This is a genomic window from Streptomyces sp. NPDC097617, assembly GCF_044761485.1.
GTDB lineage: Bacteria > Actinomycetota > Actinomycetes > Streptomycetales > Streptomycetaceae > Streptomyces.
In genome coordinates this window covers 1-55,426 of sequence record NZ_JBIWCL010000010.1, presented here as the reverse complement: position 1 = coordinate 55,426, position 55,426 = coordinate 1, and the positions used below count along the sequence as shown (strand labels likewise).

48 protein-coding genes and 3 pseudogenes (1 of these 51 cut by a window edge) are annotated in these 55,426 nt (G+C 73.7%); 22 read left to right on the top strand and 29 right to left on the bottom strand.

Features of this window, described 5'->3' with window-relative positions; translation table 11 throughout:
• Positions 1–850 carry the 5' portion of a serine hydrolase domain-containing protein gene (locus ACIQZO_RS18190; RefSeq protein ID WP_403627135.1) on the bottom strand. The gene continues 278 nt to the left of window position 1, outside the view, so only the first 850 of its 1,128 coding nucleotides appear in the window; its start codon is at positions 848–850; its stop codon lies beyond the left edge, outside the window.
• A 139-nt stretch (positions 851–989) separates the two neighbouring features.
• Positions 990–1,268 (bottom strand): hypothetical protein, encoded by a 279-nt coding sequence (locus tag ACIQZO_RS18185; RefSeq protein ID WP_403627133.1) that lies wholly within the window; start codon positions 1,266–1,268, stop codon positions 990–992.
• 97 nt (positions 1,269–1,365) lie between these two features.
• Here ACIQZO_RS18185 and ACIQZO_RS18180 point away from each other — a divergent pair, with 97 nt between their 5' ends.
• The gene (locus tag ACIQZO_RS18180) at positions 1,366–1,755 is read left to right on the top strand and encodes a two-component system response regulator (RefSeq protein ID WP_403627132.1); all 390 of its coding nucleotides are present in this window, start codon (positions 1,366–1,368) and stop codon (positions 1,753–1,755) included.
• A gap of 304 nt (positions 1,756–2,059) precedes the next feature.
• Positions 2,060–2,710 carry a DUF4360 domain-containing protein gene (locus tag ACIQZO_RS18175; RefSeq protein ID WP_403627131.1) on the top strand — a complete coding sequence of 217 codons (651 nt, stop codon included), beginning with the start codon at positions 2,060–2,062 and terminating at the stop codon, positions 2,708–2,710.
• Here ACIQZO_RS18175 and cynR read toward each other — a convergent pair.
• The gene (cynR, locus tag ACIQZO_RS18170; protein WP_403627129.1) at positions 2,677–3,639 is read right to left on the bottom strand and encodes a transcriptional regulator CynR; all 963 of its coding nucleotides are present in this window, start codon (positions 3,637–3,639) and stop codon (positions 2,677–2,679) included. The genes ACIQZO_RS18175 and cynR overlap by 34 nt on opposite strands.
• 130 nt (positions 3,640–3,769) lie before the next feature.
• Between cynR and ACIQZO_RS18165 the strand changes: the two are divergent.
• Positions 3,770–4,219: pseudogene (locus ACIQZO_RS18165) on the top strand (carbonic anhydrase); the annotation flags it as partial.
• A 40-nt stretch (positions 4,220–4,259) separates the two neighbouring features.
• Here ACIQZO_RS18165 and ACIQZO_RS18160 read toward each other — a convergent pair.
• The 3 genes from ACIQZO_RS18160 to ACIQZO_RS18150 form a co-directional block, all read right to left on the bottom strand.
• The gene (locus ACIQZO_RS18160; protein ID WP_403627128.1) at positions 4,260–5,588 is read right to left on the bottom strand and encodes a tryptophan 2,3-dioxygenase family protein; all 1,329 of its coding nucleotides are present in this window, start codon (positions 5,586–5,588) and stop codon (positions 4,260–4,262) included.
• A 325-nt stretch (positions 5,589–5,913) separates the two neighbouring features.
• The gene (locus ACIQZO_RS18155; RefSeq protein ID WP_403627126.1) at positions 5,914–6,324 is read right to left on the bottom strand and encodes a rodlin; all 411 of its coding nucleotides are present in this window, start codon (positions 6,322–6,324) and stop codon (positions 5,914–5,916) included.
• Positions 6,325–6,418: 94 nt separating this feature from the next.
• Entirely contained in the window at positions 6,419–7,165 is a 747-nt protein-coding gene (locus tag ACIQZO_RS18150; RefSeq protein ID WP_403627124.1) for a class I SAM-dependent methyltransferase, read from the bottom strand.
• Here ACIQZO_RS18150 and ACIQZO_RS18145 point away from each other — a divergent pair.
• Positions 7,164–8,717 (top strand): AMP-binding protein, encoded by a 1,554-nt coding sequence (locus tag ACIQZO_RS18145; RefSeq protein ID WP_403627122.1) that lies wholly within the window; start codon positions 7,164–7,166, stop codon positions 8,715–8,717. The two genes, ACIQZO_RS18150 and ACIQZO_RS18145, sit on opposite strands and share 2 nt — an antisense overlap.
• A gap of 3 nt (positions 8,718–8,720) precedes the next feature.
• Here the strand turns inward: ACIQZO_RS18145 and ACIQZO_RS18140 are convergent, their stop codons facing one another.
• From ACIQZO_RS18140 to ACIQZO_RS18125, 4 genes are all read right to left on the bottom strand, one after another.
• Positions 8,721–9,875, bottom strand: a complete 1,155-nt coding sequence (locus ACIQZO_RS18140; protein ID WP_403627120.1) for a serine hydrolase domain-containing protein — start codon at positions 9,873–9,875, stop codon at positions 8,721–8,723.
• Between the two features lie 177 nt (positions 9,876–10,052).
• Positions 10,053–10,235 (bottom strand): hypothetical protein, encoded by a 183-nt coding sequence (locus ACIQZO_RS18135; RefSeq protein ID WP_403627118.1) that lies wholly within the window; start codon positions 10,233–10,235, stop codon positions 10,053–10,055.
• Positions 10,236–10,281: 46 nt separating this feature from the next.
• Positions 10,282–11,613, bottom strand: a complete 1,332-nt coding sequence (locus tag ACIQZO_RS18130; RefSeq protein WP_403627116.1) for an RNA polymerase sigma factor — start codon at positions 11,611–11,613, stop codon at positions 10,282–10,284.
• Entirely contained in the window at positions 11,613–12,029 is a 417-nt protein-coding gene (locus ACIQZO_RS18125; protein ID WP_403627114.1) for a YciI family protein, read from the bottom strand. Before ACIQZO_RS18125 ends, ACIQZO_RS18130 begins: the two co-directional genes overlap by 1 nt.
• 162 nt (positions 12,030–12,191) lie before the next feature.
• Here ACIQZO_RS18125 and ACIQZO_RS18120 point away from each other — a divergent pair, with 162 nt between their 5' ends.
• The 3 genes from ACIQZO_RS18120 to ACIQZO_RS18110 all read left to right on the top strand — a co-directional run bounded on the left by ACIQZO_RS18120 (position 12,192) and on the right by ACIQZO_RS18110 (position 14,405).
• Positions 12,192–12,632 (top strand): GNAT family N-acetyltransferase, encoded by a 441-nt coding sequence (locus tag ACIQZO_RS18120; RefSeq protein WP_403627112.1) that lies wholly within the window; start codon positions 12,192–12,194, stop codon positions 12,630–12,632.
• Between the two features lie 69 nt (positions 12,633–12,701).
• Positions 12,702–13,562, top strand: coding sequence for a PhzF family phenazine biosynthesis protein (locus tag ACIQZO_RS18115; protein WP_403627110.1), 861 nt, complete (start codon positions 12,702–12,704; stop codon positions 13,560–13,562).
• A gap of 117 nt (positions 13,563–13,679) precedes the next feature.
• Positions 13,680–14,405, top strand: a complete 726-nt coding sequence (locus ACIQZO_RS18110) for a hypothetical protein (RefSeq protein WP_403627108.1) — start codon at positions 13,680–13,682, stop codon at positions 14,403–14,405.
• 7 nt (positions 14,406–14,412) lie between these two features.
• Here the strand turns inward: ACIQZO_RS18110 and ACIQZO_RS18105 are convergent, their stop codons facing one another.
• Both ACIQZO_RS18105 and ACIQZO_RS18100 read right to left on the bottom strand, forming a co-directional pair.
• Positions 14,413–14,649 (bottom strand): hypothetical protein, encoded by a 237-nt coding sequence (locus tag ACIQZO_RS18105; protein ID WP_403627106.1) that lies wholly within the window; start codon positions 14,647–14,649, stop codon positions 14,413–14,415.
• Positions 14,650–14,727: 78 nt separating this feature from the next.
• Positions 14,728–15,390: a lysophospholipid acyltransferase family protein gene (locus ACIQZO_RS18100; RefSeq protein ID WP_403627105.1), complete on the bottom strand. Its 663-nt coding sequence runs from the start codon at positions 15,388–15,390 to the stop codon at positions 14,728–14,730.
• Between the two features lie 220 nt (positions 15,391–15,610).
• Between ACIQZO_RS18100 and ACIQZO_RS18095 the strand changes: the two genes are divergently transcribed.
• The gene (locus ACIQZO_RS18095; protein ID WP_403627103.1) at positions 15,611–17,944 is read left to right on the top strand and encodes a serine hydrolase; all 2,334 of its coding nucleotides are present in this window, start codon (positions 15,611–15,613) and stop codon (positions 17,942–17,944) included.
• A gap of 97 nt (positions 17,945–18,041) precedes the next feature.
• Here ACIQZO_RS18095 and ACIQZO_RS18090 read toward each other — a convergent pair.
• Together ACIQZO_RS18090 and ACIQZO_RS18085 are read right to left on the bottom strand one after the other, a co-directional pair.
• Positions 18,042–18,841, bottom strand: a pseudogene (locus tag ACIQZO_RS18090) (hypothetical protein).
• Entirely contained in the window at positions 18,841–20,118 is a 1,278-nt protein-coding gene (locus ACIQZO_RS18085; RefSeq protein ID WP_403627101.1) for a VWA domain-containing protein, read from the bottom strand. Before ACIQZO_RS18085 ends, ACIQZO_RS18090 begins: the two are co-directional and overlap by 1 nt.
• 226 nt (positions 20,119–20,344) lie before the next feature.
• On the opposite strand from ACIQZO_RS18085, the gene ACIQZO_RS18080 reads away from it, so the two are divergent.
• A complete protein-coding gene (locus tag ACIQZO_RS18080) occupies positions 20,345–20,701 on the top strand; it encodes a DUF6204 family protein (protein ID WP_403627099.1) in 357 nt (118 codons plus the stop codon).
• Between the two features lie 4 nt (positions 20,702–20,705).
• Here ACIQZO_RS18080 and ACIQZO_RS18075 read toward each other — a convergent pair whose 3' ends face one another.
• Positions 20,706–22,376, bottom strand: a complete 1,671-nt coding sequence (locus tag ACIQZO_RS18075) for an FAD-dependent monooxygenase (protein WP_403627097.1) — start codon at positions 22,374–22,376, stop codon at positions 20,706–20,708.
• Between the two features lie 108 nt (positions 22,377–22,484).
• The gene (locus ACIQZO_RS18070) at positions 22,485–22,895 is read right to left on the bottom strand and encodes an organic hydroperoxide resistance protein (RefSeq protein WP_327266406.1); all 411 of its coding nucleotides are present in this window, start codon (positions 22,893–22,895) and stop codon (positions 22,485–22,487) included.
• Between the two features lie 128 nt (positions 22,896–23,023).
• Between ACIQZO_RS18070 and ACIQZO_RS18065 the strand changes: the two genes are divergently transcribed.
• Together ACIQZO_RS18065 and ACIQZO_RS18060 are read left to right on the top strand one after the other, a co-directional pair.
• Complete coding sequence (locus tag ACIQZO_RS18065; protein ID WP_403627095.1) at positions 23,024–23,509, top strand: MarR family winged helix-turn-helix transcriptional regulator; 486 nt, start codon at positions 23,024–23,026, stop codon at positions 23,507–23,509.
• 53 nt (positions 23,510–23,562) lie between these two features.
• Positions 23,563–24,603 carry a PHP domain-containing protein gene (locus ACIQZO_RS18060; protein ID WP_403627093.1) on the top strand — a complete coding sequence of 347 codons (1,041 nt, stop codon included), beginning with the start codon at positions 23,563–23,565 and terminating at the stop codon, positions 24,601–24,603.
• Positions 24,604–24,702: 99 nt separating this feature from the next.
• Here the strand turns inward: ACIQZO_RS18060 and ACIQZO_RS18055 are convergent, their stop codons facing one another.
• Positions 24,703–25,578 (bottom strand): UbiA family prenyltransferase, encoded by an 876-nt coding sequence (locus ACIQZO_RS18055; RefSeq protein WP_403627091.1) that lies wholly within the window; start codon positions 25,576–25,578, stop codon positions 24,703–24,705.
• A 76-nt stretch (positions 25,579–25,654) separates the two neighbouring features.
• Here ACIQZO_RS18055 and ACIQZO_RS18050 point away from each other — a divergent pair, with 76 nt between their 5' ends.
• Genes ACIQZO_RS18050 through ACIQZO_RS18040 form a run of 3 tightly spaced genes read left to right on the top strand, consistent with a single transcriptional unit; the run spans position 25,655 to position 28,328 of the window.
• Positions 25,655–26,716 carry a type III polyketide synthase gene (locus ACIQZO_RS18050; RefSeq protein ID WP_403627089.1) on the top strand — a complete coding sequence of 354 codons (1,062 nt, stop codon included), beginning with the start codon at positions 25,655–25,657 and terminating at the stop codon, positions 26,714–26,716.
• Positions 26,717–26,739: 23 nt separating this feature from the next.
• Entirely contained in the window at positions 26,740–27,294 is a 555-nt protein-coding gene (locus ACIQZO_RS18045; RefSeq protein WP_403627426.1) for an isoprenylcysteine carboxyl methyltransferase family protein, read from the top strand.
• Positions 27,291–28,328 (top strand): NAD(P)/FAD-dependent oxidoreductase, encoded by a 1,038-nt coding sequence (locus tag ACIQZO_RS18040; RefSeq protein ID WP_403627087.1) that lies wholly within the window; start codon positions 27,291–27,293, stop codon positions 28,326–28,328. The genes ACIQZO_RS18045 and ACIQZO_RS18040 overlap by 4 nt, the downstream gene beginning before the upstream one ends.
• Positions 28,329–28,403: 75 nt before the next feature.
• Here the strand turns inward: ACIQZO_RS18040 and ACIQZO_RS18035 are convergent, their stop codons facing one another.
• Positions 28,404–29,360 carry a hypothetical protein gene (locus tag ACIQZO_RS18035; RefSeq protein WP_403627085.1) on the bottom strand — a complete coding sequence of 319 codons (957 nt, stop codon included), beginning with the start codon at positions 29,358–29,360 and terminating at the stop codon, positions 28,404–28,406.
• A 59-nt stretch (positions 29,361–29,419) separates the two neighbouring features.
• Here ACIQZO_RS18035 and ACIQZO_RS18030 point away from each other — a divergent pair, with 59 nt between their 5' ends.
• Positions 29,420–30,400: a carboxylesterase family protein gene (locus ACIQZO_RS18030; RefSeq protein WP_403627083.1), complete on the top strand. Its 981-nt coding sequence runs from the start codon at positions 29,420–29,422 to the stop codon at positions 30,398–30,400.
• Here ACIQZO_RS18030 and ACIQZO_RS18025 read toward each other — a convergent pair.
• Positions 30,331–31,044, bottom strand: coding sequence for a hypothetical protein (locus ACIQZO_RS18025; protein WP_403627081.1), 714 nt, complete (start codon positions 31,042–31,044; stop codon positions 30,331–30,333). The two genes, ACIQZO_RS18030 and ACIQZO_RS18025, sit on opposite strands and share 70 nt — an antisense overlap.
• 18 nt (positions 31,045–31,062) lie before the next feature.
• Positions 31,063–31,842, bottom strand: coding sequence for an MOSC domain-containing protein (locus ACIQZO_RS18020; protein ID WP_403627079.1), 780 nt, complete (start codon positions 31,840–31,842; stop codon positions 31,063–31,065).
• 24 nt (positions 31,843–31,866) lie between these two features.
• On the opposite strand from ACIQZO_RS18020, the gene ACIQZO_RS18015 reads away from it, so the two are divergent.
• Positions 31,867–32,346, top strand: coding sequence for an HAD domain-containing protein (locus ACIQZO_RS18015; RefSeq protein ID WP_403627077.1), 480 nt, complete (start codon positions 31,867–31,869; stop codon positions 32,344–32,346).
• 94 nt (positions 32,347–32,440) lie between these two features.
• Here ACIQZO_RS18015 and ACIQZO_RS18010 read toward each other — a convergent pair whose 3' ends face one another.
• The 8 genes from ACIQZO_RS18010 to ACIQZO_RS17975 form a co-directional block, all read right to left on the bottom strand.
• On the bottom strand, positions 32,441–32,767 hold the full coding sequence (locus tag ACIQZO_RS18010; protein WP_403627075.1) for a hypothetical protein: 327 nt from the start codon (positions 32,765–32,767) through the stop codon (positions 32,441–32,443).
• Positions 32,768–33,034: 267 nt separating this feature from the next.
• Entirely contained in the window at positions 33,035–33,274 is a 240-nt protein-coding gene (locus ACIQZO_RS18005) for a hypothetical protein (RefSeq protein WP_403627073.1), read from the bottom strand.
• 130 nt (positions 33,275–33,404) lie between these two features.
• Entirely contained in the window at positions 33,405–34,298 is an 894-nt protein-coding gene (locus tag ACIQZO_RS18000) for an RNA polymerase sigma factor (protein WP_403627072.1), read from the bottom strand.
• A 472-nt stretch (positions 34,299–34,770) separates the two neighbouring features.
• Complete coding sequence (locus ACIQZO_RS17995) at positions 34,771–36,666, bottom strand: hypothetical protein (protein WP_403627070.1); 1,896 nt, start codon at positions 36,664–36,666, stop codon at positions 34,771–34,773.
• Positions 36,663–40,772: a DUF5682 family protein gene (locus ACIQZO_RS17990; protein WP_403627068.1), complete on the bottom strand. Its 4,110-nt coding sequence runs from the start codon at positions 40,770–40,772 to the stop codon at positions 36,663–36,665. The genes ACIQZO_RS17995 and ACIQZO_RS17990 overlap by 4 nt, the downstream gene beginning before the upstream one ends.
• A complete protein-coding gene (locus ACIQZO_RS17985) occupies positions 40,769–41,926 on the bottom strand; it encodes an AAA family ATPase (protein ID WP_403627066.1) in 1,158 nt (385 codons plus the stop codon). The genes ACIQZO_RS17990 and ACIQZO_RS17985 overlap by 4 nt, the downstream gene beginning before the upstream one ends.
• Before the next feature lie 214 nt (positions 41,927–42,140).
• Positions 42,141–47,069, bottom strand: a complete 4,929-nt coding sequence (locus ACIQZO_RS17980; RefSeq protein WP_403627064.1) for a DNA-binding protein — start codon at positions 47,067–47,069, stop codon at positions 42,141–42,143.
• Entirely contained in the window at positions 47,066–47,932 is an 867-nt protein-coding gene (locus ACIQZO_RS17975; protein WP_403627062.1) for a DUF4132 domain-containing protein, read from the bottom strand. The genes ACIQZO_RS17980 and ACIQZO_RS17975 overlap by 4 nt, the downstream gene beginning before the upstream one ends.
• A 202-nt stretch (positions 47,933–48,134) precedes the next feature.
• Here ACIQZO_RS17975 and ACIQZO_RS17970 point away from each other — a divergent pair, with 202 nt between their 5' ends.
• Both ACIQZO_RS17970 and ACIQZO_RS17965 read left to right on the top strand, forming a co-directional pair.
• Positions 48,135–48,884: an HNH endonuclease family protein gene (locus ACIQZO_RS17970; protein WP_403627060.1), complete on the top strand. Its 750-nt coding sequence runs from the start codon at positions 48,135–48,137 to the stop codon at positions 48,882–48,884.
• Positions 48,881–49,165: a hypothetical protein gene (locus tag ACIQZO_RS17965; RefSeq protein WP_403627058.1), complete on the top strand. Its 285-nt coding sequence runs from the start codon at positions 48,881–48,883 to the stop codon at positions 49,163–49,165. Before ACIQZO_RS17970 ends, ACIQZO_RS17965 begins: the two co-directional genes overlap by 4 nt.
• A gap of 624 nt (positions 49,166–49,789) precedes the next feature.
• Here the strand turns inward: ACIQZO_RS17965 and ACIQZO_RS17960 are convergent.
• Positions 49,790–50,047: a hypothetical protein gene (locus ACIQZO_RS17960; protein ID WP_403627056.1), complete on the bottom strand. Its 258-nt coding sequence runs from the start codon at positions 50,045–50,047 to the stop codon at positions 49,790–49,792.
• 155 nt (positions 50,048–50,202) lie between these two features.
• On the opposite strand from ACIQZO_RS17960, the gene ACIQZO_RS17955 reads away from it, so the two are divergent.
• From ACIQZO_RS17955 to ACIQZO_RS17940, 4 genes and pseudogenes are all read left to right on the top strand, one after another.
• Positions 50,203–51,369, top strand: a complete 1,167-nt coding sequence (locus ACIQZO_RS17955) for a S1 family peptidase (protein ID WP_403627054.1) — start codon at positions 50,203–50,205, stop codon at positions 51,367–51,369.
• Between the two features lie 541 nt (positions 51,370–51,910).
• On the top strand, positions 51,911–53,170 hold the full coding sequence (locus ACIQZO_RS17950; protein ID WP_403627052.1) for a family 16 glycosylhydrolase: 1,260 nt from the start codon (positions 51,911–51,913) through the stop codon (positions 53,168–53,170).
• A gap of 133 nt (positions 53,171–53,303) precedes the next feature.
• Positions 53,304–54,944: a beta-1,3-glucanase family protein gene (locus ACIQZO_RS17945; RefSeq protein ID WP_403627050.1), complete on the top strand. Its 1,641-nt coding sequence runs from the start codon at positions 53,304–53,306 to the stop codon at positions 54,942–54,944.
• A 42-nt stretch (positions 54,945–54,986) separates the two neighbouring features.
• Positions 54,987–55,268: pseudogene (locus ACIQZO_RS17940) on the top strand (transposase); the annotation flags it as partial.
• Positions 55,269–55,426 lie beyond the last annotated feature (158 nt).

Below are 55,426 nucleotides of genomic sequence, written 5' to 3'. Positions count from 1 at the left end.
GTTCGGCGGGCGGCAGCAGCCGGCCGCCGAGCAGCTCGGCGAAGAACCGGTTGAGGTCCCGGGTCGTCGAGACCATGCCGCCGGCCGCCCACGCGAAGGTGGTGTTCAGCTCGGTCACGTCGTGGATCTCGGCATCCGGTTCGGGCAGGTTGTTCCTGCTGTAGAGGCGGGTGTGGGGGCCACGCAGCGCGTGCTCCTCGTCGCCCGGCACATAGGTTCCGCTCAGCCCGAGCGGGCGGGCGATGCGCTGCTCGACCTCGTCGGCGAAGCTGCGGCCGGTCGCCTTCTCGATGACGAGACCGGCCAGGATGTATCCGGTGTTGCTGTAGGTCCAGCCCTCGCCCGGCGCGAAGTCGGGGGCGTGCGACTGGGCGACCTCCACCAGCCGCTCGGGGCGGTAGCGGTCGTAGCGGTGCTCCAGGAAGGCGGACCCGAAGTGCTGGGACGCCAGTTGCTCGTCCACCGCGTAGTTGAAGACTCCGCCGGTCATGCCGAGCAGGTGCCGCAGGGTGATCCGGTCCGGGTCGTTGCCGTTGCCCCGGAGCAGTCCGGGCAGCCACTGCTCGACGGTGTCGTCCAGCGTGAGCCCGCCCTCGGCCGCCAGTTGGAGGAGGACGGCGGCCGTGAACGTCTTGGTGGTGCTGCCGATACGGAACTCCTCCTCCGGCACCCGCTCGCGGCGGGTCGTGGTGTCTGCCACCCCCGCGGCGCCGAACCACCGGCCCCGGCTGTCCAGGACCTCGGCGGCCGCGCCGGGGAGGCCGCCGCCCTCGCCCCCGCTCACCGCCCGGTCCAGGGCCTGCTGTACGGCCGTACGCGAACTCATACTCTGGGGAACGGACTTGGCCATCGCGGTCTCCTCGATGCGAGTCTTTCGCGGCTTCCCGACGAGGACGACGCTATGACGCGCGCCCGCGGCAGCGCTGGCCCGCTCCCGGCCAACATCGAGGACGGCCGGATCCTCCGGGTCTCCCCCGGACGCCCCCTGCTCAGCGGCCGCCGCCACCCCGCTCGGGAGCGATCATGGCGACCAGTGCGTAGTCCAGCTCCGCGCCGTCGACGAGGAGCGCCTCGACCGTGCGTGTGCTCGGGTCGATGTCGGCCTCCACGCCCTGCCCGCGGTAGCGGGGGTACCCCGTGGCACCCGTCTCCCCGGTCGCCTCGACCACGGCCGACCGCAAGGCCCGCTCCGCCGCGGACTGGCCGCGCAGGTTCTCGATGTGTCCGGGCACCAGCAGGATCTCGAAGCTCTGCGGCTCTGTGCTCATGGGCCGACGCTACCGGATGAGGTGCCCCGGAGCGGGCGTGCACACGCCCCGCCTCGTAGGCTCTGCGGGACCCCCCACACGGATGAAGAGGCACGACATGAACGGCGACACCCCGAGCAGGATCCTCCTCGTGGCGAAGGAGACCACCCTGCGGGGGCTGCTGGAGCGCCTCCTCGTGGCCCGGGGGTTCGCCGTGGTCGACGGCGGGAGCGGGCGGGACACCGTCTCCCTGCTGGGCAGCGCCGGTCCGATCGCCCTGGTGATCTGTGAGCGCACCGGACCGGGCCTGGACGAGGTGGCGCTGTTCGAGGAGATCCGCCGGAACCCCGATCACGGGCGGGTGCCCATCCTCGCCCTGCCGCCCGCGGAGCCGGAGTGCACGGTCCGCGCGCTGGAGGCCGGCGTGAACGAGTGTCTCGCGAAGCCGTTCCATCCCGCGGAGTTCATGGACCTCGTCGAGCGGCTGGCCCGGCCGACCACGGCCTGATTCCGCTCTTCGGTCCCCGGCCGGTCGTCGGGATCCGGCCGGTCCGGGCCGGCCGGAGCGATTGGCCGGACATCGCCCTGGTCCGGACCGCTCCGGGTTCCTACGATTCGGGCACCCGGTCTTCACCGACCGGGCATTGTCAGGGACATGCCCAGATTCCCCTTCCTGGGCCTGCCCCGTTCCACCCTGCACACCGGTCTGTGACGACCCGGCCCCGCTCTGGCCGGCCGCACCCCCCACCCTCCGGCACGCGGGCACCCCCGCCTGCGCGCCGCCCGGTACCGAAGCAGTGGATCGGAGAAACATGTCCGGTGGATTCCTCGTGAGCGGCGCGATCGGCGCCCTGCTCACCGCCACCCTCCCCACGCACACCACCCCCTCCACCATCGTGGACCCGCCGCCCGACCGGATCGTGATCGAGGTCGCCACGGTCAACGGGTCCGGGTGCCCCAAGGACACCGCGCAGGTCGCCGTGTCCCAGGACAACACCGCCTTCACCGTGACCTACAGCCAGTACCTCGCCCAGGTCGGCGGCGGCGCCCCGCCCACCGCGGGGCGCAAGAACTGCCAGCTCAGCCTGATCGTGCACGTGCCCCACGGATTCACCTACGCGATCGCCAGCGCCGACTACCGCGGCTACGCCTCGCTCGCGCCGGGCGCGAAGGCATCCGAGAAGGCCTCGTACTACTTCCAGGGGTCACCGGACACCGCCGCGCGCACCCACAGCTTCAGCGGGCCGCAGGAGGACAACTGGCAGGCCACCGACGTGACCGACTGGGCGCAGCTGGTCTGGGCGCCGTGCGGGGTGCAGCGGAACTTCAACATCAACACCGAGCTGCGCGTCGCCAGAGGGACCTCGTCCCCCTCGTCCACCAGCTACATGACGATGGACTCCACGGACGGCAGCATCAACACCATCTATCACATGGCCTGGAAGGAGTGCCCCGGCAAGTGATCGGCCCCGGCCGCCTCCCCCTGCGCGTACGCGCGCAGCGGGGGGCGGTAGCCGCGGTCCCGGACCAGGCGGGCGGTGAGCTCGGTGAAGGCACGGGCCGCGGCGCTCTCGTACGCACTCTCCCGGCGTAGCAGCGTGACCGTGCGGGACGGGAGGGCGGGGTCCAGCGGTACGGGGCGCAGGTAAGGATGGTCATGCGTGACGGCGTCGGGCAGGACGGTGACCAGCGAGGTGCGCCGGACGATCTCGGTGAGGGCGTGCACGGAATTCGCCTCGACCGCGATGTGCGGCCGGACGCCATGCGCGGCGAGGTAGGCGTCGACGTGCTCGCGGGTGGCGAAGTCCCCGCTGAGCAGGGCGAGTCGGCGCGTCGCGAGGTCCCGTACGGGCAGCGGGCCGAGGTCCGCGTCGGTCGCGGCGACCAGGCCGAGGGGCTCGGTGAACAGCGGGGTCGCCGCGATTCCCGGCAGGTGGGGCCCCTCGAAGGCGAGGCCGAGGTCGTGGTCGTCGGCGAGCAGGCCGCCTTCGATCCGGTCCTGCGGCATTTCCCGGACCTCCAGCGTGATGCCGGGATGCGCGGTGTGCAGCCCTGCGACGAGCGGGCCGACGAGGTACGCCGTGAACGTGGGGGTCAGTGCGAGGCGCAGGTGGCCGCGGGAGAGGTCGGCCAGGTCCATGACGGCGCGCTCGGCTGCGGCGAGGTCCCGTAGGGCGCCGCGCGCGTAATGGACGTACGTCGCACCGGCGTCGGTGAGCCGGACGGCGCGCCCCGTGCGGTCCAACAGCTGGACGCCGACGGTGCGTTCGAGCTGCTTCACCTGCTGGGACAGGGTGGGCTGGGAGATCCGCAGCTCTTCGGCGGCGCGGGTGAAGCTGCCGTGTTCGGCAACGGCGATCAGATAGCGCAGGTGACGCAGTTCCAGAGCCATGGGCACCACTATAGATAGCATCGATGACAGACATGGATATTGCGTCTTGGACACAATAGATGCAGGTCATGCATGGTGGAACACGTCAAGCCCCGTACGGGGCGCATCCCAGGAGGGAGTGGCCATGACCATGAAGACCCTGCCCACCCCGCGCGAACTCGCGGACGGCGTCGCACGTTTCCAGCGCGAGGTGTTTCCGGCCAAGGCGGAGCTCTTCGCACATCTGGCCGAGGTGCACCGGCCGACAACCCTGTTCATCGGGTGTTCGGACGCCCGCGTGGTGCCGGAACTGATCACCCAGAGCGAGCCGGGCGAGCTGTTCGTCGTCCGCACCGCGGGAAATCTCGTCCCCGCCCACGCGCCCGGCGTGGACGGGGTGGCGGCCAGTATCGAATACGCCGTCGCCGTCCTCGGCGTCACCGACGTCGTCGTGTGCGGGCACTCCGCCTGCGGTGCGATGACCGCCCTGGCCGAGGGGGCCGACCTATTCGGGGACGGCATCATCAGCGCGATCAACTTCACGCTGGACGTCCGGAAGGTCGCCGACCCCGAGGGCGGCGAGCGGGCCGTCATCACCCTCGACGGCAAGTACCTCCCGACGCGCCCCTTCTGACCATTCCTCAGGCGCACTCGTCCGGATCGGCCGCGCCCACCGGGCAGCCCGCGCCGCGCTGCTCGCCGAGCTGCCGGAAGAGCCGGTTGTCCAGGCACTCGGCCAGGTAGGGCACACCCGCCGTGTACCCCGACCCGTGGGCGTCGCCGAGCATGCGCGCGGCCAGGCTCCGGTGGGTGGACTTCCAGCGCTGGTGCCGCTCCTCGAGCCCGCCGAGCGCGGTGCGGAAGCGGTTCCATTCCGCCTCGTCGAACCGGGCCGAGCGGCGGAGGTCGAGATAGGCCCGGACCACCGTGTCATGGCCCTCACCTTCGGCCTCGGCCCGTACGGAGGGGACATGGGTGAAGGCTTCCGACCGCAGCCGCGGGGCGGTCGGAAGGCCGCACAGGATCTCGAAGCGCTTGTACTGTTCCGACTGGATGGCGCTGGCGCCCTGGGTGAACTGCCGGAAGGCGGAGAAGTGCCCGGGCCGCATGGTGGCGACCATCCGGAACAGCGCCGAGGCCCGGTCGAAGAGACCGGCCGCGCGATCCACCTGGTCGGCCGCCGCCCCCAGACGGCCCTCGCGCAGCGCCCCGATCGCCGCCCGTACGTCCGCCGCGATCGCCGTGAAGATCATTTCGTGGGCCTGGAGGGCCCTGATGAAGAAGTACTCGTCGTGCAGCACGTACACAGGCTGCACCGTCATGTCGAACCAGTGGGCGGACTCCGTGGCGGTGGGCCGGGGAAGCCTGCCGGCCATGTCCACCCAGCGGGACCACGACACGTGGGCCGCCCCCGACAGCAGGTCGTCGGTGTCCGGTCCTCCGAGGTCGTGGGCCACGAATCGCAGGGCGTGGCGCAGCCGCTTGCGCAGGGTCACCGGATCCGGCGGGTCCGTGTCCACGGATTCACCGGACGCACCGGATTCGCCGGAATTCCCGGATTCACCGGCTTCCGCGGATTCCCGCGACAGGGCCTCCGCCCGGACCTCGAAGCGAATGACGTCGGCTATGAGCAGCGTGGCCATCCGGTTCGGGTCCGGCGCCTCCTGCGCGTCGCCCGCCCCGTCCAGGAGCAGCTCCAGCAGCGGCAGGGAGAGGTAGGTCCGGTTCCAGTAGCGGTCCTCGTGCTTGTCGAGCATGCAGTCGAGGAAGGCCTCGAGGTAGGGCCGGCGGTCCACGGCGTGACGGTTGTGGATGTCACCGAGCCGCTGAAGGAGGGGCTGCGGAAGGAAGTGCTTCCCGGTGCGCCGCACCTCTTCCGTGACGGTGCGGGCCAGGTGGATCCCGTCCAGCGCCCCGTCCATGCACCCGGAGGCCGCCCAGCGGTCCACTTCTGCGAATTCCGCGTTCATCGCCACTCGCCTCCTGGGCCCGGGGGCCTGGTGGGCCTCACCCCGGCCGGGTGAAGCAGGAGGTTCAAGTGGGCATGATCGAACCACTGTGCGTCATGGCTCGAACATTCGTGTCTTGACAGGACCGGAAGGACCACGCACAGAGCCCCCGGCCCGGTCGGGCGGGAGGCTCTGCGGCGTACGGCGGTCGGTGCCCACTTCGGCGGCCGCTCGGGCCGCCGCGCGCCGGTGGATCCGTGGAACCGCGGATCCGGGTGGAACAAGCCGGGGCCCCGTGGGCACTCGCGCAGGCGTCGGAGGCCCCGGCTCGCAGGAGGGGACTGCGTCAGCTGCCGGCCGAGACGTTGCCCGACAGGACCGGGATGTTGTCCAGGATGTGCGAGAGCGGCTCGTCGCCCTTGGCCTGGGTGGAGTTCTCGGTGCACTGCTGGTTCTGCGGGTTGGACAGGACGTTGATGTCCTGGACACCGACGTTGATCAGGGCAAGGATCGACTGGGCGTTGACCTTCGCGGGCAGGCCGATGCAGGGCTTGTTCAGGGTGCCCTGGACCAGGCCGAGCTGCGGGCTCATGTCACCGTGGGTCTTCTGGTTGCCGTAAGCCTGGACCGCACCGTTGCCGTTGACGGTGTTGACCCCGTTGTCGTTGCCGATGGCCATGGCCGGGGCGGCCATGGCCGCGCCCGCGCCGACGATCGACGCGGTGGCGGCGGCGGTGGCCATGAACTTCTTGATCATCAGTGGTCCTTCTTGTCGCACGAGTGCACGGTGATAAGCACCTTGATCAACGGCCGGGGCGATCGCAGGTTGCGCTGTTTCACCCGAACAGCCCCTACCTCGTCTCGAGGCCTCGAACAGCCACGCTCAGCTCGACGACGTAGTGCTCCTCCACCCACCCGTCCGGGAACCGGCGCATGAGCAGGGCGCGTTCGTCCTCCAGGAACGCGTCCGTGCCGGGCTCGCCGATGAGGAAGAGAGAGTGCGTGGACAGCTTGGCCAGGTGCGTGTCGACCGGGACGCGACGCGACCACGGCAGGCGGCGGTCGGTGAAGCGCAGCCCTTCCTGCGAGAGGGCGCGCTCGTTGATGTACCAGCCCGGGCCGAACCTCTCCTCGATCCGTTTCTGCTGGTCCGCGATCCAGCCGACCCCGACGTCCGGGTCGTTCTGCCAGACCGCCAGCGCCCCGCCGGGGCGCAGCACGCGCAGGGCCTCGGGGACGGCGTGCGCCGGGTCGGTCCAGTGCCAGGACTGGGCGTACGTCAGCAGGTCCAGGCAGCCGGAGGCCAGCGGCAGCCTGTTGCCGTCCGCACGGACCAGCGGGGTGTGGGGGTTGCGGCGGCGGAACTCCTGCGCCATGCCCTCTCCGGGCTCCACCCCGACCACCCGGGCCCCGCGGGCCTCCAGGAGGGCGGTGGCGATCCCCGTTCCCGCACCGACGTCGGCGACCCGTGCCCCGGCCAGCGCGAAGCCCGCCATCTCCGCCAGCGTGTCGAAGAGCGCGGGCGGGTACGCGGGGCGGTGGGCGGCGTAGCGTGCGGCCGCGGAGCTGAAGGAACGAGCACGGGATTCGTTCGTCATGGGGTCCATGATGCCGGTGTCCCGCAGCGGCGCGGAGAGGCAGTCGCACATGGTGGCCGCGCAGTATGTCACTTGCCTGGTAGGGGCGTTGGAGCGGTACGCGGCCCGGCCCGCGCTCGGGGCCGGTCCGGTCGTCCTGGAGTTCCAGGAGGTCCTGGACAGGGCCCGCCGGCTGGCCGGGGTGCTGTCCGAGGCGGGGATCGGACGCGGCTCGGGACTGGCCTGTGTCGCGGGCTCGAACCGGCCGGAGGTGCTACTGGTACGGATCGCCGCGCACCTGCTGGGCGCCCGGCTGACCCAGGTACTCGCCGGACCGGCCCTGTACGGGCTGGAGTTCATCCTGCGGGACTGCCGTCCGGACCTGGTCGTGCACGATGTGCCGGTGCCCGACACCGGGACGACCCGGCTCGGCCTGGACCTGCTGCTCCGCCGGGCCGCCGACCTCGGGCCCGGGGATGTGGCCGTAACGGCCCGCGAGGACGACGTGGCGCGGGTGACGTACACGGGCGGGACCACGGGGCGGCCGAAGGGAGTGGCGTCCACCTTCGGTGCGATGGCCGCGCGGAACTCCGTACGGCCCGCGGCCCGGGCGGAGTCGGTGTACCTGTCGGTCACCTCACTGGCGCAGCGCTCCGGCGGGCGGTGCCTGGAGCAGTGGCGGGCCGGGGGCCGGGTGGAGATCCTCGGGCCCTTCGAACCCGGGGAGTTCGCGGCGGCCTGCCGGCGGCTGGCTCCGGTGGCCACGTACCTGACGACGTCGATGGTGTACCGGCTGCTGGACGATCCGGCGACCTCGCACGCGGTACCCGGGCTGGCGGCGGTCTCCTACGGCGATTCGCCCGTCCACCCCGAACGGCTGCGGGAGGCGGTGACCCGCTGGGGCGGCCGGTGGCGGCAGGGCTACGGCACGAACGAGGCGGCGGTGATCTGCCGCCTCACCCCGGAGGACCACGAAGCGGCGGTGGACGGGCGGCCGGAGCTGCTGGCGTCGGTGGGGCGGCCCGTCGCGGGGGTGGAGGTCGAAGTGCGCGACGAGCGGGGTACGGCGGTGGCATGCGGCCGCACGGGCGAGGTGTGGATGCGGTCGGCGGCGATGATGACCGGGTACTGGGGCCGGCCCCGGCTGACGGCCGGGGTGCTGCGCGACGGCTGGCTGCGGACGGGGGACGTCGGGCACTTCGGTGCGGACGGCTACCTGTACCTGGACGACCGGGTCCACGACATGGTCATGGTCGACGGGGACAACGTCTACTGCGTGCCCGTGGAGGCCGCGCTCGCCCGGCATCCCGCAGTCGCGCAGGCCGTGGTGGTGGGCCGGCACAGCGACCTCACCGGCGAGGAGGTGTGTGCCTTCCTGGTGCCGGTGGCGGGCTGCGCGCCGGGCGACGAGGCGGCCGCCGAGGCCTGCGACCTGGTGGAGAAGGACCTGGCCCCGGCGCACCGGCCGACCGCGGTGTTCTGGGAGCGCGCGATCCCGCTGACCGCTCGGGGCAAGCCGGACAAGCGCCGGCTGCGGGAGCGGGCGGGCCGCGCCCCGGGCGGGCAGACGTAGGGGTCAGTGGCGCGCGGCCGCGTAGCTCCAGAACTCCCGCATCACCTCGGGCGCGGCCGGGCCGCTCATCTCCCGCTGCGTGAGGAGCAGGGTGACCGTCCCGGTGGCGGGGACGATGTGGGCGGCGGTGCCGGTGCCGCCGATCCAGCCGTACCGGCCGGGAACGTTCCACGGGTCGAGTCGGGCCACGTCGACGGAGCCGCCGTAGCCCCAGCCCTGCCCCTCCAGGAACAGGGTTCCCGCCTCGCGCTGCGGCGCGGTGAGGTGATCGGTGGTCATCCGCCGTACCGAGTCCGCGGAGAGCAGCCGCCGGCCGCCGTACGAACCCCCCGCGAGCAGCATCCGGTTGAAGGCGTACAGGTCATCCACGGTGGAGACCAGCCCGCCCGCGCCGGAGGGGAAGGCGGGGAGGGTGCTCCACTGGCCGTCGGGCGCGTCGACGAGCTCCAGGTCCGCGCCGTCGGGCGCGGCCCGGTAGTAGCTCGCGAAGCGGTGGAGCCGGCCCGGCGGGACGGCGAACGCGGTGTCCCGCATGCCGAGCGGCTCGAAGACGCGCTCGGCGAGGACGTCCTGGAAGGGCTGTCCGGTCGCTCGGGCGACCAGCACCCCGAGGATGTCGGAGCAGGTGTTGTAGAGCCATGCCTCTCCGGGCCGGTGCAGGAGCGGGATCCGCCCGAGGGCGGCCATCCACGCGTCCGGCGCGGCCACGTCCTGGGGCCGGGGCGGCCCCTGCTTGAGCTCCGCGAACAGCGGGGCCACGGCGGGCAGCGAGAAGTCGGCGGGGAAACCGTACCCGGCACGGAAAGTGAGGAGGTCGGCGACGGTGATCGGGCGGTCGGCGGGTACGACATCGTCGAGCGGTGCGGACGCCGTACGGACGACTTTCGGCTCGGCGATTTCCGGCAGCCAGCGGGCCACGGGGACGTCGAGCGCGAGCAGACCGTCCTCGACGAGCATCATGGTGGCCGCGGCGGTCACGGGCTTGGTGACGGAGGCCACCCGGAAGAGCGAGTCGCGGGCCATGGGTGCGGTGCCGGCCGTGTCGAGGGAGCCGGCGGCCGCGACCTCCACCTGTTCGCCGTGGGCCACCAGGGCCACCGCTCCGGCCAGTGACCCGGCACCGACATGGGTTTCCAGGAGGCTGTGCAGGTCGCTCATGGTCCACCTTCTCGTACGTGCGGATGCTCGTAGGGAAGACTGCCGTCGGCCGCGAAATTCATCGGTCCGACACGACCGGGCCCGGACGGGCAGGAACGGGACGGGCGGGCGGAGCGGGACGGGACGGGACGGGCGAAACGGGACTGGCAGGACGGCCGCGGCCGGCGGCCGGCCGGGCTAGGCGGCCGGTACCACCGACGCGCGTATCGCCGAGGCCCACTCGCCCAGCAGGGCGGCGTGGCGGATCCGCTCCGCGTCGGAGAGGCGCCCTTCGGCGCGGGCGAAGAGACAGCGGATGTCCGCGTTGATCTCGGCGAGGGAACGTTCGGGGGCCGGGTGATCGTCAGGGGTCGGGCTCACGTGATCAAGAGTAGGCGGCAGGTCCGACAACGGATGACCATGTCCGTCATGCGGACGGCCGGACCGGGTCCGTGGCCGGGCCGTCGCCGGGGCCGGGGCCGGGGGCAGGGGCCGCTCGTGGCGCGATACGGGCGGCCCGGAACAGGAGGTAGCGGCGCTCCGGAAGGCTGAGGCTGAGACCGGCGGCCTGCGCGTACGCGGCGCGCGCGGCGGGCCGGTCACCGGCCATCTCCAACAGGTGGGCCCGTACGGCCTCCAGGCGGTGGTGCCCGGCCAGGCGCTCGTCCTCGTCCAGGACCGCGAGCAGGGCCAGGGCCCGCCGCGGCCCGTGCACCATGGCCACCGCGACGGCGTGCCCGAGGCGCTCCACGGGGCCGGGGACCAGGCGGATCAGCAGCTCGTAGAGGGCGAGGATCTCCGTCCAGTCGGTGTCCTCGTCGCTCGCCGCCTCGTCGTGCACGGCCGCGATCGCGGCGCGCAACTGGTAGGGGCCGAGCGGGGTGTGTGTGAGGGCGTCGCTGACCAGGGCGACGCCCTCGGTGATCGCGGCGCGGTCCCAGCGTGTACGGTCCTGCTCGGCGAGCGGGACCAGGCTCCCGTCGGGTGCGGAGCGGGCGGCTCGGCGGGCGTCGGTCAGCAGCATCAGGGAGAGCAGACCGGACACCTCGCCGTCGGCCGGGAGCAGGGCGTGGACGGCGCGGGTGAGCCTGATCGCCTCGGTGGCGAGGTCCGCGCGCTGGAGGTCCTGGCCCGAGGTGGCGGTGTAGCCCTCGTTGAAGATCAGGTACAGCACGTGGAGCACGTCGGCGAGCCGCTCGGCGCGATCCCGGGCCCGCTCCGGGCCGGGCGCGGTGCCGAACGGCGCATCCGAGGCCTTGATGCGCCGCTTCGCCCGGCTGATCCGCTGCGCCATCGTGGCCTCGGGCACCAGCAGGGCACGGGCGATCTCGGCGGTGGTGAGACCGCCGACGGCACGCAGGGTGAGGGCGATCCGCCCCGCGGGGGCCAGTTCGGCCCGGCAGCAGAGGAACAGCAGGGCGAGCGTGTCGTCCTCGGCCGGGGCGCGGTCCTCCCCCGGTGGCGGTGCCGTGAACTCGTCGCGCGGTGTCAGCGCCGCGGCCGTCTCCTCGCGGCGCCTGCGCGCTTCCTCGCTGCGCAACTGGTCCATGAGCCGTCGGGAGGCGACACGGATCAACCAGCCGCGCGGATTGGCCGGACGACCCTCCTCGGGCCACTGCCGGGCGGCGGCGAGCAGGGCCTCCTGCACGGCGTCCTCGGCGGCGTCGAAGTGTCCGTAGCGGCGCACGAGCGCGCCGAGGACCTGCGGCGCCAGCCGGCGCAGGTCCTCGCCCGCGGGGGCGGGTTCGGGCGCGGTCATCACATCTCGGTCCCCGAGCGGCTGTCGACGGGGTGGACGACGACCGGGTAGTTCGGTGCGCCCTGCGGGACGGGGCAGAGATAGGCGCGGGCGGCGATCTCGGCGGCACGGTCGAAGTCCGCGACGTCGACGATCCAGTACCCGGCGAGCACCTCCTTGGCCTCCCCGTACGGTCCGTCGGAGATCACGGGGCTGCCGTCGGCGGCCGCGGTGACCAGGCGGGCGTGGCGGGGGTCGGCCAGGCCTTGCCCGTCGACCCACTCGCCCGACTCGGCGAGGTCGTCGTTGAGGGCGCCCATGTAGTCGAACATCGCCTTGAGGTCCGCTTCGGACCATCCGGGGCTGGCGCTGCTCGTCGCGCCGCCCATGGCGTCGTAGTCGGACCGCTTGCCGAGAACCATCAGCATGTACTTCATGAGGTGCCACTCCTTCTGTTCTGCGCTGCGGCTCCGGGGTCGGAATCGGGAGCCTTTCGCATGGGACGTCGGAGCCGTCCTTCCCCTTTCGACACATCGGCCGCAATGAAGTGCGACGGTTTCACCCGAGGGATCTCCCCCGCCCCTCAGTACGCTCGTCGCATGAAGATCATCGACCTGGAGCCCGGCGACGCACGGCTCACCGCCGACCTGCTCCCCGTACTGCTCGAACTCCGTCCCCACCTCACCGGGGAGCTCTTCCTCAGGATCCTCGCCGAGGCGCACGGCCAGGGGCTGCGCTTCACCGCCGCGTACGACGCGGACGGGGGGTGCGTGGGCGCGGCGGGCTGGCGGATCGTCGTCAACACGTCCAGTGTCCGCTCGCTCTACGTCGACGATCTGGTCACCGCGGCCGCCGCCCGGTCCACCGGGGTGGGCCATGCTCTCCTCGCCCACCTGGAGCAGCACGCCGCAGCGGCGGGCTGCACCGCCCTCACCCTGGAATCCGGCACCCAGCGGACCGACGCGCACCGCTTCTACTTCCGCGAGCGGATGGCCGTGACCACCTTCGGTTTCGAGAAGCCGCTCCAGCCGCTCCACTGAGATGAGCCCAGGCCACTGACCTGGAATTGGCCTTGTCGTGCGGGTGATTGGCATCGATACGTTCGGCGCATGCGCATCCAGATCGTAGACGCCTTCACCAGCCGCCCCTTCGCCGGAAACCCCGCCGGTGTCTGCTTGCTCCCGGCCGGCCCCTGGCCGGACGACCTGTGGCTCGGGCAGATCGCCGCCGAGCTGAACCATCCCGAGACGGCTTTCGCCCTGCCGCTGCCGGCCGGGGGCGAGGCCGACTGGGAGATCCGCTGGTTCACCCCGCTCGTCGAGGCCAATCTGTGCGGCCATGCCACCTTGGCCACGGTGCACACGCTGCACCGGGAGGGGCTGCTGACGGACGGACCGGTGCGGTTCCTGAGCCGGACCAGTGGTCCGCTCACGGCATGGGTCGAGGAGGGCGGGAGCGGCGGGGCGGACGGGAGCGGTGGGGAGATCACCCTGGACTTCCCGGCCGCCCCGGGGACGGAGGTTCCGGTACCGGCGGGCCTCGCCGATGCCCTGGGGGTCCTGCCCGAGGCCACCTTCCGTACGGGCGCCCTGGGCGATCTGCTCGCCGTACTGCCCGACGAGGCGACGGTACGGGATCTGCGGCCCGACCTCGCGGCGATCGCCGCCCTCAGCCGGCGCGAGGAACTGCGCGGGGTCATCGTCACCGCGGCGGCCGCCGGTGCCGGGACCACGTACGACTTCGTCTCCCGGTTCTTCGCCCCGGCACGGGGCATCCCCGAGGATCCGGTCACCGGGAGCGCCCACACCGCGCTGGCCCCCTACTGGGCGGCGCGACTGGGCCGCACCGACGCCCTCACCGGGCTCCAGGCATCGGCCCGACCCGGCCTGGTACGGGCTGCGGTCCTGGGAGACAGGGTCCGCCTCACCGGACGCGCGGTCACCGTCCTGGAGGCGACCCTGCTGGTCTGACGGAGTCCGCGGGCGCCGTGACCGAACCGTCGCCGCGCCGAAGCGTGATCGACCTCGCCGCGGGAGCGCAGCCTTGCTAGCTTCCTGCCGAAGCCGACCCCCCGGAGGACCGATCCCATGCCCGCATCCCGAGGCCCCCGCAGGGCCCTGAGCGCGGCCGCCGTGACCGCCGTCCTGCTGGCGGGTACCACCGGGTGCGGGGACGAGGCGGGCAAGCGATCGGCCGCGGCCTCCCTTTCCCCGTCCGCCTCCCCGACCGTTTCGGCTTCGGCTTCGGCTTCGGCCTCGGCCTCGGCCTCGGCCTCGTCATCCGCCTCGATGCCCGCCTCCGTACCGCCGTCGGCCCCTGCGTCCCCGTCCGCTACGACACCGGCCGCGACGCCACCGCCCGCCCCGACGCGGCTGTCCGTCGCGGTCGACACCCGGGGCGGCCGGCTGGCCCTGGTACGGGGCGGTGTCCCGCAGGAGTTCACCGTCACCCTGCGGAACGGCAATTCCGCCGCATACCGGCACGTCCTGGTCGCCTTCCAGATGGAGATGCCGGTCGGCGAAGCCGGCGACCAGCAGGGCAGCGGGCCGGGGTTCCTGCTGGAGCGCCTCGACCCGGCCGCGGGCACCTGGCGCCCGGCCGACTTCCGCGTCGCCAACGACGTCAAACCGCTGTCCCTGTTCACCGGCGGCAGCCCGCTCGCCCGCGAGGCCGTCCGCGTCGAGCGCTACCGGCTGCGCGCGACGGTCGGCGGGCCCAGGGGCAGCAGCCCGGTGGTGGTGTCCTTCATCGACACGGACACCGACCACGAGATCGCGGCCCACGTCATCCTCGGCCACAGCACCACCCAGTAGTGCTGTGTCAGCCGGTGGTCCAGGTGAACTTGCCGCCGCCGACCCAGTGGACCACGTCCAGGTCGTCGAGATCGTGGATCGTGATCCCCGCCTCCGCGGCGATCAGCAGCACGTCCGTCATCGACATCGCCCTGCCGACGAACTCGCCGTCGACCTCCACGATGCGGAAGGGCGGGGTTGCGGGTTGCACCCCCCGGACGGTGATCCGTGCCTGGGACATGTGAGGTGCCGAGCCTTCAGTCATGCGGAGACGGTCGCACGCCGTGACCGGTGTCGGGCTCGGCGACACGTTCCGAGGGGCCGATCGGCTGCGGTACATGCCTCAGGCCGTGCCCGCACCCGCCTCCCCGAGGGCGGACGCGGCGGTCCGCCAAGCGGCCGTGACCGCCTCGCGGGCCCGGTCCGTCGCCTCCGGCACCCGGTCGGGCAGATGCAGCGGCGAGCCGATGTGGACGTGGATGCTGGGCCTGCGCAACGGGGCGGTGACTACTCCGGCGAGCTGTTTGGCGCCGCTCCCGGAGCAGAGCCGCCGGGCACCCGCCTGCCCGACGGGCACCACGGGGGCTCCCGTTGCGGCGGCGAGCCGGGCCAGGCCGCTGCGGAACGGGCCCGGGGCCGACTCCCCCGCGTCGCGCCGTACGGGCAGCCGGCCTTCGCCGTAGAGCAGGACGCTGCGACCCGAGGCGAGGGCGACGGCCGCGGCGTCGAGGGAGTCGGCCGCGCGGGCGGTACCGCGGTGGACGGCGATATGCCCCTCGCGGCGCAGCGCCGGGCCGAGCAGCGGTACGCGCCACAGGCCGCTGGTGGCCAGGATGACCGGCTCGATCCCGTACCGGCGCAGGGCGGCGACCACGACGGCCGGGTCGGCGAGGGAGGTGTGGTTGGCGACCAGGATGGCGCCGGGGTGGGGCCGCACCCCGGGGTCGGCGGTGACGGTCAGCCGCCCGAAGGCGGGTACGAGGGCGGAGGCGATTCGGCTCAGCATGGACGGGCCCCGTTCGGGTGGTGTGGTGCGGTGTGGCCCATGGTCGGCCGGTGGGGTGGGCGAGGTCATGAGTAGGCGTACTCAGCGAATATGACCGAACGGTCACAAGATCCCGCGCGCGGAACGGGTAGGGGGTCCGGGGCATCTACCAGTGCGGCGGAGCCCCGTGGGGGCCCCGCCGCACGTATCGGCACGGTGTGAGCAGCAAGGCGGGGCTGGGATGAAGGCGGTAACGGTGGCGGGCGGTTCCTCGGACGACCCGGAGATCAAGACGGAGACCACCGTCCAGAAGACGGACCCCGAAAAGGCTCCGACCGAGCCGAGGGACGCGGTCGCGCCCCCTGAGGCCGACGCGGAGGCCGATTCCGGCGACGAAGCCGCGCCCGAGGCCGGAACCGAAGCCCGGTCCAAGGCCGAGACGGGGGCCGAGGACGCGGCCGAAGCCGGACCCGAGGCGGGGGACGGCGCTGAGGACGAGCCCGTGACGGAGGCCGAGGACACGCGCGAGCCGCAAGCGGAGGCCGGCGAGGCCAAGCCGGAGCTCGAGGACGAGCCGCGCGCCGACACCAAGGAGAAGCCCCTGGAGGGGCGCAACGACGCAGCCGTTCCCGAGGTCGAGCCCGCTCGCGAGACCGAGGCGGAGCCCAGCGGCGAAGACGAACCCGAGGGCGAGGAGCCCTCCCACGCCGAGCGCGAACCGGCGAAAGCCGCTCCGGGCGCCGAGCCGGAGGCCGAACTCCGGTCCGAAGCAGGCAGCGACGCCGATAAGCGCCCCGCGAGCGAGGCCGAGGCCGACGCCGGGCCGGAGGCCGAACTCCCGGTCGGAGCAGGCGCCGACGCTGAGAACGAGGCGAAGGCCAAGGGCGACACCAAGACCGACCCCCGGCTCGGCACCACCGACCCGCGTCGGCCCGAGGCCGAACTCCGAGGCGGAGAACCTACCGACGCCAAGGACGAAGCCAAGGCCGCGGTCCGGCCCGGCGGCAAGAACGAGGCGACGGCCAAGGACGACGCCAAGGGTGAGGACCGGACCGCGTCCCATGGTGGGGGCGGGGCTCGGAGCGATGAGACGCAGGTTCTCGGCCGGCCCGTGGTTGGCCCGCCCAAGGGGCCCTCCTGGGCACGGAAGCCGGAGCCGGATGCCGAGCGGACGAGTCAGTTCGTCGCGCTCAAGGACCTCAACACGCCCGCGCCGCCGGCGGCCGCCGCCGCCACGGTCGCCGCGCCGCCTGCGGCCCCCGCCGGACCGCTGGACCTGCTGGCCGACCTCACCAACACCCCCGCCCCGCCGGAGACCCCGCGCCGGACCGCGGTGCGCCGCGTCAAGATATGGACGCCGATCCTGCTCCTCCTCGTGGGCGCGGGCGCCGGCGCCCAGCTGTTGCGCCCCCTGCCCGCCCCGCAGCTCGTCGCCTCCGCGACCGACCGCACCCTGGACGGGCAGTTCTCCGTCCCCTGGCCCGCCAAGGGCCAGGGCGCCGTCCGCGTCTCCGGCTCCGGCGACGTCGGCACCTTCGGCGAGCAGAAGCCGGTCCCGACGGCCAGCGTGGCCAAGGTGATGACGGCCTACGTGCTCCTCAAGGACCACCCGCTGCGCAAGACGGAGCCCGGTCCCGACATCACGATCGACGCGAAGGCCGTCGCGGACGGAACCTCCGAGCACGAGTCCCGCATCTCCGGGCTGACCGCCGGTACGAAGTTCAGCCAGCAGGACATGCTCAAAATGCTCATGATCCCCTCGGGCAACAACGTCGCCCGCCTGCTGGCGCGCTGGGACTCCGGCACCGACTCCGAGGCCGCGTTCGTCGCGAAGATGAACGCCGCCGCCAAGGAGCTCGGGATGAACAACACCACGTACACGGACCCCAGCGGTCTGGACGCGGGCACCGTCAGCACAGCCGCCGATCAGCTGAAGCTCGCCGAGGCCGTCATGAAGGACGAGACGTTCCGGTCGATCGTCGCGCTCCCGAACGCCACCATCAAGGGGCTGCCCCAGCGCCTCGAGAACAACAACACCCTGCTCACCGCCCAGGGTCTCAGCATCCGCGGCATCAAGACCGGTTCCAGCACGCCCGCCGGCGGAACCCTGGTGTGGGCGGCGTACAAGTCGATCGGTGACGAGACGCCGTTGATCGTCGGCGCGTTGATGGACCAGCGGGTGGACGGGCCGGACGAGGACGCCGGGAACAGCCTGAAGCTGGTGCTGGCGAACAGCAAGACGATCATCGAGGCGGTACGGACGGCGCTCGCGTCGATCCCGGTGATCCGTAAGGGCGATGTTGTCGGGCACGTGAACGACGGGCTCGGCGGCCGTACGCCGCTGGTGGCGACCAAGGACCTGAACGTGATCGGCGTGCCGGGCCAGCAGCTGAAGCTGTCCCTCGCGGTCGGCGGCGGATCCGGTGCCGGGCCTCTGCCGCACACCGCGAAGGCCGGTGCCGAGGTGGCCGTGCTGACGGTCGGCAGCGGGGAGGGGGCCAAGAGCGTGCCCGTCGCGGTCAAGGGGGCCTTGGCCGAGCCCTCGTTCGGGACCCGGCTGACCCGCGGCCGCTGAACCGACGCCGTTGACCTGACGCCGCAGACCTGCGGCCGCTGAGTCACGCACGGGTGCGGGGAGGTCGCGGCCATGAGGTCGCGGCCTCCCCTTTCGTTCAGGCCCGGGGCGGGCGGCCGGAGCCTCGCGTCAGGGTGTACCCGAAAACGCCCGCGAGGGCCGCGAGCACGCCGCCGGCGGCGGTCCAGATCCAGCGGTCCGACCACCAGCCGCCGGACCAGCCGTCCTCCGGCTCGCGCAGGGTGGCCGTCACGGTGCCCGCGACGAGCGGGGTGGAGAGGGAGGCGTCCACGGCCTGGATGCCGCCGGTCTCCTTCACCTCGGCCTCGACGGCGGCACGCACCGGGAGGCCCAGGTCCTCTTCCGGCAGGTCGACGACCGTCACGCGTACGTAGTAGCTGCCGGCAGCGGGTCGTTGGCCCACTGGTCGGCGCCGGCCCGTACGGTGCGCAGGGTGCAGGACAGTTCGACCGTGGCGGCGTCCTTGGCCGCGGCCGCGGTCTGCGTGCCGTAGGTGCACGCCTGCCGGCGGCGCAGCCCGTCGTACACGTCGAGCTGCCAGGTCGAGGCACCGTGCCGGGCCTTCGATTCGGGCAGGGTGACGGCGGCCTTCACCGTGGCGCGCTGCTGCGCGTCGATCGGCAGCACCCAGTAGAGGTAGTCGCCGCTGGACGCGCCGGCGGTGGCCTTCTGGCCGGGGCGGAAGGCCGCGGCGGTACGGAAGCTGGTGCCCGCCTCGGTCGGAGCGGATTCGGCCTTGGCCCCACCCGGGCTCGCGGTGGCGGTGGCGCTCGGCGCGGGCGTGTCCGCGACGGCCGTGCCCACGGCCGTGCCCGCCACCGTGAGGGCGGCGGCCGCGGCCAGCAGGGACGCGGTCAGTGTGCCTACTCTACGCATCAGTTGGTCCTCCAGACGGAGATGCGCCAGCGGGAGATCCATCCCCACACCAGACCGGCCAGCAGCCCGGCGAGCGCCAGCACGGCCAGCAGCCACCAACCCCGCCCGAGGCCGAAGGCCGCGACGTCGGAGGCCTCGTCGGGGCCGTCCACCAGGTCGATGGTCAGCTCGACGGGCATGCCCGGGGCCGTCTTGACGGAGGCGGGAGCGGAGAAGGAGTTGCTGACCTGGAGGCAGACGGTCTCGGGCGCGGGCTTGTCGTCCGAGTCCGCGCCGTCGATCTCGGCCTTCGGGTAGCGCAGGCCGGTGGAGAGGACGTCGGTCCGCCCGTCACCGGCCTCCGAGCCGCGTACGATCTCGCGCCCGTGGACGGTGGTGGCGCGCAGCAGGACGCCGTAGTCGTTGTTGACGGCGCGGTCGGCGCCGATGCTGACCGAGGCGCGCAGTTCCTGGCCGGGGAGGACGTCGACCCGGTACCAGCGGTGCTCACCGAAGGTCTCGCGGTCGCTGTAGAGGCCGGCCTTCAGCTGCGGGGCGCCCGCGCACTGCTTCGCGCCCTCGGTGGCCACCGGGTTGACGACCGGGTCCGCGGCCCGGTCGACGAGTTGTTTCACTCTGCTGGAGAGGTCCGCCTTGTGCTGCACGGAGGTGTAGGTACCGCCGGTGGCCTCGGCGATGCAGGTCAGCTGGGCCCGGGTCTTGGCGTCCGGGACCAGGCCGAGGGTGTCGATGACCAGGTGGATGCCCTTGGCGGCGATGTCGCGTGCCACTTCGCAGGGGTCGAGCGGGGCGCAGGTGTCCTCGCCGTCCGTGATGAGCACGATCCGCTTGGTGGCGTTGCCGCCCTCGAGGTCCTGGGCCGCTCCGAGCAGGGCCGGTCCGATCGGCGTCCAGCCGGTGGGGGCCAGGGTCGCCACGGCGGTCTTCGCCTCGGTCCGGTCGAGCGGGCCGACCGGGTAGAGCTGCTTGGTGTCCTTGCAGCCGACCGCCCGGTCCTCCCCCGCGTAGTTGGCCCCCAGGGTCCGTATACCGAGGCGCACCTCGGCGGGGACCGCGTCGATGACCTCGTTGAACGCCTGCTTGGCCGCGGCCATGCGGGACTGTCCGTCGATGTCGTTGGCCCGCATGGAGCCGCTGACGTCGAGGACGAGGTCGACCTTGGGGGGTTCCTTCGCCGTCGGTTCGTCGGCGGCGGTGGCGCTCGCCGGGAAGAGCCCGACGGCCAGGGCGGCGAGCAGGCCGCACGCCCTGACCGCAAGCCGTTTTCTAGTGATCATCGCCGGATCGTATTGAGGATCGTCCGGCAATCCAAAACGGGCTGCCGGGGCGGTCTTTCGGGGGGTGCGGGCGCTGTGCGCACGCGGTCCACCCGGGCCCGCGCCGGGCGGCTGCCGGGGTGCCGGGGGCGACGGGCGGTGGGCGTTGAGCGGTGGGCGGACCGGCGGCGGGCGGACCGGCGTATATCCGGGTGCATGGGGCGGACCGCGCATCTAGGCTCCGGGGATGAGCGCTACCCGTACCTTCCGCATCACCGTCCGCGGCTCCTTCGACGGGCTGGCCGACGACCAGCGCGCCGAGCTCCTCGCCGCCGCACCCGAGCACGACATGCTGCGCGCGGAGTTCACCGCCGAAGGGCACCTCTCGTACGACCTGGCGGCCCGCCCCTTCTTCACCTTCCGCTTCCTGGACTCGGGTGAGGCCGAGGAGGACGTCCTCGACGCGACGGCCCGCGCGGAGCTGGCTGCGGAGAGCTGGCTGACCGAGCGCGGTTACGGGTTCAAGCAGCTGAAGTCGCAGGCCCAGGACATGTCGCTGGCTCCGCTGGGCAAGCGGCAGCGCCGGGAGGCGGCCCGCGGCTGATGGATCAGTCCCGGGTGCCCGCGGGGGCGCCGGTGGCGAAGACGGCCGCGAGGTGGGCGGCGAGCGACCGCGGGTCGGGCGGGGCGATCCGGGCGCCGAGGTATCCGTCCGGGCGGATCACGAAGGCGGTCGGCTCCTCGGCCGCGTAGAGGCGGGCGAACTCGCCCCGGCTGTCCACGTACGCCGCAAGCAGGGCCGCGTCGGCCTCGATGCCCGCGTCCGCGTCCGCCTCCGTGTGGGGCGCGAGCACCACGCAGACCTCCAGCCGGCCGCCGGAGGAGTCCCGTGCGGTGCGCACGAGTGCGTCGAGGCCGGACCCGGCTCCGTACAGCAGCAGGACGTGCTCCCGCTCGCGCAGGACGTCGTAGAGGCGCATCGGGTAGGCGGCGATGGCTCCGGTGAGGCCTTCGCAGTCGGGCGCCCGGTCCCCCGGCCGCGGGCCCCGGCCTCGGCCGACCGGGTCCACGACGGGGCTTCCCCGGTAGCCGACGAGGAGCTGGGCCTCGCGCAGCATCAGCGTCGCCGGGTCGTCCGGGTCCTTGTCCATGCCCTCGACGGCGTGCCGTACCGTGCGGCCGACGACCTCCTCGCCGACGGGCCGCCGTTCGGCGTCGTAGCTGGCGAGCAGGCCCGGGTGGGCGGCGCCGTCCTCGACGGCGAGGGCGATCTTCCAGGCCAGATTCCAGGCGTCCTGGATGCCGGTGTTCATGCCCTGGGCGCCGGTGGGCGGGTGGATGTGGGCCGCGTCCCCGGCGACGAAGACCCGGCCGTCGCCGTAGCGGTCCACGATCCGGTGGCTGATACGGAAGACCGACGTCCAGCGGACGTCGAAGGCGGTGGTGGGCTTCGGGGAGAGCCGGTCCAGGACGGTCTGGATGTCGGCCAGTTCGGGACCCCGGCCGCTCTGCAGGCCGTGCGTGACGCCGTCGGAGGCGGACTCGGGCCGTCCTGCGGCGGACAGTTCGGGCGGCACCATCATCGACATGCGGTACCGGCCCCGGCCGGGCAGGGGGATGCAGACCAGCACGTCGTCGACCGCTCCGTCGCCGCCGACGTGCATGGCGCGCACGGCGTACCCGTGCGGCAGGTCCCACTCGACGCGCACGTCGGCGAGCATGTACTCCTCGGCGAAAGCCCCGCCCTCGAAGCTGAGGCCCAGTCCCTTGCGGACGATGCTGTGGGCGCCGTCGCAGCCCATCAGGAAGCGGGTCCGTACCTCTTCCTCCGCCCCCGAAGCGGTGCGGAGCCGGCAGGTCACCCCGTCGGCGTCCTGGCTGAACGACACCAGCTCGGTGCCGCGTTCGACCGCGGTGCCGAAGCGGCCCAGATGGTCGTCGAGGATGCGCTCGGTCTCGTACTGCGGCAGCGCCGCGAAACCGTACGGGACTTCGGGTGGCACGGAGAGGTCGATACGGGGCTGCTCGGCTCCATTGACGTACAGGAACTGGCCCCGCATCGGAACGGCCGCCTCCAGGGCGGCGCGGGCCAGCCCCATGCGGTCCCAGACCTCGAAGGTGCGCGGCTGGATGCCCACGGCCTTCGCGAACGGCAGTCTGGCGGGCAGCCGGTCGACGATCCGGCAGGAGACACCCTGCCGGCGCAGCTCCGCCGCGGCGGTCAGCCCGACCGGGCCCGCGCCGGCGACCAGTACGTCCGTTGCGTAGGTGTGCGCCACTGGCGCCTCCTGGCGTGCGGTCCCCCGGCGGAGTGGATGCCCCTCCATGGTTCTCCTCCATGGTGGCCGCCCGCCGGGAGTCCGGCATCTTCACTCGATCACGAGGTTCTACTCGACCACGAGGTCCACGTCGATGTTGCCGCGGGTGGCGCGGGAGTACGGGCAGACCTCGTGAGCCTGCTTGACCAGCAGGGCGCCCGTCTCGCCGGCCAGGGACTCCGGGAGCTCGACGCGCAGGGTGACGGCCAGGCCGAAGCCGGCGCCGTCCTTGCCGATGGAGACCTCGGCGGTGACCGAGACCTCGCTGGTGTCGGCCTTGGCCTGGCGGCCGACCAGGCCGAGCGCGCTGGCGAAGCAGGCCGCGTAGCCGGCCGCGAAGAGCTGCTCGGGGTTGGTGCCCTGCCCATTGCCGCCGAGCGCCGGCGGCATCGCGAGGGCGAGGTCGATCTGGCCGTCGGAGCTGACGGTGCGGCCCTCGCGGCCGTTGGCGGTGGCGACAGCGGTGTAGAGCGCGTCCATGAGAGGTCCTCTCGCAGAAATGAACCGTGGTGGCGGCCGGTGGTCGGCCGCGCTCCACTATTAGAGCACGCAATTCAGTTGTGCACAATTCAATGCCTCACAAGTCCACCCCGGGTACACTGGGCGTCATGACCGAGCAGCCCACCGCGACCCATCCCGACCAGGACTTCCTGCGCCTCGACGGCCAGATCTGCTTCGCGCTGAACGCCGCGAGCCGCGCCTTCGGAGGCCTCTACCGGGTCGTCCTCAAGGACCTGGGGCTCACCTACCCCCAGTACCTGGTGATGCTGGTGCTCTGGGAACACGGCGAGATGCCGGTCAAGGAGATCGGCCGGCACCTGCGGCTGGACTCCGGCACGCTGTCCCCGCTGCTCAAGCGGCTGGAGGCGGCCGGACTGGTCCGCCGCGAGCGCAGCACCGAGGACGAGCGGTCCGTGCACGCCCACCTGACCGAGGAGGGCGCCGCGCTGCGCGCCCGCGCGGTGGAGGTGCCCCGGCGGATCGCGGCCGCCACCGGCTTCGAGCTCGGCGAGGTCCTCGACCTCCAGGCCCGCCTGAACCGCCTCACCGCCGCCCTCGACGCCGCGGTGCCCCGCGAGGCCGAAGAGGCGTAGCCGCCGCCCGCGCCGGACACTGGGTCCGGGATGCTGGAGGCAGGAGGTGCGCGATGGACCCGGTTGCGGCGCTGGACCGGATCGCCTTCCTGCTGGAGCGCGCACAGGCCCCCACCTACCGGGTCAAGGCGTTCCGGTCCGCGGCGGCCGCCGTCACGCGGATGGGCGAGGGCGAGGTGGCCGAGCGGATCGCGGCCGGCTCCCTGGAATCCGTGAAGGGCATCGGCCCGAAGACGGCCCAGGTCGTACGCGAAGCGCTCGGCGGCGCCGTGCCGGATTACCTGCAGGCGTTGGAGGACGAGATCGCCGCACTCCCCGAGGGCCCGCCGGCCACGCCCGCCGCCACCGCCCTGCGGGCGGCGCTGCGCGGGGACTGCCACGTGCACTCGGACTGGTCCGACGGCGGCAGCCCGATCGAGGCGATGGGCCGGGCCGCGGCCGCACTGGGCCACGAGTGGGCCGTACTGACCGACCACTCGCCGCGGCTGACCGTCGCCCGCGGACTCTCCCCGGAGCGGCTGCGCGAGCAGCTGGGGGTGGTGGCCGAGCTCAACGGCGCATGGGCGCCGTTTCGGCTGCTGACCGGAATCGAGTGCGACATCCTCGACGACGGGTCCCTGGACCAGGAACCGGAGCTGCTGGAGCGGCTCGACCTGGTCGTCGGCTCCGTGCACTCGAAGCTGCGGATGGGCGCGCCGGCGATGACCCGGCGGCTGCTGGCGGCCGTGAGCAACCCGCTGATGGACGTCCTGGGCCACTGCACGGGGCGGCTGGTCACCGGGCGGACCCGGCCGGAGTCGCAGTTCGACGCCGAGGCGGTCTTCGCCGCCTGCGCGCACAGCGGTACCGCCGTGGAGATCAACAGCCGTCCCGAGCGGCTGGACCCGCCCCGGCGGCTGCTGCGGCTGGCCGTCGCGGCCGGGACCTTCTTCGCGATCGACACGGACGCGCACGCCCCGGGCCAGCTGGACTGGCAGATCGTCGGGTGCGAACGGGCCGTGGAGTGCGAGGTCCCGACCGGGCGCGTGATCAACACCTGGCCGGCGGACCAGCTGCTGACCTGGACCCGCACCCGGCAGGCCCCGCAGGCGTAGCCGGTTCACGGGGAGCCTCCGGGGGACGCCGGTTCGCCGGAAGCCGGTCCCCGCGAACCAGGGCCACCGGGATCCCGTGGCCGGTGTCGCCGTGGCGGTTCAGGGGCGCAGTTCCACGACCAGCAGGATCACGTCGGCTCCGGCCACCGCCATCGCGGTCAGGAACGGGAGCTTTCCGGCGGGCCGGCGGGCCGCCAGGAGCAGCGCCGTCGCGGTCACGGCCAGCAGTGTCCAGCCGTACGCCGAGACCCGCCCCGGTGGTCCCACGACCAAGGTGGCGGTCGAGCCGAGGACGAGCAGCCCGGCGATCGCGGCCGAGGCCCGTGCGCCGAGCCGCTGTGGCAGCCCCACCACCCCCGTGGCCAGGTCGTCCTCGATGTCGGGCAGTACGTTGGCGAAGTGCGCGCCCGCGCCCAGAAGGGCCGCGGCCGCCGTCAGCCACGGGGGCGGCCAGGGGGCGCCGGGCAGGCCGAGGGTGACGAAGGCGGGCAGCAGGCCGAAGGCCAGGGCGTACGGGAGCCAGGAGGCGGCCGTGCGCTTGAGCCGGAGGTTGTACGCCCAGGCGGCCGCCACGCCGACGAGGTGCACGGCGCCGGCGAGCAGCCCGCAGGCCAGCGAGAGCGGGACGCAGAGCAGCAGTGCCAGGGCCGCCGCCCAGGTCACAGCTGCGGCCGAGACCGTGCCGGCGACCAGCGGTTTGTCCCGTCGGCCCGTGGCCAGGTCGCGCCGCAGGTCGGCCCGGTCGTTGCACCAGCCCACCGACAGCTGTCCGGCGGCCACCGCGCCCACGGTGAGGGCGGCCCCCGCCGGGCCGTGCCCCGCGGCGGCCGTCAGGGCGGCGGCGAAGACGGTCACGGCCGCCGCGGGCAGCGGGTGACAGGCGGCCGGCAAGCCGCCCGTGCGGGTGGGACCGGGCGCCGCACTCCCGGTGGTCCCGGTGGCGGTCGGATGGGTCTGCGTGGTTCGCGCGGGCACGGCGACACGCTATGCGGCGCCGCGCCCGGTTCGCCTGATTCATAACGATGTGTCAGTTGTTTTCTATGGTGAACGAATGACACGTGTTCTGGCAGTGCGCAGCGTGTTCCCGCCCCATCGCCACCTCCAGTCCGAGATCACGGAGGCGCTCGCCCGCTTCCTGCCACCGGGCTCCGACACCGCCCTGCTGCGCCGCGTCCACCGCTCGGTGCGCGTGGACAGCCGGTATCTCGCGCTCCCGCTGGAGCGGTACGGCCCGGGGAACGACTTCGGTGCGACGAACGCCCTCTTCATCGAGACGGCTCTTGAGCTCGGCGCCCGGGCCCTCGAACTCGCCCTCTCCGACGCCGGCCTGACGGCCGGGCAGCTCGACCTGGTCATGTCCACCACGGTGACCGGGCTCGCGACGCCCTCACTGGAGGCCCGCCTCGCCGGTCGCGTGGGCCTGCGCCCCGATGTGCGGCGGGTGCCGCTCTTCGGCCTGGGCTGCGCGGCCGGCGCCGCCGGCGTGGGCCACGTACACGACCATCTGACGGGGCACCCCGGCCATGCGGCCCTCCTGCTGTCCACCGAACTCTGCTCGCTCACCCTCCAGTCCACGGACGCCTCGATGGCGAACCTGGTGGCCGGGGCCCTGTTCGGCGACGGAGCGGGCGCCCTGGTGGCGGTCGGCCGCGACCATCCCCTGTACACCTCCGGCACCGGACCCGAGGTGGTGGCCGCCCGCAGCCGCCTGTACCCGGGCACCGAGCACCTGCTGGGCTGGGACATCGGGCACTGGGGGATGCGCATGGTGCTCGGCCGCGAACTCCCCGACCTGGTCAGGCTGCACGTGGCCGAGGAGGTCGAGTCCTTCCTGGCCGCGCACGACCTCAAGCCCTCGGACGTCGGCGCGTGGATCTGCCATCCGGGTGGCCCGAAGATCCTCGACGCGCTCTCGGACGCGCTCGGGCTGCCGGAGTCGGCGTTCGCCGCGAGCCGGCGTTCGCTCGCGGCCGTCGGGAACCTCTCCTCCGCCTCGGTCCTGCACATCCTGGACGGTGTCCGCAGCGCGGGACCGCCCCCACCCGGATCGGTCGGGCTGATGCTCGCCTTCGGTCCGGGCTTCGCCTCCGAACTCGCCCTCCTGCGCTGGTGACCCCGGTGCTCTCCATGACCTCGATGACCCTGTACCTGCTGCTCATCGGACTCGTCGTCGCCGAGCGGCTAGGCGAACTGATCACGGCCCGCCGCCACACCGCGTGGAGCCTGGCCCGCGGCGGCCGGGAGTACGGGCGCGGCCACTACCCGGCCATGGTCGCCCTGCACACCGCGCTGCTGGTGGGCTGCGCGGTGGAACCCTGGGCGGCCGGGCGGCCGTTCGTCCCGCTGCTCGGCTGGTCGGCCCTCACCGTCGCCCTGGCCGCCCAGGGCCTGCGCTGGTGGTGCATCGCCACCCTGGGCCGGCGCTGGAACACCCGGGTGCTCGTCGTTCCCGGGCTGCCGCTGGTGGAGGCGGGACCGTACCGGCTGCTGCGCCACCCGAACTATGTCGCGGTCGTCGCGGAAGGCATCGCGCTGCCGCTGGTGCACAGCGCGTGGCTGACCGCGCTCGGCTTCACCGTGCTCAATCTGATGCTGCTGCGGGTACGGATCGGCTGCGAGGACGCCGCCCTGACCGACGGCGGCCGGTTGCGGGCACCCGATTCCGTCCACTCGGCCGGTGCCGCCTCATGATCGACCTGCTGATCGCGGGAGGCGGTCCGGCCGGGCTGGCCACCGCCATCCACGGCGCTCTCGCCGGTCTGGAGGTGGTCGTCGTCGAACCGAGGCCCACTCCCATCGACAAGGCCTGCGGGGAGGGGCTGATGCCGGGGGGCGTACGCCACCTCCGTGACCTGGGGGTCTCCGTGGCCGGGCAGCCCTTCCACGGCATCCGCTACGTCGACGGCCTGACCGGCCGTCGCGCGGAGGGGCTCTTCCGGTCCGGCCCGGGTATCGGCGCCCGACGTACGGAGCTCCAGGCCGCGCTGGCCGAACGCGCCGAGCGGCTCGGCGTACGGGTGCTCCCCGGGCGCGTCGACCAGGTGCGCCAGGACGTCCACCGGGTCAGCGCGGCCGGGCTGACGGCCCGCTACCTCGTCGCGGCGGACGGCCTGCACTCCCCCGTCCGGCGCGGGCTCGGGCTGTCGGCGCCGCTCGCGCCCCGCCGCCGGGCCCGCTACGGGCTGCGCCGCCACTACACGGTCGAGCCGTGGAGCGACCTCGTCGAGGTGCACTGGTCGGCGCGGTGCGAGGCCTACGTCACCCCGCTGGCGCCCGACCGGATCGGCGTCGCCGTACTGACCTGCGACCAGGCACCCTTCGACGAACAACTGGCCCGCTTCCCGCGGCTGTCGGCGCGCCTGGCCGCGGCGGCGGGTTCGGGGCCACCGCCTCCGGTGCGCGGGGCCGGGCCACTGCGCCAGGGGGCCCGCGTACGGGTCGCGGGGCGGGTGCTGTTCGTGGGGGACGCGGCCGGGTACGTGGACGCCCTGACCGGTGAGGGCCTCACCCTGGCCGTGACGGCGGCGGGCGAGCTGGTGCGGTGCGTACGGGCGGGGCGTCCGCAGGCCTACGAGCAGGCCTGGCGGGACCTGACGCGCAGCTATCGCACCCTCACCGCGTCGCTGCTGTGGGCCCGTCAGCAGCCGCGGCTGGCCCCGCGGATCGTCCCGGTGGCCGCCCGGCTGCCCCGGGTGTTCACGCGGGCGGTGAACCTGCTCGCGTGAGCGCACCCGAGCGCGCACGGACCGGCACCCCGCGCACGGGGCGCGGGGTGCCGGTCCGGTGCTGCGGGCGGCCGGTCAGGCCGAGCTCTCCCGGTGGTTCCTCAGGGCCAGGCCGGCCAGGACTGCACCGCCGGCCGCGCACAGCATGACGGTGGCACCGGCCCAGGCCAGGGTGCCGCCCACCGCACCCTCCAGCGGGTCGTACCGCAGCGACCCGCCGAGCACGTGCAGGGCGACGACGGCGAGCGCCGTGGCCGCGCCCGCCCGCCACACCGCGGCGGTGTCCCGGAGCGCGACCAGTGCGCCGCTCACCAGGCAGAGCACGGTGACGAGGAGGGGCAGGCAGTCGACGGGGGCCGCGGACTGCAGGGCCGTCAGGTCGTTCGGCAGGTGCAGGGCGCCGCTCACCAGCAGGGCGACCGCCACCGGCCAGCGCAGGACGTGCCGCAGCGCCCGGCCGCGGGAGGCCGCGGCGGCGGGCGGGTCGACGGCGGCGGTGCGCCGGGGCGGCTTCTGGTGCGGGGCGTCGTACAGCACCGCGTACGGGGGCACGTACGGCTCCTCGCGGGACTGTTCGGGCGCCTCGGGGTCCGCGGCGGCCTTCGGGGACACCGGTCCGGCCGACTCGGCGCCCGGCTGCCGCTCGGCCAGGGCCGCGTCCTCCTTGCCGAGGATGCTCACGAGCAGGGCGACGTCCTCGACGGACCGTCCGACGGCGGCGGCGCGCAGCGTGAGGTCCGCCTCCGCCACCTCCTGCGGCGACTCGCCCAGCAGGGCGACCATGCGTCGCACGTCCTGCACGGGCCGCGTCACCGCGGCCGTGCGCAGCGCGTCGTGCCCTGCGTCGGGCAGCGGGCCGCCCTCCTTGAGGAGGCTCACGAGTGCGGTGACCTCCTCGACCGGACGGCAGGTGGCCGCCGTCTCCAGCAGGGTCCGCAGGGGCGGCGTGGCCGGCTCGTCCGGGGCGATGGGATCGGGGGTCCCCCGGCGGTCTTCGTGCTGGTTCGCCGCGAGGGTGATGGGGTCATTCATGGAAAGCTCCGTTCGCCGACGCGCGGGTCTACGCAATCGCACGCCGGTCATCGTGCGTCATGGGAAGCGCACGCTTTGTTACATTGAGTGCCACTTTCGCTCACTGCGCCATTCGGGGCGGGCAAACGGGGGTCTCTCCTTCCACCCGACCCCGGGGGAAAGGGCGTCGACCGTGTCCCACCTTCGCTTTCGGCAGCTCCGCCGCCGCTGCGCGCTCCTGCTGCCCGCGGCGTTGCTGCTGCTGGGGGCCGCGCCCGGGCGGCCCGACCGGCTCCGAGGACTGCCTGTACCTCAATGTCACCGCTCCGGCGGGACGCGCCGCCGGGGGCCGGCCGCGGCCCGTCATGGTCTGGTTCCACGGCGGCGGCTTCTTCAGCGGCGCGGGCGACGCCTACCGGCCCGACCGGCTCGCCCTACGGGGTGACGCCGTGGTCGTCACCATGAACTACCGCCTCGGCGTCTTCGGCCTGTTCGGCCATCCGGAGCTCGGCGGGGCCCCCGATTTCGCCCTCGCCGACCAGCGGGCGGCGCTGCGCTGGGTGCGGGCGAACGCGCCGGGCTTCGGCGCGGACCCGGGCAACGTCACCGTCTTCGGTGAATCGGCGGGCGCCCTCAGCGTGTGCGCGCACCTGACCTCGCCGGCCTCGGCGGGCCTGTTCCACCGGGCGATCGTGCAGAGCGGATCATGCTCCACCACGGCGCCACCGCGGTCCCTGCTCCCCGAACTCGGCACGTACGATCGCGCCGCTGACCGGGCCGCAGCGACAGCTCGCGGACCGGATGGCGGACTACTGGACCGCTTTCGCCCGCACCGGCGTTCCGGCGGCGGCGGGTGCCCCCGGGTGGCCGCGCGACCGGAGCGCGGGGTCGGTGCTGTCGCTGGCGCCGGGGGCGGAGGGGATCCGTACGGTGGACGCGCGGGCCGAGCACCACTGCGCGCTCTGGGACGCGCGGTGGCCCGGGCCCGGGCTCACCAGGACTCGGTGATGATCTCCCCGTCGTCCGGCATCAGAAGCGTGACGGTGCCCGTGTCCCCGTAGACCTCGTGCCGCCAGGCGGCGAACTGCGCGGCGATCCTGCGGGCGGCTTCGGCGCGGCCCTTGCCCACCTCCCTGGTGGTGAAGGTGATCCGCGCCTCGCCGACCTTGCGCATCTTGCGGACGCGAGCCTCCCGGATCACCTCGGGGGGCGTGTACCCGTTCTCGGACGTCTCGCGGTGCTTGATGAAGTAGGCCGTGAAGTCCCGGGTCATGTTGAACCAGTCCGCCGGACCGCAGGGGCCACCGCCGTTGCCCATCTCGCCGTCGGTCGGCGGGCCCACGTAGGCACCGGTCTCCTCATCGGTCGGGGGACCGGCGTACGCACCCGTCCCCTCGTCCGTCGGAGGACCGGCGTACGCGCCCGTCTGCTCATCGGTCGGCGGACCGGCATACGCACCGGTCTCCTCATCGGTCGGAGGGCCGGCGTACCCGCCGGTCTCCTGGTCCGTCGGCGGACCGGCGTTGCCGCCCGAGCCCTCGTCCGTCGTCACGTCGAGATCGCAGTCGGCCGGGGCGAGCGTGGGTACGCCTGCGGGCGGTGCGCTTTGCTGCCCCGCCCGTGTGGTCCCGCACGCCGCCAGGGCGGCGCACAGGAGCCCCGCCACCATCACCCGACCGGTCACGGACCGTGCTGTCTTGGTCATGTACATCCCCCTCGCCCCTCAAGAGGCGATCGAGCCGTCCGGGGTTCCACCTCGTGGCCGGTCGGACCCTCGGGCGAGTTCGAGGACGTCCCCGACCCGGGTCGTACCGGGGGTGACGATCCTGGCGAGCATGTCGAGGCGGTTGTCGTGCCCCGCGGCGATCGCCCTCAGGATCAGCGGCGAGTGCGGCAGGTCCTGCTGGGCCTGATTGGTCATCACGCACCGCTCGCTGGCGCGCAGGAACTCGATCCGCAGGGTGTCCCCCAGCCGGGCCTCGCGGCCGATCCACCGGTCCTCGACGAACGGCGGCGTGCCGGGCGGGGTACGCACGAGGAGGTTCGGCCGGAACCGCCGCTCGTCGACCGGCACGCCCGGTACCTCATGGCGCATCCAGTCGAGGGTGGCCGTGGTGAGGATGCTGAGCGGCAGTTGGTCGAAGTGCGAGACCTCCCCCTCGCGGGCCAGCTCGACGTCGTCGCGGCCGAGGAAGGCACGCAGGTACGCCGTGGGGTCGGCCACCACGTTCCCGTGCGGGTCGAGCAACTCGGGCAGACCCGGGCCGGGGGTGTGCCGGGGGTAGCGGGAGCTCAGGTGGAGCAGGCCGTCCATCCGGCGCAAGCGCCGGGTGTTCTTGCCGGAGCCGAACCTGCCCTCCGCGTCGCGCACGGCGTACAGCCGGTCGCCCACGAGGCCGCGCTCGTCGACCTCCGCACCGCAGAGCCGTTCGCCGCCGGTCGACTTGATCGGATACCGCCACAACCGTTCGATCACGCCCACCGCACCAAGATCATCGTCCATGCCCGGGAGGACTACGCTGGTCTCATGCCCGGTTCCGCGATCCGCCCCTTGCTCTACCTGGACGTCGACGGCCCCTTGATCCCCTTCGGCGCCGGCCCGTACCCGCCGGCCGACGACGCCAATCCCCTGCTCGCCCGGATCGATCCCACGCTCGGTCAGCTGCTGGCGGCGCTGCCCTGCGAGCCGGTGTGGGCCACGACCTGGATGGCGAAGGCCAACGAGCACATCGCACCCCGACTCGGCCTGCCCGAGCTGCCCGTGGTGGCCTGGCCGGAGCCCTCCGACAAGGACGGACGGGGCGGGATCCACTGGAAGACCCCCGCCCTCCTCGACCACGCCGCCGGGCGGCCCTTCATCTGGGTCGACGACGAGATCCGCGCCGCCGACCGCGCCTGGGTGGCCGCCCGGCACCCGGATCGCGCGCTCCTGCACCGGGTCGATCCGGGCCGCGGCCTGACCGCGGCGGACATCGCTGTGCTGCGGACCTGGCTGATCCGGCGGTAGCCGGTGGGGGCAAGGGGCGTACGCCCTGGGGCACGCAAAGCGCTGCGGCCCCCGGGCAGCGGACGGTCCGGGGGCCGCAGCGCGGTGATCGCGGCTAGCGGCGCAGGATCGCGAGCGCCCAGCAGCCGACTCCCGCGCTCAGCCAGTCGGCCGCGCCGTCGGCGTCGCCCGCGACCAGCTGGGTACCGGCGCCGATGATCGAAGCCGTCCCGGCGACCATCAGGCCGCCGCGCGTCACCGGGGCGGCGATCTTCGTCAGGCGGGCAATCGCCTCGGCGCGCCGCTCACGCTTGATGCGACGGACCTCCTCGAGCGCCCGGCGCGCCCGGTCGCGGGTCGCGGCGAGTTCGGTCCTGGCGTCGGCGAGGTCGTCCCGCTGGTACTGCTCGCCATCGTCGTGCCGCTGGTGCATGCTGGTCATGGTCAGGGGGCCCCTTCATGGGCGCTGCCTGAGCGTCACCCGCGCGAGTTCGTACCTCGTACGGGATGACAAGCAGCGGGTGATTGCTGAAGTCACCCCTGAAAACGGGACCGGGCCCTTCGATGAAGGGCCCGGTCCTGTGTTTCAGATCACGACGGTTGCGGTCGAGGTGGCAATCTCTTCGTGTGCCGAAGGTCGGGGGCATGGACGTTACCGTTCAGTCGCTACTCCTCCGTGTCGTGCGGACAGGTCAGTTGGGTATCTCCGTCATCCCGCGATGCCCCCCATTCGAGGCTGCGCTGCTGCGCTCTGCTCGTCATGCCGAACGACAGAACGGCGCTGGGGCCCCTTCAGAAGGTTCCACGCGACGAACACCACCTCGTACGCGATGGTGATCATTCGGTCGGTGCGGTGCCGTACGACACCGATCAGGGCCAGCAGTACCTCAACGATGCCTTGGATCATGTTCCGGATCGCTGCACCGGAACTCGGCTTGTGGTCGCTCATACGCTCCTTCTCCTTGTCCCGGAAAGCCCCTGCGTCAGTGATGGTGACGCGCTGGTGTCGGCTTCCCACTCGGGCCCGCCATCGACGCCGTCGGCATGCCGATGACGGACCCTGGAAGCAAGCCGTCACCTCACTCCGCGTCCGCGCGCCCCAGCCGCATCAAGAAGGTCCGCTTCGCCGGGGCCACGCTCAGCTTGGCCCCGGCGGCAACGCACGCCATCCGGACGCCGTTCTTGGTCGAGCCGATCATCTCGGCGACGATTTCCGCCCGCACCGCGAATGCCTTGTGCATGATCAAGGCCATCATCTGCTTGGGCGTGACCAGGCCGTGAAGGGCCGCCGCGAAACGCTCGGCCTCCGCGACCGCTTCGTCCATCGAGGTCGAGAACCCCTCGGTCAGCGACACCGCCATGGACTCGTCCGCCGTCCCGATGAACGCCTCCTCGGCACTGGCCTCCTTCGGAACACCGACCTTGGCCTTGTAACCGGCCAGCGCCGCCGACCGGCGCCCTACCTTGCGATAGTGATCGGCCACCGCGGTCCGCATGAGCCGCTTGAGGTAGGCCGTCATCTGCCGCCTGGCGACTTCACGGTCGTCCTCGATAACGAGAGGGCCCCGCTCGATGCACCCGACGGCCTTTTCCATGACGTCCTGGACGACGTCCTCCGTACCGGCCTCCGAGATGCTGTAGGTCCTCGCGTGGCGAACCATCCACTCCCGCAAGTCGCCGACCAGATGCTTCTGCCTGAGCACCTCTTCGAGCCGCTGCCGACACGGCGACCCGCTGCCCTCGGTGTCGTTGTCCGCGCCGCCGACGTCCACGGCCGCCCCGCTGGGCGCCTTCTTCTGCGCCGGCACCGGCGCGACGTCCGCAGGGGCGTCGAAGCGCTCCGACACTTCCTTGCTGAACTCGGCACGTGCATCGTGCCCGAGGACGTTCCTGCTGAACGCCTTGTGAATAAGGTCGCGCACACGCCCGCGTGCCGCTTCCTCGTCGTCAGGTACCTTGGCCCCAGTGGTCATCTACCTTCTCCAGCTCGTTCCTTGCCCTCCCGCGCAGGGGAGAACGAGGCCCGAAGCCCTTCTGAAGGCCCATCGACCGTGACGGTCGTCACACCCGGGTCCGCGCCGCCGTTCAGGCTGATCCGCAGGGACGCTTCTCTCATCAGGGATGCAGGTCCGGCCACCCGTGAGGGCGCCATTTGCATGCCGGGCTCCACCACAAGAAGGAGCCGGCTGCCCCATGTTGGGGAACCGGCTCCTCATGCAGGTAATGAAATGCGGCGCACTTGGCCACCCCGGCCTCGGTGGATCCCGAGACGCACAGTGTTCCGACGTTCAAGGCATGTGCACTGGCCCGGACTTGGACCTGCGTGACCCTTGTCCCCCCACAGCCGGGCCCTACCGAGGCGCGATCGCTGCTGGCGCTGCGTGCACCGTCGGGCGAACGCGGCGGTCAACGCTGTTGGCCGGGCCGGGCCGGGCCGGGCCGGGCTCAGCGGGGCGCGGGGGGTGTTGCGCTCGGGTCGGCGGCCCAGGATGCGGCGATCAGGGAGCGTTCCGCCGCCGCCAGGTGGGTGGCCGCGGCCAGCCAGGCCCGGGCGTAGCCGTCCGGCGAGGGGTCGGCCAGGCGGCCGAAGACGTCGCGGGGACGTCGGTCGGCCTCGGCGGCCAGGCCCGCGGCCAGGTCCGCGGCTGCGGTGAACCCGGCCCGGCGCAGCGGGCCGTACGAGGCTGCGGCCAGGGACGACGTACCCCGTGCGGCCTCGGCGAGGGCGCGGCGGCCGCCCGCGACCCCGGTCTCCAGGAGGCGGCGCACCCGCCACAGCGGGGAGTCGGCCAGCGGGTCCGGGCCCTCGGCCGCGTCGAGCGGTACGGGCGCGGCGGCCCCCTGCGGGAAGTGCGCGCCCTGGAGGCGGTCGTAGCCGAGGTCGGCCCGGCCCAGCCATGCGTCGGGCAGCCGCAGCGTGTACTGCGCCCCCGGCACCGGGCCGACTGCCAGCGGCCGGAGCGTGGCGGTGCGGTCCAGGTCGGGGCGGCCGAGCACCCGCAGCTGGACTCCCGGGTACGAGGCGATGCGGCGCAGGTTCTCCGTGTGCGCCAGCTCCGGGTGCGGATGTGCGGGCAGCAACCGGAGTAGGGGCGCGTCCGGGCGCGACTCGCGGACGAGGAGGTGTTCGCCGGCCGCGCCGACGACCGTGACGTCGCAGCCGAGCAGCGCGGTCTCGGACCCTTCCGGGTCGGCCGACAGCTCGGCGACGGCCTCGGCCGCCGGGCGGGCGAAGAGCGCCGCCGCGGGCGGCTCGGTCCAGGCGATGCCGGGCAGCGGGGTGGCCCTGACCCCGCGTCCGGCGCCGAGCCGGCCCTCCGGGGAGACCGTCGCGCCGACGATACGCAGTCCCCCGCGGGCGAGGCCGGCATGGTCGAGGACGGCGCCGCCGAGGGCGACGGAGGCGGAACCGGCGCCGCGGGCGCGGGCCAGGCCGCCGGGGCGGACGTCGGAGACCGAGAAGCGGGTGCCGTCGGGGGCGAGCAGGTGGGTGACCACGCCGCCGTACCCGGTGGCGGACAGCACGGGTTCCCGGCACAGGCCGTGCACCTGGAGGCTGCCGCCCTGAGCGTAGGCGCGGCGGGCGGCCCCGGTCAGCGTGGGGTCGGCGGAGCCGGAGGCCAGCATCCCCGCGGTGTGCAGGAGTTCACGGAAGGCTCCGGTGAGGTCCCCGAGCCGCTGGCCGGCCCGGTGCTCGCGGGCGGCGCGCAGGCCGCGTACGACGCGCAGGGCGGCCGCTTCGGCGCGCGGCAGCCCGGCGAGGCGGGCACTGTGCGCGGCGCGCAGCAACTCGGCCTGGACCACCGCTCCCCCGGCGGTGACTCCGGCGGCGAGGGCCTCGGCGGCCACGTGCCACAGGGCGCCGGCGGCGCGCAGCTGGGCCGCGGTGAGAACCGGTTCGGGCTCGACTGGCTCGGCGGAATCGACGGGCTTGACGGACCCGACGGGCTTGACGGACCCGACCGGCTCCGCGGATCCGGCCGGAGCGGTGGACCCGGCCGGCCCTACGGGCGTCGCCGGCTCGGCCGCCGCGACCGGCTCCGGCGGGATGTCGGCGAGCGGGGCCGCACCCAGCGCGGCGGCCCGGTGCAGGCAGCGGGGCGCCAGCAGGCAGCTGCACACGGCCTGTTCCGCCGTGGTGATCGTGCCCGCCGGACCGGGGCGCAGGGTGACGAGGGCGTCCTCACCGAAGCGGAGGGTGACGGTGCCGTCAGCCTCGTGGGTGGCGCCCGCCGCGCAGTCCTCGGTGGCGGCGTCCAGCTTCTTGCGCAGGCGGGCCGTCAGGTTCTCGACGGCTTCGGCGAGCACCTCGGGGGCGACGGGCGGCAGTTCGGTGCTCAACGGGACTCTCCACGGAGGCGGTCGCCCACCCAGCGGGCGAGGGCGAGGGGACTGAGGGCGGCCACGGGCATGCCGGCCGCCACGAGCTGCCGCGCGACCGGGACCGAGTACCGGGGCGTCCCCTCGTCGTCGAGCGCGGCGCAGCCCAGCAGATGGGTGCCCGAGGCGGCCAGTGCGCGGACCTCGCCGAGGAGCCCGCCGATCGGCGCGCCCTCCTCGAAGTCGCTGACCACGACGACCAGGGTGCGGCTCGGCACGGTGATCAGGGAGCGGGCGTGCGCGAGACCGGCGGCGATGTGCGTGCCGCCCCCGACGCGGACCTCGAGCAGCAGTGAGAGCGGGTCGTCGACCCGGTCGGTGAGGTCCGCGACCTGCGTGGAGAAGGCGAGGAAGTGGGTGGACAGGGTCGGTACGCCGCCCAGGACGGCCGCGGTCAACGCCGACCAGATGACGGATGCCTCCATCGAGCCGGAGACGTCGACGACGAGGATCAGCCGCCAGTCGGCCTCGCGGCTCGCCCGGGTGCTGAAGACGGGCCGCTCCGGGACCACGACCACGCTGCCGTCGGCCCGGCGCCGGGTGTGCGCGAGGTTGGCGCGCAGGGTACGGGCCAGGTCGAGCCGGCCGCCGGGACGGCGGGTGGGCCGCGGGGTCGCGAGTCCCGACAGGGCCGGCCTCAGTCGGGTGGCCAGCTCCTTGGCGAGTTCGTCGACGAGCCTCCTGACCAGGGGCCGCAGTTGGGCGAGCCGGGCCTCCGGCAGCCCGCCGGCGAGGGACAGTACGGAGCTCAGCAGTTCCACCGAGGGCCGTACGGCCGCCGGATCGAGCTGGGTGAGAACGTCGGTGCGGCCCGCTTCGGCCGCTCCCGCCAGCACTTCCTCCCGTACGTCCGCGCCGAACAGCGCCTCCAGTTCCTGCGACCACTCCCGGGCCGTGGGGAAGGAGGCCTCCTGCCCGCCGCCCTGTCCCCCGCCCTGGCCGAGGTCGAGGTCGGCGGAGCCTTCGCCGCGCCCGGCGCCGTACAGCTCGTCCAGTGCCTGGGCGTAGCGGCGGGCGCCCGCGGGAAGCCGGTCGCGTTCGCGGCCGAGCAGCAGCCGCCAGCGGTCGGAGGGGGCGAGCCGCGGGCTGTCGGCCCGGGGGGCCCGCCCACTCGGGGCGTCGGGGGTCTCGGAGGCCGGGTTCGGTGTCGGATCCGGTGTCGGTGTGTCCGGCTCCGGTGGTGTTCCCGGCAGTGGGAGGGCCTTGAGGGCGGCGAGTCCGGCGGCGTCGGCGGCGGCCCAGAGGGCGAGCAGGGCGGGTGACGCGTCGAGCGCGAGGTCGATGCGGTCGCCCAGCCGTTCGGTGACGGTGTCCAGCAACCGGTCGCGGGCGGCGGGCGAGAGGGCGTCGAAGCCGCCGCGCAGGGCGGGGAGCCGGTCGAGGAAGTCCTGGTCGACGAGGTGCTCCACGCGGTCGAGGAGCGGGGTGAGCGCGGCCGGGGAGGACTGCAGCAGCGGGCCGGCGGCGGTGAGGAGCCCCCCGAGCCGCCGGGTCAGGGCGCGCCGGCTGTCGGCGGTCCCCGCGCTGTCGATCCAGCCGGCGGCGCGGCCGCCGAGCTCGGCGGCCGGGTCGAGGTCGAGCAGCACCCGTACGGCCAGGGCCGCGCCCTGCATCATCGGGGATGCGGTGGCGGCCAGGTCGGCGAGGGCGTCGTCCGTACGCAGGCCCAGGTGGTGGACCGCGGCCCGGTCGGCGAGGGCCACGAGGGCGGCCGCGTCGGCGGGATCCTCGCTCCCGGCGAGGCCGGGCAGGCAGCGCACGGCCGCCTCGAGGAGGTCGCCGGCGAGGACGGCGGATGCCGCCCGGGAGCCGGCCGAGGTACCGGGCAGGTGGCCGCGGTGCAGGGCCTCCAGGAGGTCGAGGGCGTCGAGCAGTTCGGGCAGGGTCGCGGTCTGCGGCAGGGCGGTGGCGGCCTCGTGGAGGCGTACGTCGACCAGCTCGGGCAGATCGCACCGCGCGGCGGCGGCCAGCCCGGCGAGGATCTGCGCCGGGGTCGGCCCGCCCTCGGCGGCGGCCCGGCGGGCGGTCTCGCGCAGCGTTCCGGCGGCCGCCTGCTCCGCGGTGACGCCGCGCACTCCGGCGAGGTCGAGCCGGGCCGGCACGGAAGGCGTCCAGGACAGCCGCCACTTGGTGCCGAGGGCGGTGCCGTCGCCGGTGGCGGCGACGGTGAGGGGCTCGCCGTAAGAGGCGCCGCACACGAGGAGCCGTTGCAGCAGGACCTCGCGTCGGCCGTCGAGGGCGGAGCGGAGCGGGTCGAGGCGGATCTCGCGGGGCGCGGGGTCCTCGGGGGCCGGCAGCCGCAGCGCGGCGAGCTCGGACTCGACGGAGGGGCCGAGGCCGGAGCGGGGGGCGTGCGGGGTGATCCGGCCGCGGGCGGTGCCGACGAGCACGGCCTCGAGGGCGCGGGCCAGCGCCCGGCCCCGGCCGAGGGGTTCGCCCTGGCCGAGGACGGTGGTGATGGCTTCGAGGAGTTCACCGCGGCCGGGCGCGGGCAGCTCCCGCAGGGCGGCGAGGTCGCAGGCGAGCCGCAGGGTCTCGGCGGCTTCGCCGGTGCCGGCGGTGTGCCCGGCGCGGCGCAGCTCCCGGCAGAGCCCGGTAAGGGCGACGGAGGCGGCTTCGCGGACCCGGACGGGGTCGCCGCCGGCTTCCAGGACGGCCTGCTGCCAGCGCGGGTCCCGGATCCCGGCGGGGTACCCGGAGCGGGAGTCGAGCAGGTCGAAGGAGTACGGCACGAAGGAGGTGACGGCCGGGGCCGAATCCGCGGCCGACACTCCGAAAGCGGCGCCTCCGCCGTCCCGGGGCCCCGGGGCGCCCTCGGGCCCGACCGCGGTCGGCCCGAAGGCGGTGGCGACGCCGGTTGCGAGGTGGGAGCCGGATCCGTTGCCGGTTCCCGAACCGGCGTCGGAGCCGAGGGCGGCGCCAGAGCCGTGGCCGGAGTCGGCGCTGGATCCGTGGGCGGAGTCCGAATCGGCACCGGAGCCGGAGCACTGACCGCAGCCGAAGTCGGCGTCGGTGTCGGATCCGTGGGCGCAGCCAGAACCCCGGCCGGAGACGTGAGCGACCGACAATCTGTCGGCGACCGTGCCCGGGAGGACCGGGGCGTGGAAGGCGCCGATCACCGCGGCCACGCGGTGGCCCGCGGCGACCGCGCCTGCGATCACACTCCGCATATGAGCCTCACGGGCCAGGTCGGTCGCCGGGACGGCGCTCGTGTCCGCGCGCAGCGCCCAGCCGACACCGAGCGCCGCACGCCGTACGGCTTCGGGGGTGCAGCCGGGGGCGAGGACTTCCACGGCCCGGTCCCACAGGTCGTCGCCGTCACGCCCCGTGCCAGCGGCGGTGAGGCCGTCCGCGAAGGACCTGCCGGGCCGCGGCCCGGCAACCACTCCACCGGCCGGGTCCGTCCCCCACCTCGGGTCCGAGCCCTCCCCAGCGCCCTGGGCCGGAGCCGGGGTCAGGTCCGAACCGGTGTCCGCCGCCGAATCCGGCCCGGAGCCCTGCTCCGAGACCGGGGCTTGGGCCTTGCCCGCGCCCGAAACCGGGTCCGTGGCCTGGTCCGAACCCGTCCCGGGCCCCTGGCCCAAGTCCGCAGCCATGCCCGCGGCAGGGTCCGTACCCCCCGCCGGGGCCGGATCCCGCCCGGGGCCCTCGCCGGGGGACGGGGCCGGGGCCGCCGTCGGGCGGGTCCAGGCGCGGTCTGCCAGGGGGAGGTCGCAGCAGATGACGGACGCGCCGGTGCGGCGGGCCCAGCGGATCGCGGCCAGTTCCGGGGAGAAGTCCGCGAACGGATAGAAGGCCAGGCGGCCGTCCTCCCCCGTGCCCGCGAGGGCGACCGGGGCGACGGTCTCCGGGTCGGCGAGGTGCTCCAGCCAGGACTGGAACTCCGCCGGGAGTTCGACGCAGACCAGGTCGGCGCCCGAGGCGTCCAGCAGGGCCGGTACCACCGCGGCCAGCGCGGGGCTGTGGTGGCGTACCCCGATGAGGTACGGCTCACGGGCCGCGGCGAGCGCATCGACCGCGGTGCGCGGGTCGGTGCGCGGGTCGGTGCGCGGGTCGGTGTGCGTCAACGCAGGCTCCCGCGCAGGTCCCAGAGGCGGCGCCACATCGGCGAACCGTCCTCGGCGCGGCGCCGGACCGGGCCGTCCCAGTACCCCAGCAGCCGGCCGTGGTCGGCCGGGTCGTCCTTGCGTACGACGCCCAGCAGGTGGCCGGGCAGCAGGTCCAGTACGTCCCCGCCCGGGAGGTACGCGGCGGCGACCCCGAGCGAGGCCGCCACCTGGACGGCTTCGGCGGTGGACATGACCGTGCCCGGGCGCTCCACGTCCCAGCCCTCGGCGGAGCGTCCGGAGCGCAGGTCGCGGAAGACGGTGACGAGGGCGTCGAGCACCGCGTCGTCGACCCCGAAGGCGGCGCCGGCCCGCTGGACGGCGGCGACGGCCTGGCGGCGGATCAGCGTGGCCTCCGCGTCCGCGTCGGCGATCGGGGCGACCGTCTCGAAGTTGAAGCGCCGCTTGAGGGCGGCGGACATCTCGGAGACCCCGCGGTCGCGCAGGTTGGCGGTGGCGATGACGGTGAAGCCCGGGGTGGCGGAGACCACCGCGTCCTCGGTCGCGGTCAGTTCGGGCACGGTGATCCGCCGGTCGGACAGGATCGACACGAGCGCGTCCTGCACCTCGGGGAGGCAGCGGGTGATCTCCTCGACGCGGACGACGCGCCCGGTGCGCATGGCGGAGAGCACCGGGGAGTCCACCAGGGCCTGCGGGCTGGGGCCCTGTGCGAGCAGCAGCGCGTAGTTCCAGCCGTAGCGGAAGGCGTCTTCGGTGGTCCCGGCCGTGCCCTGCACGGTAAGGGCGCTGGTGCCGCTGACGGCGGCCGCGAGCAGCTCGGACAGCATCGACTTGGCGGTTCCGGGCTCGCCGGTGAGGAGCAGGCCGCGCTCGCCGGCCAGGGTGACGACGCAGCGCTCCACGAGGGCGCGTTCGCCGACGAACTTGGGGGCGATGGCCAGCTTGGCCGGGAGTCCGGCGCGGCGCTTCGGGAGGGCCAGTCCGGCTCCGTCGCTGCCGCAGACGAAGGTGACGACGGCGCGCGGGGTCAGGGCCCAGCCGGGCGGGCGGGGGCCGGGGTCCTGGGCGGCGAGGAAGGCGAGCTCGGCGGCGTGGCGTTCCTCGGCGGGCAGCACCTGCCGGGCGGCGGGGGCGGTCTCTTCGGTGACGGTCATCGGGGTCCTCTGAAAGGTGTGCGGTAGGTCGGTGCGGGGGCGCGGCGCACCCTGCGGACAGGGGCGCCGCGCCGTACGGGAGTTCCGGGGGCCCGGGCGGCCGGTTCGGCCCGGGCGGTCCGGGCGGTCCGGGCGGCCGGTTCGGCCCGGGCGGTCCGGGCGGTCCGGGCGGCCGGTTCGGCCCGGGCGGTCCGGGCGGTCCGGAACGGACGGTTCAGCGCCGGCGGGCGCGGGTGCGCTTCACCTTGAGTTCCTCGAAGCGCGGCACGTCGCCGTCCACGACGCGCTGCCAGGCCCGGCGGAAGAGCTCCGCAACCGGTTCGGCCGGGACCAGTACGCCCAGCGACGGCCGGTCACCGGCGCTCAGGCCGTACATCGGGAGCTTCCACTGCTCCACCGGCAGCGTCGGGGAGGGCATCTCGGCCCAGCCACCCGGTAGGAACAGCGAGCGCCCGGCCCGGCTGCGGTCGGCCGTGACCACCAGGTCGGTGGCGGCCAGTTCGGCGCGGGCGGCCTTGAGCCTGGCCGGCTTCCAGCCGGTCCACCGCGCGGTGTTGCGGTCGTTGCAGTCGGGCATGGCGAGCAGCATGAGGTAGAGGGTGGCCGCGTCGGCGCCCAGGCCGTGCCGCTCGCTCGCCGCCTCCACCAGCTCCGGGACGGAGCGGCCCGGGTCCTGCGGCCACCAGGTGCCGTCCGCGGCCACCGCGCCGGCCGCCGGGGCGCCCGGGTCGGCGAGCAGCGCCGCGAAGCGCGGGTCGTGGGCGGTGCGCAGCGCCGTCTCGGCGGCGGAGGGCCGCTGATCGTCCCCGCGCAGCGCCGGCAGGTACGGGTCGGAGCCGGTGGAGTCGAGCAGGGCCGGGCGCAGGGCGGGCTTGGGCTGGTCGTCGTGGGTGGCCATGACGACGGCGCCGTACCGCTCGAAGCCCTCGCCGGTCTCGGTCGGCGCACCGGCCGCCGAGCGGAAGGCGGGCAGGCTGGTGTAGTGCCCGATCTCGAGGAGCAGTTCGGGCGCGGCGAGCCGCTGACGTACGGCGGTCAGTGCGGGCGGCAGGGCCGCCCGTACGGGATCGCCCGCGGGCAGCCGGTGGGCCAGCCAGGCCGCCATGGCCAGGGATCCGGTCAGGACGGACGCGGTGAAGGGCCGGTCGACCGGCTCGCTGGGCTCCACGTGGTCGCCCTTCACGGTCCAGGCCACGTCGACGGACAGCTCGCGCGAGGCGGCCGGGTCGAGCAGCGCGGACAGGGCACGGTGGGCGGGCCAGGTGCCGCCCACGGCGCGCGCGGCTTCGGTGGCCAGCCAGTCGGGTACGGGGGTGCGGCGGCCCATGCGCTGGTTCCAGAGCTCCGCGGCGGCGGCGACGTCGGGTCCCTCGCTCCACAGCTTCGCCGGGTCGGCGGGGAGCAGGGCCCCGACGAGGGCGCGCCGCAACTCGGTGTCGAGGCCCTTGAGTTCATCGCGGGCGTGGGCGGCGTCGGCGGCCTTGACCCCGAGGGCGGTGCGCAGTTCGGGGGCCAGGAAGTTGCGTTCGTAGCTGTCGATGCCGGGGAGTCCGGCGAGCAGGAGGCGGGCGAGGGCGCCGGAGACTCCGGTGAGGCGGGCGAACTCCTCCGCGGCTTCGGGGCGGAAGGGCGCGGGGCCGTGCTCGGCGGCCGCGCCGAGGAGGGCGGTCAGCCAGCCGGGCCCGCGGTCGCGGTCACCGAGCGGGGCGTCGCCCCGCACGGTGTAGGGGCCGGGGACGGTGAAGCGGCCGGTGGGGTCGTACAGCAGGGCGCCGAACTCGTGGCCGTCGGGCAGGGATTCGCTGTGCTCGGTCAGCGAGAGGACGGCTCCGCCGCCCAGGGGCAGCAGGCTGCGGTGATGGACGTTGCGTTCGCCGTCGGGGGTGAGCAGGTACGCCCGGTCGAGGCGGAGCAGAACCCGGCGCCAGCGGTCGGCGGAGCCTTCGGCCGAGGCCAGGCCGAGGGCGTCGACCGTGCCGAGCAGGGTGAGCAGTCCTTCCCGCTGCTCGTCGGTGGGCGCGACGGTGACGGCGCGGTACGCGACGGCCGCGGGCTGGTCCAGCAGCGGCGACCAGGTGAAGGACCAGTAGGGCAGCGCCGGCATGTCGAAGTGCAGCCGGCCCGGCGCCGGGGCGGCGTCGGTGGTTGCGCGGGCGGCGTCGAGCGCGGTCAGCGTGTAGTGGACGGAGTCGCTCTCGCCGCTGTAGCGGTAGTAGTTGGAGCTGATGAGCCCGCTGAGGGCGTCGACCATCAGCCGGTCGCCGGGACCCTTCTCGCGCTCCTCGACGGGGGCGGTGTCCCGGTGGAGCCGGGCGGCGATCGCGTCCAGGGCCTTCTGCTGGGTGAGGGTGAAGCGGAGGACCTCGACGATGCCGCCGATGATCCCGGGGGCGGTGATCCGGGGCAGGGCCGCGCTCACCAGGTCGGGCAGGTCGGCGGCCTTCTCGGCCACGGCGGCGGCCTTGAGCAGTGCGGCCACGGTCTCCCGGTCGGCGGCGCGAAGGGCGGCCGAGCCCTCGGCGTCGCGGGGGCGCAGGGCGTACCAGTGCGACAGCGGCGGAAGGTCCACGCTGCCCGTGCCGAAGGCGGTGCGGCGGCGGTGGCCGTCGCGCGAGCGGGCGGTGACCACGCCGTCCGGGTCGGTGATGCTCAGCGCGTTCCAGTGCTGGGACAGCGCGCGGGGCCGGTCGTCGCCGGGGAAGGCGAGGGCGGCGACGGGGACGTCGCGGCCCTCGGGCACGCAGGCGGTGCGGCCGCCGGTGTCGCGTCCCCGCCAGCCGTTGCCCGGGACGCGTTCGGCCGACCAGCCGAGCAGGCCGTCGGTGGGCTCGCCGAGGACCGAGCCGGCCACGGTGGGCGCGGGCCTCAGCCAGGTGTGGTGCCCGGTGCGCGAGGCGGTGTCCGCGTCGGCGCGCAGCGCGTCGGCGAAGAAGGCGGGCAGGGAGCGCCGTCCGTAGATGCCGCCGGCGGGGTCGTACTCCAGCCAGCCGCTGTCGCTCTGCTGGTCGCGGCGCTGCCACACCCAGTACGAGGTGCCGTCGGACAGCAGGGGCCGCTCGTCCGGCAGTTTCGTGTCGCCGCGGTGCAGGACCCCGCCGCCGGTGGTGCGCCCGCCGCCGGCGAGCGGCAGGGAGATGTGGTCACTGCGCAGCGACCAGTGGCCGCGGTCGGTGTCCAGGGTGAAGACGGTGCCGGGCGAGTGGTGCCAGTATCCCTCCGTCCCGTTGGAGCTCCAGGAGGACCAGAAGACGAGCAGTTCGCCGTCGACGTAGTGGAAGCTGTGGTTGTAGGAATTCCCGGTCGGTACCCGCAGGTCGTGCGTGAGGACGGTGGACTCGGCGTCGATGACGCGGACCTGGGTCTGGTTGGCGACGATCAGGTACGGGTAGGCCTCCACCACGTTCAGGGCCTCCCCGCCCCGACCGGGGGCCAGTTCGGCGAGGGCCTCCTCCCAGGAGGGCCAGGCCAGCTCCTCGAAGAGGCCGGCGCGCAGGGTGCGGGCGAGGGTTTCCGCGAGGTCCGCCGCAGCGGCGGCGGCCACCTCCTCGGGGGCGAGTTCCAGGGCTTCGGTGGGCAGCCATCCCAGGCGCGCGATGGCGTCGGGGACTCCGGGCAGGCCGGCGGCGGTCGAGGCGAGGGCGACATCGCGCACCCACGTGGCCAGCAGCGGGCGGCCGCCGGGCGAGGCGGCGACGCACCGCACGACATCGGCGCTGCCGTCGCCGAGGTTGCTCAGCGCCCGGCGGAAGGCGGGGTGGAAGCGCTCGTCGGCGCCGAGGGCGAGCAGGTCGCGGCGCTCGTCGCCGTCGGCCCACTCGGACAGGTTCAGGTGGTCGTGCCGGTGCCGCCGGTCCTCGCTCTCGGCCTCGGGGTCGGTGACCGGGATGTCCAGGGCGAGCAGCAGGTCGAGGAGGTCGGTGTCCTCGACGCCGATCCGCAGGCCTCCTTCCCGTTCGGGCCGGGCGAGTTCGGCGCGCAGCTGCTCGCCGGACCGCTCGACGAGATCGAGGAGGAGCGGGAGGGTGTGGCGCCGGCCCCAGCCGGAGTGGCGGGCTGCGTGGAAGCGCTCCAGCCAGCCGGCCGTGCCGTCGGCGCAGCGCTGCTCGGCGGGCAGGTCTGCGTCGAGGAGGCCGGCGCAGGCACCGGACTCCTCCAGGATCTCCAGCCACAGGGCGGTGAAGGCGCCGCCGTCGCCGCTGGGCGGCGTCAGCCCGAGGAGCGTGCCGCGGACGGCGGGGACGCGGCCGGCGAGCGTGACGAGCGCGCTGCGGTGGGCCTTCCACCAGCCGAGCGCGGCGCGCAGGGTGGCGGGCAGGGGCAGCAGTTCGGCGAGGTAGTCCTGCTCGGGCTCGGTGCCGGTCAGGCCCGCGGCGCGGGCGAGGCGGCGCAGTTCGGTGGCGGCCTGCGCGGAGGGCGGCAGCCCGCCGGCGGTGCGGCGTACGCACAGGCGGCGGAAGCGCTCATAGGCCTCGGCGGGGGTGACCCGGCCGGCCAGGGCCTTGCCGTAGCCGGTGAGCACCTTGACCGGCAGGGCGCCGACGAGGGCGAATTCGAGGAAGACGGCGTCGAGGCGGTCCTCGTCGATGGCCAGCCCGTGCTGGGCCTCGGCGGCGCGGGCCCGGCCGAACAGCTGGGCGGCGTAGGTGGTGTTCTCGACGGCGAGGAAGAGGCGTGCGGCCTGCTCGTGGAAGAGGGGCAGGAAGTGCGGGACGGACGCGGCGAGGCGGCCGGCGAGTTCGAGGCAGGCGTCGAGGGCGGCCTTGGGCTTGGTCTTGGCCTGCCGGGCGATCCGGTCGAGTTCGGGGACGACGGCGAGGGCGTGGTGCCCGTCCTCGGGGTGGTGGACCAGGACCCATTCGGGGAAGCCGAGGGCCTGGCGCTTGCTCAGTCCGACGACGGGCGCATCGCCCTCGTCCCGTACGAGTCCGAGGAAGCCGGCGGCGAGGTCCTCGGCCGCGCCGAGTTCGGCGGGGGCGAGGCGGACGACGACGCGGTCGTCGCCGAGACCGGGGTGGCGGTAGGAGCGCGCGGTCAGTGCGACGGCGCCGGGACCGGCGCCCTCGGTGTCCCGCGGCAGTACGGCACCGGCCTTGAGCAGCAGTTCGGCCTTGTTCATCTCGGTGTCTTCCTGGTTGGTGCTCACGCGTCCCCGCCCTCCTCGATCTTGCGCCCGGCGTAGAGCGCCGCGGCCATCCGCATTCCCTCGGACCAGGCCACCGGTCCGACCGCTGTCAGGCGTACCGCCCGGCCGTCATCGTCGTGCCAGCTCAGCGCGCCGGTGGTCGTCTCGGCCTCGTAGTACGGCTCGCCGATCCAGACGGCGGCCTCGGCGGCCGTCCCGCCGTCGCGGACCTTGCAGGTGGCGTAGCCGCCGGAGACCCGGTAGCCGAGGCTGGTGGACCGGGCGGCGAGGCTGAAGCGGGTGGGGAAGGCCCCGCCCGCGTAGTCGCGGACCTCGGTGGCGGTGGCGGCGATCTCGGCGGGCTTGCGCCAGGTGGCCCGGTGGATCTGCTCGACGCCCTGCACGATGCCCAGCTCGGCCGCGAACTCCCGTACGTCGTCCAGGTCGGGCAGCAGGACCGGGTGCGGCAGGGTCACCGTGCGCGGGGAGAGCCGTACGGTCTCGCCGTCGAGGTTGACCACCTTCAGCTCACCGGACGCGGTGGCGTCCCGCAGGAAGCCCACCTCGTCCGGGTCGTCGCCGACGACGGCCACGTCGCGCAGGGCCCTCTGCCAGGCCTCGTCCGGCCAGACCCGGGCGAGCAGTTCCGTCGGCACCGGCAGCGAGGACACCATCCAGCTGTCGACCTGTGCGGCGCAGGCCGCCTCGTGCCGGTCGAGCCATTCGGCCAGCCTGCGCAGCCGGTCCACCTCGGGATGGTCCTTCAGCGCCTTGGGCAGTGTCTTCAACTGCCTCCCCGCCGTACGCCCGGTGGCGGACCTCGCCGCCACCCGTCCCTCCACCAGGGCGATCTCGTACCCCTCGCCCGCCGCCAGCCATGCCATCAGACCGTGCCCCTCCGCCTGTCCCGTCCAGTTCCACGCAGCCCTGACAGGGGGGAGCCGACCCCCCTGAGCTGCGGTATGCCGGGAGACTAGCGAGAGCCACTGACAACGCCCATGCGAGGCCCCTCCGTAGGTTGAATGTCCGGTTCTGGGTAGGGTCTCCGGGACAGCACGCGAAGCGGTACCGGCTCGGGGTGGGGTTATGGGACGTCAGATACATGTGTCCGGCGCGGTACTGGTGGCGCTGCTGCTGGGGGCCACCACGGCCGGGTGCTCCGATCCGGTCGGACCGGGCGGCGGGGACGCCAAGGCGTCCGCGCCCGCGGGCTCGCCGTCCGCCGCGGCACCGGAGTCGCCCAAGTCACCGGGCGACGACGCCAAACCGGCCGGCGGGGACGTACTGCCCGGTATGGTCAGCGCCGCCGTGGCGCGGACCCAGCTTGCGGCGCTGAAGGTGGCGCCGGTCGGCACGATGGCCGGCTACAGCAGGGACAAGTTCACGCACTGGGCGCAGCAGGGCAACAAGTGCGACACCCGCGAGGTCGTGCTCAAGCGCGACGGCGCCGAGGTCACCCAGGACGCCGAGTGCAAGGCCGTCTCCGGCAACTGGAAGAGCCTCTACGACGGGGCCGTCGTCACGGAGGCCGGGAAGATGGACATCGACCACATGGTGCCGCTCGCCGAGGGCTGGCGCTCCGGCGCGGCCGGCTGGGACTCCGCCCGGCGCAAGGCCTTCGCCAACGACCTGGCCCACCCCCAGCTGCTGGCCGTGACCGCGGCCTCGAACCGCTCCAAGGGCGACCAGAGCCCCGACCTGTGGCAGCCGCCGGACAAGGCGAGCTGGTGCCAGTACGGGCGGGCCTGGACCACCGTGAAATCCACGTACGGACTGACCGTGACCGAACCGGAGAAGAAGATGCTGACCACGATGCTGGACACCTGCGCCTCATGACGCGGGGACACCGGTGGCAGGACGAGGTGCTCGCCGGGCCGGGCGGCGCCATGACGGACGAGGTCGGCGTCATCACCGGCCCGCTGACGCTGCGCAGCACGGAGGAGGACGGGGGCCTGCTCCGGTTCGACGTCCAGTACAAGGACGCCGACGAGTGGTACACGCTCACGGGCGGCCCCCGGGCCCACCACGGCTCCCCGGCGGCCCTGCACGCCGCCGCCCTGGCGGCGATCCGCACGGGCGGCGGAGCCCAGGCCCCGGAGGGCGGGGCGAGCCGCTAGGCGGGGCGGGGGCGGGGCGATCAGCCGGCTCGGAGGCCGGATGCGAGGCTGGCCGGCTGGGAGCACCGCGAGGCTCGGTGGAGGGGCGCCCGCCCACCCGGAGGCGCCTGACCGGACCTCGGAAAGCAACTGCCGCCACGGCGAGGCGAGCGAGTGCTTCCCGGCTCCGCAGCCACGTCGGACCGATGTCCTCCGCCAGTTCGATGCGCCACCGGCCGACGAGGACCATGAGCGCACCGACGACCTTGCGCTGACGACGCGGTGGCAGCTGCCGCGCGAGACCCACCGCTTTCGCCGTGAAGTCGACCAGCGACTGCCCGGCGAACGGGTCGGACACGTACGTCGAGTTGCGGTCCAGCTCCTGCCGGTCATGAAGGCGGGCCCGAGCACGGCGGCGGCGCGAGGCGTCCAGCGCCGCTGGATGACGGGCAAGCGCCGACCGCCCTTGCCGGCACCGGTTGGCACGACAGCTGGAGCTGACGGCTGTTGGCGACAAGCTCTCCTACTTCACCGACCCGGACGGGTACGTCATCGGCGTCAGCCAGATGCGGACCCGGTGACCGCCATGACGGAGACCACGGATACGGCAGCCGTGGGCATGGTGAAGCACGCGGCCATGTGGGATCACGACGGGAAGGCGTTCGCCGCCTCCTGTGCCGCTGCCCTGGGCCGGGAGGTCACCCAGACCTTCGGCGAGGCCGCGGCGACGATCAGTGACGGAACGACGACGTGCGTCGTCTGTACGCCGATCCTTCGAGGCTCCCGACCGACCCGCGGACGAGCTCGTTTATCGAGCTCACCTTCGGCGACATCGAGGCCGCCCAGGACCGTCTCATCGGCCTCGGTGCGACCAAGCCCGCCCACCAAGTCGGCGGCCAGCACGTGCCGGGGGTAGTCCTCGGTGTCGAGTGGTCGCGCGGGTCCCGCCGCGACGGAACCGGAACTTGGTATGGACCTGACAAATGGGGTCGGCTAGCGTAGCGCCCGACACTCTGTGAGAGCGCTCTCAAGCGTTCGATCCCCCACCAGGAGGTCTCGTGAAACACACCACCCCCTTACGCGCCGCCGTCGCCGCCCTGCTCCTGACCGTCGGCCTGGGCGCCGCCCACGCCGGCGCGGCGAGCGCCGTCCCGCTTCCGGAGCCCGCCGCGGCATCGTCCGCCGCAGCGCCGTCCGCCTCGGCCGGACTGCTCGACGCGATGCGCCGGGACCTCGGGCTCACCGCTTCCCAGGCCGAGGAACGGCTGAGCGCAGAAAAGGCCGCCGCGGCCGTGGAGAAGGCCGCACGGCAGGCCGCGGGTGGTGCGTACGGCGGCTCGTGGTACGAGCCTTCCACCGGCCGGCTCGTCGTCGCGGTGACCGACCGCGCGAAGGAGTCCGAGGCGCGGGCACTGGGCGCCGACACCCGTCTCGTCCGACACAGCGCCGCCGCGCTGGACCGCGCCAAAGCGCGCCTGGACACGCTGCGCGCCCCCGCCGGGGTGGCCGGCTGGCACGTCGACCCGCGGACCAACAGCGTCGTCGTCACGGTCGTACGTACCGAGCGGGAAGCCCCCGCCGTACGGGCGTTCGTCGACCGGGCCCGGGCCGACGGCCCCGTCACCGTCGCCGAGACGGCGCAGGCGCCCCGTACCTACGCCGCGGGCACCGTCGGCGGCGACCCGTACTACACCGGCAACGTCCGCTGTTCGATCGGCTTCTCCGTGTACGGCGGCTTCGTGACGGCTGGGCACTGCGGGCAGGCGGGGGCCGCCGTGCGCGGCTGGGACGGGTCCGCGATGGGCACCTTCCAGGGATCCTCGTTCCCCGGCAACGACTACGCGTACGTCGGCATCCACAGCGGCTGGTGGACCGTACCGGTGGTGCTCGGCTGGGGCACCATCCCGGACCAGTTGGTACGCGGCTCCGCCGAGGCACCCGTGGGCGCCTCGATCTGCCGGTCGGGGTCCACGACGCACTGGCGCTGCGGCACCGTCCTCGCCAAGAACGAGACCGTCAACTACAGCCAGGGCGCCGTCCACCAGATGACGAAGACCAGCGTGTGCGCCGAGGGAGGCGACTCCGGCGGCTCGTTCCTCAGCGGGGACCAGGCCCAGGGCGTCACCTCCGGCGGCTGGGGCAACTGCTCGTCCGGCGGCCAGACGTGGTTCCAGCCGATCAACGAGATCCTCGGCCGCTACGGCCTGACGCTGCACACCGCCTGACGCTGCACACGCCTGAGGTCGGCGCGGCACCAGGTCCTTCCGGTCGCGAGCACCCAGAAGGACCTGTCGCCCGGCTCCCCGCACGGGGCCGGCGGCGCTGCTCGTCGACCTGTCCGGTGTGCCGCGGACCGACGCCGGTGCAGCGATCGACGGGCTGCGCGGCGCCGAACACCAACGCATGGACGAGGAACCGTCGGCCGAGGCCGGGCGCGTGGCCGGGAGCACGCGGTCCGGACGCCCGCACGGAGTACCCGCGGCGGCCGTCCGGCCGGCGATCACCTGAGGCTCCGATTCACACCTCTCTGCATCAAGCCAGCCTTAAGAGATCGTTAAGCCGAAGGCCGCAAGAGAAAACCCCAGCTCAGAAGGCGTGCGAGGAGTGACGACTGGCGTTGCCATGACAGTTACCCCTCCGTAATACTCACTGCCTCGGGTGACATTGCGTCATGTTTGAGAGCGCTCTCGTACCCCTCCTGTCACTCTTCACCGCTCGCCCGGCCTGCCCCTCCTCCTCCCCCCATCGAGACAAGGAACCATGCCCATGGCTGCTGCTCATCGCGCACGTCGCCGCTCTCTCGGCGGAGTGGTGCTCCTCGTGACCACCGCCCTGGTCGCGGCGGTGCTCATGTCCTTCACCCGTTCGGTGGCCCCGCCCGCGGGTGCCGCAGTTGTCGCGCAGACCTGGTCCGACGAGTTCGACGGCGCGGCCGGCCGCGCTCCTGACGCCGCCAAGTGGACGCTCGAGACAGGTGGTTCGGGCTTCGGCAACCACGAGCTGCAGTACTACACCAACAGCACCTCGAACGCCGCGCTCGACGGCCAGGGCAACCTCGTCATCACCGCGCGGAAGAACGCCGACGCCGGCCTCGGCTGCTGGTACGGGCAGTGCCAATACACCTCGGCCCGGCTGAACACCGCCAAAACCTTCACCCAGGCTTACGGCCGCTTCGAGGCCCGCATCAAAATTCCGCGCGGCCAGGGCATCTGGCCCGCCTTCTGGATGCTCGGCAACGACCTCGGCAGCGTGGGCTGGCCCAACAGCGGCGAGATCGACATCATGGAGAACATCGGCCGCGAACCCAACACCGTGCACGGTACGGTGCACGGCCCCGGCTACTCCGGAGCGGGCGGCCTCGGCGCCGCGTACAACCTGCCCGGCGGCCGCGCCTTCGCCGACGACTTCCACGTGTTCGCCGTCGAATGGAGCCCGAACTCCCTCGTCTGGTCGGTGGACGGCACCACGTACAAGACCCTCACGCCGGCCGACACCGGCGGCAACAAGTGGGTCTTCGACCACCCGTTCTTCATCATCCTCAACCTGGCGGTCGGTGGGGACTGGCCAGGCAGCCCGGACGCCTCCACGTCCTTCCCGCAGACGATGACCGTCGACTACGTCCGCGCCTCCTCCGCCGGCGCCCCCGCCGCACGCACGATCCGTGGCATCGGCGGCATGTGCGTCGACGTCGCCGGCGGCTCCGACGCCGACCACACCCCCATCCAGCTGCACGACTGCACCAGCAGCGCGGCCCAGCAGTGGACCATCGGCGGCGACGGCACCGTCCGCGCCCTCGGCAAGTGCCTGGACGTCGCGGGAGGCTCCACCGCCGACGGCGCCGTCGTCCAGCTCTACACCTGCAACGGCACCAACGCCCAGAAGTGGACCTACACCGCCGCCCGTGACCTCACCAACACCGGTGCGGGCAAGTGCCTGGATGCCAAGGGCAACTCCTCCGCCGACGGCACCCGGTTGCAGACCTGGACCTGCACCGGCGCCGCCAACCAGAAGTGGACGGTCGGCTGACCCACCAGCCCCGCCGCCCTCCCTTCTCCCCCGTCCCTGCGTCCACCGCTCCCCCGCCCGACCTCACGAAGAACGGACCCCCGGCGTGACGGCTCGCCACCAACGAACCCTGCCCCGTAGAAAACTCCTCGCCGTGACAGCGGGCCTGGCCCTGGCCGTGCCCGCCGCGGCAGCCTGGCTCGAGATGAGCGCCAACGCGTCCACCACCGCCACGCTCCCCCTGGACCTGGTGAACACCACCGGCAACAACACGGTGTACGCCTATGTGCTCGGCCGTGACCCCGCGGCCGGCGGCACCTGGGCCTTCATCCAGGCCAACGGCTCCAGCCTGTACCACCCGCCGGCCCCGGCCAACGATCAGACCCCGCTCGGGGTCGACTGCGCCATCCCGCTCAACGCGTCCGGCGCCGGAGCGCGGAGGGTGACGCTGCCGCGCCTGGACAGCGGCCGTATCTACTTCTCCGTCGGCACGAAGCTCACCTTCCTGGTGAACCGCGGCGGCGGTCTGGCCCTGCCGTCGGTGAGCAACCCCACCGACCCCAACGCGAACGTCGCTCACGACTTCTGCGAGTTCACCTTCAACAGCGACCAGTTGTACGCCAACATCACGTTCGTCGACATGGTCTCGCTGCCGATCGCCTTCCAACTGGAGACCGGGCAGGGCACCCAGACGGTGCGCGGGCTGCCCGCCGACGGACTGTCCCGGGTCGCCGCCGCGCTGCGGGCCCAGTCCGCCGCCGACGGCAGCGACTGGAACCGGCTGATCGTCACCGCGGGCGGCCGCGACTTGCGCGTACTCAGCCCCAACCTGGCGATCCGCGGCAACAGCGACTTGTTCCGCGGCTACTTCGACGGCTACGTGGACGAGGTGTGGAACAAGTACCGCTTCACCGACCTGCTCATCGAGACGCAGTTCACCTGGGGAACCGTCACCGGCCGGGTGAGCGGCGACGTCCTCGCCTTCCCCGGAGTCGGCAGCTTCGCCAAGCCGTCCACCCTTTCGATCTTCTCCTGCAGCGACGCGCCCTTCACCACGGGCAACGACCTGATGGGCAATCTCAGCGCACGGCTCGCCGCCGCCTTCAACCGCACCACCCTGCTGGACAACCCCCACCAGCCGACCTCGGAGAAGCCCGCCGCCTTCTACACCCGGCCACGCACCAACCACTACTCCCGCATCCTGCACAACACCACCCCCGACCATCTCGGGTACGCCTTCCCGTACGACGACGTGCACCCGGCCGGAGTCGACTTCGAGGGCAAGGTGCAGTCCGGCACACCCGGCCGCTGGACCATCACGATCGGCGGTGTGGTCGGCGGCGGCACACCGGCCCCGACGCCGACCGCCACCGCCCCGGACGGCGGGGTCAGCGCCTTCACCACCATCCCGGCCGAAGCGTTCAATGCCCAATCCGGAGCACAGGTCGAGGCCTGCTCCGACGGCGGCGGCGGATCCGACGTCGGCCATCTGTCCAACGGCGACTGGCTCAAGTTCTCGGCCGTCGCCTTCGGCTCCACCGGCGCCACCCGCTTCGACGCCCGAGTCGCCTCCGGGGCCGCCGGCGGAGTCAGCGGCTTGGTCCAGGTCCGCCTCGACAGCCCCACAGCCACCCCGGTCGGTGGCTTCGCCGTCGCCAATACCGGCGGCTGGCAGGCCTGGCGCACCGTCCTCGCCGACATCCGCCGCACCACCGGAACCCACGACGTCTATCTGACCTTCGACAGCGGCCAGCCCTCCGACTTCGTCAACGTCAACTGGTTCTCCTTCGCCTGACGAGCTCGTGCATGGTTGGGGGTGGCACGCTGGATCTTGATCCCTGATCATGTTCGTGTCGACGACTTCGCCCTGCGCCGCCGGCACCGGTACGCCACGATCATCATCGACGCCGAAACAGGCGAGCGCATCGACGTGCTGCCCGGTCGTGAGGCCGCCGGTCTGGAAGCCTGGCTGCTCGAGCACCCTGGCATCGAGACCGTCTGCCGGGACGGCTCGGCTAGCTACGCCGAGGCGATCCGCCGGGCCCTGCCCGATGCGGTGCAGGTCAGCGACCGATGGCACCTGTGGCGGGTGCGCCGTGAGGCGCTGATTGATCGAGTGGAGGTGGGAGACCTTCGCCGCTGTCCTGTCGCAGCAGGGCGGTGAAGCTGGGGGCAGCCTGACCCGGGAGGTGCCGGGGAGGGTGGCAAGCGGCCCTGACGAAGCCGGGACGTGTCAGCACTGCCAGATGGTGCGGGTCCGGCGAGTGAGACGGAGAG

Excerpts from the sequence above, each read along its gene's own strand:
- ACIQZO_RS18080 (WP_403627099.1), top strand. The coding sequence starts at position 20,345 with ATGAGCGCTACCCGTACCTTCCGCATCACCGTCCGCGGCTCCTTCGAC.
- ACIQZO_RS18120 (WP_403627112.1), top strand. The coding sequence starts at position 12,192 with ATGAAGATCATCGACCTGGAGCCCGGCGACGCACGGCTCACCGCCGAC.
- ACIQZO_RS18150 (WP_403627124.1), bottom strand. The coding sequence starts at position 7,165 with ATGACGAACGAATCCCGTGCTCGTTCCTTCAGCTCCGCGGCCGCACGC.
- ACIQZO_RS18185 (WP_403627133.1), bottom strand. The coding sequence starts at position 1,268 with ATGAGCACAGAGCCGCAGAGCTTCGAGATCCTGCTGGTGCCCGGACAC.
- ACIQZO_RS18105 (WP_403627106.1), bottom strand. The coding sequence starts at position 14,649 with ATGACTGAAGGCTCGGCACCTCACATGTCCCAGGCACGGATCACCGTC.
- ACIQZO_RS18130 (WP_403627116.1), bottom strand. The coding sequence starts at position 11,613 with ATGACCGCGCCCGAACCCGCCCCCGCGGGCGAGGACCTGCGCCGGCTG.
- ACIQZO_RS18085 (WP_403627101.1), bottom strand. The coding sequence starts at position 20,118 with ATGATCACTAGAAAACGGCTTGCGGTCAGGGCGTGCGGCCTGCTCGCC.
- ACIQZO_RS18000 (WP_403627072.1), bottom strand. The coding sequence starts at position 34,298 with ATGACCACTGGGGCCAAGGTACCTGACGACGAGGAAGCGGCACGCGGG.
- ACIQZO_RS17965 (WP_403627058.1), top strand. The coding sequence starts at position 48,881 with ATGACGCGGGGACACCGGTGGCAGGACGAGGTGCTCGCCGGGCCGGGC.
- ACIQZO_RS18050 (WP_403627089.1), top strand. The coding sequence starts at position 25,655 with ATGACACGTGTTCTGGCAGTGCGCAGCGTGTTCCCGCCCCATCGCCAC.
- ACIQZO_RS18020 (WP_403627079.1), bottom strand. The coding sequence starts at position 31,842 with ATGGACGATGATCTTGGTGCGGTGGGCGTGATCGAACGGTTGTGGCGG.
- ACIQZO_RS18140 (WP_403627120.1), bottom strand. The coding sequence starts at position 9,875 with ATGAGCGACCTGCACAGCCTCCTGGAAACCCATGTCGGTGCCGGGTCA.
- ACIQZO_RS18115 (WP_403627110.1), top strand. The coding sequence starts at position 12,702 with ATGCGCATCCAGATCGTAGACGCCTTCACCAGCCGCCCCTTCGCCGGA.
- ACIQZO_RS17950 (WP_403627052.1), top strand. The coding sequence starts at position 51,911 with ATGGCTGCTGCTCATCGCGCACGTCGCCGCTCTCTCGGCGGAGTGGTG.
- ACIQZO_RS18155 (WP_403627126.1), bottom strand. The coding sequence starts at position 6,324 with ATGATCAAGAAGTTCATGGCCACCGCCGCCGCCACCGCGTCGATCGTC.
- ACIQZO_RS18015 (WP_403627077.1), top strand. The coding sequence starts at position 31,867 with ATGCCCGGTTCCGCGATCCGCCCCTTGCTCTACCTGGACGTCGACGGC.
- ACIQZO_RS18005 (WP_403627073.1), bottom strand. The coding sequence starts at position 33,274 with ATGAGCGACCACAAGCCGAGTTCCGGTGCAGCGATCCGGAACATGATC.
- ACIQZO_RS17985 (WP_403627066.1), bottom strand. The coding sequence starts at position 41,926 with ATGACCGTCACCGAAGAGACCGCCCCCGCCGCCCGGCAGGTGCTGCCC.
- ACIQZO_RS18065 (WP_403627095.1), top strand. The coding sequence starts at position 23,024 with ATGACCGAGCAGCCCACCGCGACCCATCCCGACCAGGACTTCCTGCGC.
- cynR (WP_403627129.1), bottom strand. The coding sequence starts at position 3,639 with ATGGCTCTGGAACTGCGTCACCTGCGCTATCTGATCGCCGTTGCCGAA.
- ACIQZO_RS18025 (WP_403627081.1), bottom strand. The coding sequence starts at position 31,044 with ATGACCAAGACAGCACGGTCCGTGACCGGTCGGGTGATGGTGGCGGGG.
- ACIQZO_RS17970 (WP_403627060.1), top strand. The coding sequence starts at position 48,135 with ATGGGACGTCAGATACATGTGTCCGGCGCGGTACTGGTGGCGCTGCTG.
- ACIQZO_RS18095 (WP_403627103.1), top strand. The coding sequence starts at position 15,611 with ATGAAGGCGGTAACGGTGGCGGGCGGTTCCTCGGACGACCCGGAGATC.
- ACIQZO_RS18180 (WP_403627132.1), top strand. The coding sequence starts at position 1,366 with ATGAACGGCGACACCCCGAGCAGGATCCTCCTCGTGGCGAAGGAGACC.
- ACIQZO_RS18110 (WP_403627108.1), top strand. The coding sequence starts at position 13,680 with ATGCCCGCATCCCGAGGCCCCCGCAGGGCCCTGAGCGCGGCCGCCGTG.
- ACIQZO_RS18100 (WP_403627105.1), bottom strand. The coding sequence starts at position 15,390 with ATGCTGAGCCGAATCGCCTCCGCCCTCGTACCCGCCTTCGGGCGGCTG.
- ACIQZO_RS18160 (WP_403627128.1), bottom strand. The coding sequence starts at position 5,588 with ATGAACGCGGAATTCGCAGAAGTGGACCGCTGGGCGGCCTCCGGGTGC.
- ACIQZO_RS17975 (WP_403627062.1), bottom strand. The coding sequence starts at position 47,932 with ATGGCATGGCTGGCGGCGGGCGAGGGGTACGAGATCGCCCTGGTGGAG.
- ACIQZO_RS18175 (WP_403627131.1), top strand. The coding sequence starts at position 2,060 with ATGTCCGGTGGATTCCTCGTGAGCGGCGCGATCGGCGCCCTGCTCACC.
- ACIQZO_RS18040 (WP_403627087.1), top strand. The coding sequence starts at position 27,291 with ATGATCGACCTGCTGATCGCGGGAGGCGGTCCGGCCGGGCTGGCCACC.
- ACIQZO_RS18070 (WP_327266406.1), bottom strand. The coding sequence starts at position 22,895 with ATGGACGCGCTCTACACCGCTGTCGCCACCGCCAACGGCCGCGAGGGC.
- ACIQZO_RS18145 (WP_403627122.1), top strand. The coding sequence starts at position 7,164 with ATGGGGTCCATGATGCCGGTGTCCCGCAGCGGCGCGGAGAGGCAGTCG.
- ACIQZO_RS18010 (WP_403627075.1), bottom strand. The coding sequence starts at position 32,767 with ATGACCAGCATGCACCAGCGGCACGACGATGGCGAGCAGTACCAGCGG.
- ACIQZO_RS18035 (WP_403627085.1), bottom strand. The coding sequence starts at position 29,360 with ATGAATGACCCCATCACCCTCGCGGCGAACCAGCACGAAGACCGCCGG.
- ACIQZO_RS18030 (WP_403627083.1), top strand. The coding sequence starts at position 29,420 with ATGGGAAGCGCACGCTTTGTTACATTGAGTGCCACTTTCGCTCACTGC.
- ACIQZO_RS18045 (WP_403627426.1), top strand. The coding sequence starts at position 26,740 with ATGACCCTGTACCTGCTGCTCATCGGACTCGTCGTCGCCGAGCGGCTA.
- ACIQZO_RS18125 (WP_403627114.1), bottom strand. The coding sequence starts at position 12,029 with ATGAAGTACATGCTGATGGTTCTCGGCAAGCGGTCCGACTACGACGCC.
- ACIQZO_RS18060 (WP_403627093.1), top strand. The coding sequence starts at position 23,563 with ATGGACCCGGTTGCGGCGCTGGACCGGATCGCCTTCCTGCTGGAGCGC.